The organism is Micromonospora sp. NPDC023956 (assembly GCF_040639195.1).
Classification (GTDB): Bacteria; Actinomycetota; Actinomycetes; order Mycobacteriales; family Micromonosporaceae; genus Micromonospora.
In genome coordinates this window covers 262,478-320,148 of sequence record NZ_JBEZZN010000006.1, presented here as the reverse complement: position 1 = coordinate 320,148, position 57,671 = coordinate 262,478, and the positions used below count along the sequence as shown (strand labels likewise).

Annotated in this window: 44 protein-coding genes and 1 pseudogene (2 of these 45 running past the window's edge); 17 read left to right on the top strand and 28 right to left on the bottom strand. The window is 73.1% G+C overall.

What is annotated here, in order from left to right; all coding sequences use genetic code 11:
• Positions 1-399, top strand: partial view of a cellulase family glycosylhydrolase gene (locus tag AB0F58_RS15270; RefSeq protein WP_357142703.1) — the 3' end only. Its footprint begins 1,056 nt before the window's first position; only the last 399 of its 1,455 coding nucleotides appear in the window; its start codon lies off the left edge, out of view; it ends in the stop codon at positions 397-399.
• A gap of 70 nt (positions 400-469) precedes the next feature.
• On the opposite strand, the gene AB0F58_RS15265 is transcribed toward AB0F58_RS15270, so the two are convergent.
• Positions 470-838: a DUF4180 domain-containing protein gene (locus tag AB0F58_RS15265; RefSeq protein WP_357142702.1), complete on the bottom strand. Its 369-nt coding sequence runs from the start codon at positions 836-838 to the stop codon at positions 470-472.
• On the bottom strand, positions 831-1,280 hold the full coding sequence (locus AB0F58_RS15260; RefSeq protein ID WP_357142701.1) for a helix-turn-helix domain-containing protein: 450 nt from the start codon (positions 1,278-1,280) through the stop codon (positions 831-833). Before AB0F58_RS15260 ends, AB0F58_RS15265 begins: the two co-directional genes overlap by 8 nt.
• A gap of 233 nt (positions 1,281-1,513) precedes the next feature.
• Between AB0F58_RS15260 and AB0F58_RS15255 the strand changes: the two genes are divergently transcribed.
• From AB0F58_RS15255 to AB0F58_RS15245, 3 genes are read left to right on the top strand one after another with little or no spacing between them, the layout of a single operon-like run.
• Positions 1,514-2,278, top strand: a complete 765-nt coding sequence (locus tag AB0F58_RS15255; protein WP_357142700.1) for a (Fe-S)-binding protein — start codon at positions 1,514-1,516, stop codon at positions 2,276-2,278.
• A 34-nt stretch (positions 2,279-2,312) separates the two neighbouring features.
• A complete protein-coding gene (locus AB0F58_RS15250; RefSeq protein ID WP_357142742.1) occupies positions 2,313-3,821 on the top strand; it encodes a LutB/LldF family L-lactate oxidation iron-sulfur protein in 1,509 nt (502 codons plus the stop codon).
• Positions 3,818-4,447: an LUD domain-containing protein gene (locus tag AB0F58_RS15245; RefSeq protein WP_357142699.1), complete on the top strand. Its 630-nt coding sequence runs from the start codon at positions 3,818-3,820 to the stop codon at positions 4,445-4,447. Before AB0F58_RS15250 ends, AB0F58_RS15245 begins: the two co-directional genes overlap by 4 nt.
• A gap of 27 nt (positions 4,448-4,474) precedes the next feature.
• Here the strand turns inward: AB0F58_RS15245 and AB0F58_RS15240 are convergent, their stop codons facing one another.
• From AB0F58_RS15240 to AB0F58_RS15225, 4 genes are all read right to left on the bottom strand, one after another.
• Positions 4,475-5,737, bottom strand: coding sequence for a family 16 glycosylhydrolase (locus AB0F58_RS15240; protein WP_357142698.1), 1,263 nt, complete (start codon positions 5,735-5,737; stop codon positions 4,475-4,477).
• Positions 5,738-6,003: 266 nt separating this feature from the next.
• A complete protein-coding gene (locus tag AB0F58_RS15235) occupies positions 6,004-7,539 on the bottom strand; it encodes a bifunctional 3-(3-hydroxy-phenyl)propionate/3-hydroxycinnamic acid hydroxylase (protein ID WP_357142697.1) in 1,536 nt (511 codons plus the stop codon).
• Positions 7,540-7,766: 227 nt separating this feature from the next.
• Positions 7,767-9,593, bottom strand: a complete 1,827-nt coding sequence (locus AB0F58_RS15230) for a right-handed parallel beta-helix repeat-containing protein (protein WP_357142696.1) — start codon at positions 9,591-9,593, stop codon at positions 7,767-7,769.
• Between the two features lie 165 nt (positions 9,594-9,758).
• Complete coding sequence (locus AB0F58_RS15225) at positions 9,759-12,188, bottom strand: carbohydrate-binding module family 20 domain-containing protein (RefSeq protein WP_357142695.1); 2,430 nt, start codon at positions 12,186-12,188, stop codon at positions 9,759-9,761.
• 391 nt (positions 12,189-12,579) lie between these two features.
• Between AB0F58_RS15225 and AB0F58_RS15220 the strand changes: the two genes are divergently transcribed.
• The 3 genes from AB0F58_RS15220 to AB0F58_RS15210 all read left to right on the top strand — a co-directional run bounded on the left by AB0F58_RS15220 (position 12,580) and on the right by AB0F58_RS15210 (position 14,773).
• Positions 12,580-13,512: an STM4015 family protein gene (locus tag AB0F58_RS15220; RefSeq protein ID WP_357142694.1), complete on the top strand. Its 933-nt coding sequence runs from the start codon at positions 12,580-12,582 to the stop codon at positions 13,510-13,512.
• Between the two features lie 6 nt (positions 13,513-13,518).
• A complete protein-coding gene (locus AB0F58_RS15215) occupies positions 13,519-14,466 on the top strand; it encodes an STM4015 family protein (protein WP_357142693.1) in 948 nt (315 codons plus the stop codon).
• A gap of 67 nt (positions 14,467-14,533) precedes the next feature.
• Positions 14,534-14,773, top strand: coding sequence for a hypothetical protein (locus AB0F58_RS15210; RefSeq protein WP_357142692.1), 240 nt, complete (start codon positions 14,534-14,536; stop codon positions 14,771-14,773).
• 123 nt (positions 14,774-14,896) lie between these two features.
• Here AB0F58_RS15210 and AB0F58_RS15205 read toward each other — a convergent pair whose 3' ends face one another.
• Positions 14,897-15,562 (bottom strand): SMI1/KNR4 family protein, encoded by a 666-nt coding sequence (locus tag AB0F58_RS15205; protein WP_357142691.1) that lies wholly within the window; start codon positions 15,560-15,562, stop codon positions 14,897-14,899.
• A gap of 124 nt (positions 15,563-15,686) precedes the next feature.
• On the opposite strand from AB0F58_RS15205, the gene AB0F58_RS15200 reads away from it, so the two are divergent.
• The 4 genes from AB0F58_RS15200 (at position 15,687) to AB0F58_RS15185 (ending at position 23,915) form a co-directional block, all read left to right on the top strand.
• Positions 15,687-17,009: an SWIM zinc finger family protein gene (locus AB0F58_RS15200; RefSeq protein WP_357142690.1), complete on the top strand. Its 1,323-nt coding sequence runs from the start codon at positions 15,687-15,689 to the stop codon at positions 17,007-17,009.
• Positions 17,006-19,591 carry a DUF6493 family protein gene (locus AB0F58_RS15195; protein ID WP_357142689.1) on the top strand — a complete coding sequence of 862 codons (2,586 nt, stop codon included), beginning with the start codon at positions 17,006-17,008 and terminating at the stop codon, positions 19,589-19,591. The genes AB0F58_RS15200 and AB0F58_RS15195 overlap by 4 nt, the downstream gene beginning before the upstream one ends.
• Positions 19,592-19,925: 334 nt before the next feature.
• A complete protein-coding gene (locus tag AB0F58_RS15190; protein ID WP_357142688.1) occupies positions 19,926-22,364 on the top strand; it encodes a M14 family metallopeptidase in 2,439 nt (812 codons plus the stop codon).
• A gap of 237 nt (positions 22,365-22,601) precedes the next feature.
• Positions 22,602-23,915 (top strand): PHB depolymerase family esterase, encoded by a 1,314-nt coding sequence (locus AB0F58_RS15185; protein ID WP_357142687.1) that lies wholly within the window; start codon positions 22,602-22,604, stop codon positions 23,913-23,915.
• A 244-nt stretch (positions 23,916-24,159) separates the two neighbouring features.
• Here AB0F58_RS15185 and AB0F58_RS15180 read toward each other — a convergent pair whose 3' ends face one another.
• Positions 24,160-25,566, bottom strand: a complete 1,407-nt coding sequence (locus tag AB0F58_RS15180; RefSeq protein ID WP_357142686.1) for an endo-1,4-beta-xylanase — start codon at positions 25,564-25,566, stop codon at positions 24,160-24,162.
• 431 nt (positions 25,567-25,997) lie between these two features.
• Between AB0F58_RS15180 and AB0F58_RS15175 the strand changes: the two are divergent.
• Positions 25,998-26,475 (top strand): annotated as a pseudogene (locus AB0F58_RS15175) (molybdenum cofactor biosysynthesis protein).
• A 42-nt stretch (positions 26,476-26,517) separates the two neighbouring features.
• On the opposite strand, the gene AB0F58_RS15170 reads toward AB0F58_RS15175, so the two are convergent.
• From AB0F58_RS15170 to AB0F58_RS15140, 7 genes are all read right to left on the bottom strand, one after another.
• Positions 26,518-27,213, bottom strand: a complete 696-nt coding sequence (locus tag AB0F58_RS15170) for a response regulator (protein ID WP_357142685.1) — start codon at positions 27,211-27,213, stop codon at positions 26,518-26,520.
• Positions 27,210-29,762, bottom strand: coding sequence for a DUF4118 domain-containing protein (locus tag AB0F58_RS15165; RefSeq protein WP_357142684.1), 2,553 nt, complete (start codon positions 29,760-29,762; stop codon positions 27,210-27,212). The genes AB0F58_RS15170 and AB0F58_RS15165 overlap by 4 nt, the downstream gene beginning before the upstream one ends.
• Positions 29,763-29,872: 110 nt before the next feature.
• Positions 29,873-30,748, bottom strand: coding sequence for a potassium-transporting ATPase subunit C (locus AB0F58_RS15160; protein WP_357142683.1), 876 nt, complete (start codon positions 30,746-30,748; stop codon positions 29,873-29,875).
• Entirely contained in the window at positions 30,748-32,946 is a 2,199-nt protein-coding gene (kdpB, locus tag AB0F58_RS15155; RefSeq protein ID WP_357142682.1) for a potassium-transporting ATPase subunit KdpB, read from the bottom strand. The genes AB0F58_RS15160 and kdpB overlap by 1 nt, the downstream gene beginning before the upstream one ends.
• 20 nt (positions 32,947-32,966) lie before the next feature.
• Positions 32,967-34,622 carry a potassium-transporting ATPase subunit KdpA gene (gene kdpA / locus AB0F58_RS15150; protein WP_357142681.1) on the bottom strand — a complete coding sequence of 552 codons (1,656 nt, stop codon included), beginning with the start codon at positions 34,620-34,622 and terminating at the stop codon, positions 32,967-32,969.
• Entirely contained in the window at positions 34,622-34,711 is a 90-nt protein-coding gene (gene kdpF / locus AB0F58_RS15145) for a K(+)-transporting ATPase subunit F (protein WP_357142680.1), read from the bottom strand. Before kdpF ends, kdpA begins: the two co-directional genes overlap by 1 nt.
• A 289-nt stretch (positions 34,712-35,000) precedes the next feature.
• Positions 35,001-35,618, bottom strand: coding sequence for a class I SAM-dependent methyltransferase (locus AB0F58_RS15140; RefSeq protein WP_357142741.1), 618 nt, complete (start codon positions 35,616-35,618; stop codon positions 35,001-35,003).
• Positions 35,619-35,753: 135 nt separating this feature from the next.
• On the opposite strand from AB0F58_RS15140, the gene AB0F58_RS15135 reads away from it, so the two are divergent.
• Together AB0F58_RS15135 and AB0F58_RS15130 are read left to right on the top strand one after the other, a co-directional pair.
• Entirely contained in the window at positions 35,754-36,635 is an 882-nt protein-coding gene (locus AB0F58_RS15135) for an N-acetylmuramoyl-L-alanine amidase (protein ID WP_357142679.1), read from the top strand.
• Between the two features lie 220 nt (positions 36,636-36,855).
• A complete protein-coding gene (locus AB0F58_RS15130) occupies positions 36,856-37,053 on the top strand; it encodes a hypothetical protein (RefSeq protein WP_357142678.1) in 198 nt (65 codons plus the stop codon).
• Positions 37,054-37,078: 25 nt separating this feature from the next.
• Here the strand turns inward: AB0F58_RS15130 and AB0F58_RS15125 are convergent, their stop codons facing one another.
• The 8 genes from AB0F58_RS15125 to AB0F58_RS15090 all read right to left on the bottom strand — a co-directional run bounded on the left by AB0F58_RS15125 (position 37,079) and on the right by AB0F58_RS15090 (position 49,750).
• Complete coding sequence (locus AB0F58_RS15125) at positions 37,079-38,308, bottom strand: AI-2E family transporter (protein WP_357142677.1); 1,230 nt, start codon at positions 38,306-38,308, stop codon at positions 37,079-37,081.
• An 84-nt stretch (positions 38,309-38,392) separates the two neighbouring features.
• Positions 38,393-41,686, bottom strand: coding sequence for a discoidin domain-containing protein (locus AB0F58_RS15120; RefSeq protein ID WP_357142676.1), 3,294 nt, complete (start codon positions 41,684-41,686; stop codon positions 38,393-38,395).
• A 35-nt stretch (positions 41,687-41,721) separates the two neighbouring features.
• Complete coding sequence (locus AB0F58_RS15115) at positions 41,722-43,182, bottom strand: glycoside hydrolase family 43 protein (protein ID WP_357142675.1); 1,461 nt, start codon at positions 43,180-43,182, stop codon at positions 41,722-41,724.
• A 68-nt stretch (positions 43,183-43,250) separates the two neighbouring features.
• Complete coding sequence (locus AB0F58_RS15110; protein WP_357142674.1) at positions 43,251-44,555, bottom strand: cellulose-binding protein; 1,305 nt, start codon at positions 44,553-44,555, stop codon at positions 43,251-43,253.
• Positions 44,556-44,636: 81 nt separating this feature from the next.
• Positions 44,637-45,446, bottom strand: a complete 810-nt coding sequence (locus AB0F58_RS15105) for a carbohydrate ABC transporter permease (protein ID WP_357142673.1) — start codon at positions 45,444-45,446, stop codon at positions 44,637-44,639.
• Positions 45,447-45,459: 13 nt separating this feature from the next.
• On the bottom strand, positions 45,460-46,425 hold the full coding sequence (locus AB0F58_RS15100; protein ID WP_357142672.1) for a sugar ABC transporter permease: 966 nt from the start codon (positions 46,423-46,425) through the stop codon (positions 45,460-45,462).
• 74 nt (positions 46,426-46,499) lie between these two features.
• Positions 46,500-47,783 carry a sugar ABC transporter substrate-binding protein gene (locus AB0F58_RS15095; protein ID WP_357142671.1) on the bottom strand — a complete coding sequence of 428 codons (1,284 nt, stop codon included), beginning with the start codon at positions 47,781-47,783 and terminating at the stop codon, positions 46,500-46,502.
• 59 nt (positions 47,784-47,842) lie between these two features.
• Positions 47,843-49,750: a beta-L-arabinofuranosidase domain-containing protein gene (locus AB0F58_RS15090; RefSeq protein WP_357142670.1), complete on the bottom strand. Its 1,908-nt coding sequence runs from the start codon at positions 49,748-49,750 to the stop codon at positions 47,843-47,845.
• Between the two features lie 182 nt (positions 49,751-49,932).
• On the opposite strand from AB0F58_RS15090, the gene AB0F58_RS15085 reads away from it, so the two are divergent.
• Positions 49,933-50,961: a LacI family DNA-binding transcriptional regulator gene (locus tag AB0F58_RS15085; protein ID WP_357142669.1), complete on the top strand. Its 1,029-nt coding sequence runs from the start codon at positions 49,933-49,935 to the stop codon at positions 50,959-50,961.
• A gap of 71 nt (positions 50,962-51,032) precedes the next feature.
• Complete coding sequence (locus AB0F58_RS15080; RefSeq protein WP_357142668.1) at positions 51,033-52,178, top strand: glutathione-independent formaldehyde dehydrogenase; 1,146 nt, start codon at positions 51,033-51,035, stop codon at positions 52,176-52,178.
• 125 nt (positions 52,179-52,303) lie between these two features.
• On the opposite strand, the gene AB0F58_RS15075 is transcribed toward AB0F58_RS15080, so the two are convergent.
• Positions 52,304-52,945: a DUF2470 domain-containing protein gene (locus tag AB0F58_RS15075; RefSeq protein WP_357142740.1), complete on the bottom strand. Its 642-nt coding sequence runs from the start codon at positions 52,943-52,945 to the stop codon at positions 52,304-52,306.
• An 87-nt stretch (positions 52,946-53,032) separates the two neighbouring features.
• Between AB0F58_RS15075 and rpsD the strand changes: the two genes are divergently transcribed.
• A complete protein-coding gene (rpsD, locus tag AB0F58_RS15070) occupies positions 53,033-53,641 on the top strand; it encodes a 30S ribosomal protein S4 (protein WP_357142739.1) in 609 nt (202 codons plus the stop codon).
• On the opposite strand, the gene AB0F58_RS15065 is transcribed toward rpsD, so the two are convergent.
• The 4 genes from AB0F58_RS15065 to AB0F58_RS15050 all read right to left on the bottom strand — a co-directional run.
• Entirely contained in the window at positions 53,629-54,495 is an 867-nt protein-coding gene (locus AB0F58_RS15065; RefSeq protein WP_357142667.1) for a 5'/3'-nucleotidase SurE, read from the bottom strand. The genes rpsD and AB0F58_RS15065 overlap by 13 nt on opposite strands.
• A gap of 24 nt (positions 54,496-54,519) precedes the next feature.
• A complete protein-coding gene (locus AB0F58_RS15060; RefSeq protein ID WP_357142666.1) occupies positions 54,520-55,434 on the bottom strand; it encodes a PfkB family carbohydrate kinase in 915 nt (304 codons plus the stop codon).
• Positions 55,435-55,547: 113 nt separating this feature from the next.
• Entirely contained in the window at positions 55,548-56,825 is a 1,278-nt protein-coding gene (locus AB0F58_RS15055; RefSeq protein ID WP_357142665.1) for an MFS transporter, read from the bottom strand.
• Between the two features lie 130 nt (positions 56,826-56,955).
• Positions 56,956-57,671, bottom strand: the 3' portion of a protein-coding gene (locus AB0F58_RS15050; protein WP_357142664.1) for a discoidin domain-containing protein. Its footprint extends 3,565 nt past the window's final position; the window shows 716 of its 4,281 coding nt (coding positions 3,566-4,281); its start codon lies off the right edge, out of view; it ends in the stop codon at positions 56,956-56,958.

The following is a 57,671-nucleotide window of genomic DNA, read 5'->3' as shown; positions in this document are numbered from 1 at the left end:
GAGGGCGGCAACTCCACCGAGATCATCAACAACCCGGTGAACGCGAGCAACGTGATGTACGCGTTCCACTTCTACGCCGCCTCGCACCGGGACAACTACCGGGCCGAACTGGAGCGGGCCGCCGCCCGGCTGCCGATGTTCGTCACCGAGTTCGGCACGGTCGACTACACCGGTGACGGCGGGGTCGACCTGGCCAGCAGCGCCACCTGGCTGGACCTGCTGGACCGGCTGAAGATCAGTTACGCGAACTGGACCTACTCCGACAAGGCCGAGGGCAGCGCCGCGTTCCGGCCGGGCACCTGCTACGGCGGCACGTACGCCGGCACGGCGGTGCTGACCGAGTCCGGCACCTTCATGCGCAACCGCATCCGCACCCCGGACAACTTCCCGACCAGCTGATCCCGTCAACCCCGACAGGACGCCGTGGCGGCGTCCCGACCCCGGAGGTCGGGACGCCGCCACGGCCCGGTCAGGCCGTGTCGCGCAGCCGGGCGTCGAGCGCCTCGAGGTCGGGCAGGAACCAGACATGGTCGGCCCGGTTCGACTCGTGGACCAGGGCGCGCAGCGCGGAACTGGCGGCGAGGTGCCGGGAGATGTCGCCGAGCACCACCAGCCGCAGCCGGTAGTTGACGAACTTCTGCATGACCTCGCCGGCGAAGCCGCTGCCCAGGGAGAAGAAGCCGGCGTCGAGCCGGCTGGCCGGCACGGCCACCGCCCGGGCGCCGAGGAAGACCGCGCCGACCAGGTCCGACGCGTCCTGCGGGGTGGCCACCGGCGGTCCGTCCGGATCGCAGACCAGCACCTGCACGCCGGCCCGCTCCTGCATGACGTCAGGCATCGTCGACCTCCCGGACGAGCAGGCCACTGCCCCCGTCGAGCACCGCCTCGACCAGGTGCAGCACCTCGGCGGTCGCCGCGGCGCCCCCGAGTACCACGATCTTCATGCGGCTCCGTTCCTCGTCGTGGACGGTCTGGATGCGCAGGGGCCGGGCCGGGTCCCGCACGGTCTTCGCCCCGGCCAGGAGGAGGGTGCCGAGCCGGTCGGCAGCGGTCCGGTCCACTCCGTCGACCTGGACGATGCTCGACACCTCGACCGCGACGGCCCCGGCCGACGACACGGGTCGTCCGGTCAGCGCGGCGAGGTCGGCCCGGGTGATCCGGTACTGCTTGCCGATCCGTACCGCGCGCAGCCGACCGCTGCGGATGTAGCCGCGCACGGTGCGCACGTGCAGGCCGAGCCGCTCCGCCACCTGCTCCACCGAGTACATTTCTTCGCTCATCGCTCCGCAAACTACCCTACTCGCAAACACATAGGGAAGTTTGTTGCAGGGTCGGTCGCCGGGCGGCCCGGCCACCGGCTCGGTACCGTGGACCGCGTGCGCATCCCGCCCGACCGGACGCCGGCCGTGACCCTCCGCAGGGCAGCGACCGGTCGGCCCGGTTGCTCCCGTGCCGCCCCCACCCGGTGCCGCGCCGGCCGCCCCGGCCCGGCCCGACCCGGCCGGAGCCGCTGATGCGGGTCGCGCTCTTCGTCACCTGTCTGGCCGACGTGCTCTTCCCGGAGGTCGGGCGGGCCACGGTGCGCCTGCTGGAACGGCTGGGTCACGAGGTGGTCTTCCCCGCCGACCAGACCTGCTGCGGGCAGATGCACGTCAACACCGGCTACCACCGGCAGGCGGTCCCGCTGGTCCGTCGGCACGTCGACGTGTTCTCCCGCTACGACGCGGTGGTCGCGCCCGCCGGCTCCTGCGTCGGCTCTGTCCGGCACCAGCACGCGGACGTCGCCCGCGCCGCCGGGGACCGGGCACTGGCCAGCCGCGCCGACGCGCTGGCCGCCCGCACCTACGAGTTGTCCGAGTTCCTGGTCGACGTGCTGGGGGTGACCGACGTGGGCGCGCACTTCCCGCACCGGGTCACCTACCACCCGACCTGCCACTCGCTGCGGCTGCTCGGGGTCGGTGACCGGCCGCTGCGCCTGCTGCGCGCGGTGCGCGGCCTCGACCTGGTCGCGTTGCCGGCCGCCGAGCAGTGCTGCGGCTTCGGCGGCACCTTCGCGGTCACGAACGCCGACACCTCCGCCGCCATGCTCGCCGACAAGCTGGACGCCGTCCGGTCGACCGGGGCGGACGTGCTGACCGCCGGGGACGCGTCCTGTCTGATGCACCTCGGTGGCGGACTGGGACGGTTGCGCGCCGGCACCCGGACCCTCCACCTGGCGCAGATCCTGGCCCACACGGAACACGACCCGGTCCCGACGGGCATGGCGGAGCACCGGTGAACCGGGAGGACGCGCGGTGAACACCTTCCTGGGCATGCCCGGCGTCCGGCCGGCCGACCCGGTGTACGCCCCGCCGGGAGTGGGTGGGCTGCGGGGCAGCGAGCCGTTTCCGGCAGCGGCCCGCCGGGCACTGGCCGACGGGCAGTTGCGGCGGAACCTCCGGCACGCCACCGGCGCCATCCGGGGCAGGCGCGCGGCCGTGGTCGGGGAACTGCCCGACTGGGAGGAGTTGCGCCGGGCCGGCGAGGCGGTCAAGGCGGCCACCATGGCCCGGTTGGACGAGCACCTGCTCCGGCTGGAGCACGAGGTCACCGCGCGGGGCGGCCGGGTGCACTGGGCCCGCGACGCGGTGGAGGCCAACGCCATCGTCACCGATCTGGTCCGGGCCACCGGAGCGACCGAGATCGTCAAGGTCAAGTCGATGGCCACCCAGGAGATCGGGCTCAACGAGGCACTGGAGGACGCCGGTATCCGGCCGGTGGAGACGGACCTCGCCGAGCTGATCGTCCAGCTGGGCCAGGACCGTCCGTCGCACATCCTGGTGCCGGCGATCCACCGCAACCGCACCGAGATCCGGGACATCTTCCGCCGGGAGATGCCCGACGTGGACCCCGACCTCACCGACGACCCGCACCAGCTCGCCATGGCCGCCCGCGCCCACCTGCGGCGGACCTTCCTCGACGCCCGGGTCGCCGTGTCGGGGGCCAACTTCGCCGTGGCCGAGAGCGGCACCCTGGCCGTCGTCGAGTCCGAGGGCAACGGCCGGATGTGCCTGACCCTGCCCGAGGTGCTGATCACCGTGATGGGCATCGAGAAGGTCGTCCCCTCCTGGTCCGACCTGGACGTCTTCCTGCAACTGCTGCCCCGCTCCTCCACCGGGGAGCGGATGAACCCGTACACGTCGCTGTGGACCGGGGTGACGCCCGGGGACGGGCCCCGGGAGTTCCACCTGGTGCTGCTGGACAACGGCCGCACCGCCGTGCTCGCCGACGAACGCGGGCGCAGCGCGCTGCACTGCATCCGGTGCAGTGCCTGCCTCAACGTCTGCCCGGTCTACGAACGCACCGGCGGCCACGCGTACGGTTCGGTCTATCCGGGGCCGATCGGGGCGATCCTCAGCCCACAGCTCACCGGTGTGGCGGACAACGCGTCCCTGCCGTACGCGTCGAGTCTCTGCGGTGCCTGCTACGACGTCTGTCCGGTACGCATCGACATCCCGTCCGTCCTGGTGCACCTGCGCGGAAGACAGGTCGCCGAACGCGCCCGGCGGCGGTTTCCCTCGCCGGAGGCGGTGGCGATGGCCCTGGCCGCCTGGGTGATGGCGTCCCCCCGCCGGTTCCGGATCGCCGGGTCGCTGCTGCGGCTGGGCCGGCTGCTGGGCGGCCGGCACGGGCGGATCACCCGGCTGCCGCCCCCGCTGTCCACCTGGACCGCCAGCCGGGACGTCCCGCTGCCGCCCCGGCGGACCTTCCAGAGCTGGTGGCGGTCCACCGGCCGCCCCGGCACCCGTGGGGCCGGGGGCGTCCGGGGGAAACGGCGGTGAGCGCGCGGGAGGTGGTGCTGGCACGCATCCGGGCCGCCCTGGGTACCGACCCGGTGGTGCCGGTGGTGCCCCGGGCGTACCGCACCCGTGGCGAGCACCCGCCGGGCCACCCCGCCCTGCTCGACCTGCTCACCGACCGGCTGGTGGACTACCGGGCCACGGTCACCCGCACCGCGCCCGGGGAGCTGGCGGCCACGCTCGCCGCCGAGCTGGCCCGGATCGTGCCGCCGGGTGGCCGGGTGGTGGTGCCGCCCGACCTGCCGGCGCACTGGGGGCTGACCGACGCCACCCGGGACGACGGCAGCGCCGACGCGACCGCCCTGGACGGTTTCGCCGCCGTGGTGACCGGGTGCGCGGCGGTGGCCGCCGAGACCGGGACGATCGCCCTGGACGGTGGGCCGGGCCAGGGCCGCCGGGCGCTCACCCTGGTCCCGGACCGGCACCTCTGCGTGGTCCACGCCGGGCAGGTGGTGCAGAGCGTGCCGGAGCTGCTGGCCCGGCTCGCCCGGCAGCGGCCGGTCACGCTGGTCAGTGGCCCCTCGGCGACCAGTGACATCGAGCTGCACCGGGTGGAGGGGGTGCACGGTCCGCGCACCCTCGCGGTGGTGCTGGTCCGGCCGGCCTGACCACCGGCCGGCCGGAGCCAGGGCGCGTCAGTACCGGGTCCACCTCTGGTTGGGCGTGCCCGCGCAGTCCCAGAGCTGGAGCTTGCCGCCGTTGGCGGTCACGTTGTCCCGGACGTCCACGCACCGGTTGGCGCTGAGGTTGACCAGGTCACCGGCGGCGTTCAGGGTGAACCTCTGCGCCGGGTTGCCGTTGCAGGTGACCAGGTTGACCTCGGTGCCGTTGGCGGTGCCGGCCCAGGCCGGGTCCATGCACTTGCCCATCGCCCGGACCGTGCCGTCGGCGGCGAACGTCCACGCCTGCGCGGCCGTGGTGTTGCAGTCCCAGATCTGGAGCTTGGCACCGTCGACCGGGTTGGCGCTGGGGATGTCGACGCAACGTCCGCTCTGCACGCCACGGATCCGGGTGCTGCCCGGGGGCGGGTTGTTGCCGGAGGTGTAGCCGTTGACCCGGACGTAGTCGACCAGCATCTGCTGCGGGAACTGGGTGCTGGCGTCGGGGTAGCCGGGCCAGTTCCCGCCGACCGCCACGTTCAGGATCATGAAGAAAGGGTGGTCGAAGACCCAGCGGTTACCGTTGAGCCGGCTCGGGTCGACCCGGTGGAACTCGACCCCGTCGAGGTACCAGATGATCGAGTTCGGCTCCCAGTCCACCCGGTAGGTGTGGAAGGCGTCGGCCAGCGGGGCGCCGATGGTCCGACCGCCGGTGATGCCGCCGCCACCGGAGTACCCCGGCCCGTGGATGGTGCCGTACACCGTGTTCGGCTCCCGACCGATGTTCTCCATGATGTCGATCTCGCCCGAGTTCGGCCAGCCCACGCTGCCGAAGTCGTTGCCGAGCATCCAGAACGCCGGCCAGATGCCCTGACCCCGGGGGATCTTGATGCGGGCCTCGAAGCGACCGTACGCCTGGGTGAAGGTCGCGGCGGTCAGCAGCCGGGCCGAGGTGTACTCGCACCGGCCGTAGTGGCACTGGTAGTTGTTCGGGTTCTCCCGCCGGGCGGTGATGACCAGGTTGCCCTGGCCGTCGTGCACCGCGTTGCTGGTGCTGTTGGTGTAGTACTGCAACTCGTTGTTGCCCCACCCGTGGCCACCGATGTCGAACCGCCACTTGCTCTGGTCGACGGGGGTGCCGGCCGAGGCGTTGAACTCGTCCTGCCAGGTGATGCCGCCGATCGCGGCCTGCGCGGGCCCGTCACCGGCGGGCAGGACGGGGGCCGCGGTGAAGCCCAGCACCGCGGCGAGGACGAGCGCGAGCGGGCGGACCCGCGGGGGAAGTCGGAATCGGGGCACGGGGATCTCCTTCGCGTGGTGGAACGGTCCGGGCGCGGCGTGCCGGTGGCTGCCGGGCACGGCGTGGTGTCCGGCCGGGCGACGCCGGTACGGCTGCGGTGGCCACCGGCGACGCCGCTTCCCACCGGCGGCGAGAGAGCGCTCTCTAGCGAAGCATGTCGATGGTTCACGTTTTTGTCAACACTGTTGCCAATTAGTGCGGCAGCCGGGGAAAGCGCAGGCCAGTCCGAGTACGCCGGCCGATCACCGGTTGCCGGAGCCGACGGTCAGGGGTGGACCGACGGCAGGTCGCCGCACCGCACCGAGGGAGCCCGCGCCAGCAGGGCGGACACGTCGTCCCCCGAGGTCATCACCGTCCGGTCGGGGCGGACGAGGACCGCGCCGACCCCGGCCCGCCGCAGCCACCGGCCGAGGTCCGAGGCCGGCTCCACCGGCACCGGCACCACGCCGTGCCGCCGGGCCGCCCCGGCCACCTCCGCCGGCAGCGCCCGGACGGTGACCACCGCGAAGCAGGGACCGACCACGTCGTCGAACCGCCGGCCGTCACCGAGAAGCGCGTTCGGGCAGAGCCGGCCGTGCGGGCTGCGCGGCGACGCCCGCCGCTGCCGCAGGACCGACCGCGGCAGCGGCGGGGTCGCACTGTCGAGGACCTTCGCCCGGAAGCCGGGCAGGTACGCCAGACGCGGGGCGACGACCCGCCGCAGCAGGTTGCCGATCTCGCCTCCCTCGGTCATCGCGCGGCCGATCACCGTGGCCAACCGGATCAGCGACGTGACGTGCGGTTTCCGCTCCGCCTCGTAGCTGTCCAGCACGCTCTCCGGCAGGCTGCCGGCGAGGACGGCGGCGAGTTTCCAGGTCAGGTTGGCCGCGTCGCGCAGGCCGGCGCCCATGCCCTGCCCGATGAAGGGCGGGGTGAGGTGGGCGGCATCGCCGAGGAGGAGGACGGGCCCGTCCCGCCACCGGTCGGCGACCTGGGCCCGGAAGGTGTACTCGGCACAGCGGGTCACGGTCAACGCGGTGAAGGGCACGTCCCCGGTCCAGGGCCGGACGAGCCGGTGCAGGGCCTCCGGCGCGGAGAGGCCGCTCGCCGTCTCGCCGGGCAGCAGGCGGAACTCCCACCGGTACCGCCGCCGCCCCACCCGCATGTAGGTGGCGGCACGGTGCGGGTCGCAGACCTGGTGCACGCCCTCCCACGCGGCGATGTCGGCGTCGGTGTCGACGTCGACCACCAGCCAGCGTTGGGCGAAGCCGAGGTCGCGCATGGTGGCGCCGATCAGCGGCCGGACGGTGCTGTTGGCACCGTCGCAGCCGAGCACGAACCGCGCGGAGAGCGTCTCCCGCCGTCCCGCCGCGCGGTCGACGAGGTGCACGCGGACCGGTCCGTCGCCGTCGCGGTCGACGCCGGTGACCTCCACCTCCCCGCGCAGGGTGACCAGCGGCTCCCCGGCCAGCCGGCGGCGCAGCAGGCGTTCCAGCTCCGGCTGGTCGAACATGTTCGCCTGGGGATAGCCGTGGACCCCGGCGCCGGTGCCCCGGTTGAACTCGGCGAGAACCCGGTGGTCGGGGGCGAGCAACCGCAGTCCCTCGGCCGGCCGGGAGATGGTGGCGAACTGCTCGTGCACCCCGATCCGGTGCAGGATCCGGTAGACCTCGTCGTCGAGGTGCACGGCCCGGGGCCGGGGGTAGACGTCCGCCCACCGGTCCAGGAGCACGGACCGGACGCCGTGCCCGGCGAGCAGGAGCGCGGCGGTCACGCCGGTGGGGCCGGCACCGACGATCACCACGGGTACCGGTTCGCTCATCGCCGCGCGCCGTCCACACCGGACTCGTGCGACCGGGCGGGACACGGGCGGTGGCGGGGGTCGGCCATCGGCTCTCTCCTCGGCTGACGGAATCGGCTCCGGCTGACCACCGTAGAGGTCCCGGTCCCTCGCCGGGGGACGCCCCGCGCGGCCGGTGTCCATCTCCGCCCCGGGCGGCCCGTGCCGCAGGGCGCTGTCGGCGGCGACAGCGCCCTGCGGGGATACGGTCAGAGCCGGGCGCCCACGTCCGCGCCGTTGGCCGGGTGCAGGAAGGTCGACGACGGGATGGACCCGTCCGCCGCCCGGGGTCCGGTGATGGTCGCGGGGTCGGTGCTCACGAAGCTCCAGGTGCCGCCGATGTTCCACGAGTTGTTCGATCCGGTGGAGTTGCCCAGCGAGACGTTCGTGGTGTTACCGACGGACAGGTTCCGGTTCAGCGTGGAGGTCGAGCGGGAGACGTCGAACCCGGCCTTGCCGTTGTCCCAGGCGGTGTTCCGCTCGAACACCAGGGAGCCCGGGTTGCCGTTGTCGATGAATCCGCCGGCCGAGTTGCCCCAGGCCATGCTGTTGCGGGTGACGTGGGCGACGGCCGGACGGGGGTCGGTGCCGCCGCCGTTCTTGAAGCCGTTGCCGTCACCGGTGTAGTCGGGCAGGTTCCAGTAGTTGTAACCGTTGTCGTAGGCGACGCTGTCCTCGATCAGGATGGGCGACAGGAACAACCAGGCGTCGAAGCCGTCGTCGGCGTTGCGCCAGAGGCGGGCACCCCGCACGACGTTGCCGCTGCCGGAGCCCTCCTTGATCGCCAGCCCGTCCGCGCTCTCGCCGTTCTTGCGCGGGTCGCGGTTGCCGTGACTGTCCAGGTCGACGATCTGGTTGCCGGACGAGGAGCCCTGGATGTGCAGGCCGGACTCGTAGTTGTCCCGGGTGGTCAGCCGCTCGTACCGGCCGTGGTTGGTGTCCACGCCGAAGATGCCGTACGGACCGTTGACGATCTCCAGACCGACGAACCGCCACCAGTCGCCCTCGACGTGCAGCGCGCCCCGGTCGGCCCGGGGGATGCTGGAGCCGATTGCCCCCGGGGTGTACGGCATGTTCTCCCCGTCGATCACCACGCGCTCGCCCTGGTAGGTGGTGAGGGTGATCGGCTGCGCCGAGCTGCCGTCCTTCAGGATCTTGATGGTGCTGGTCGGGGCGTAGGTGCCGCCCCGGACGGCGATGGTGCCGCCGGGCTGCACCAGGTCGTGGGCGCGCTGGATGGTCCGCAACGGCTGCGCCAGGGTGCCCGGGTTCGCGTCGTCGCCGTTGGTGGCCACGATCAGCGTGCCGGTGGGCGGCGGGGCGGTGGTGGGCGGCGGGGTGGTCGGCGGGGCGCTGGTGGGCGGCGGCGTGGTCGGTGGGGCGGTGGTCGCGGGCGGGGTGGTCGGCGGGGCCGTACCGCCGGTGGTGACCACCACGTCGTCGAAGGACGCCGACGCGTACGCCGTCTGTAGGCCGATCCGGCCGGCGCTGGAGAGGGAACTGGTGCCCTGGCCGATCACCGTCCCGTCGACGCTGCCCCGGACGGTGGTGCCGTCGACCTCGACGGCGAGGGTGTACCAGGTCCCCGGGGTGACGGTGCGGGAGACGGTGGCGAGCACGGTCACCGCCTGGCCGTTGACCGCCTGCAACTGCGCCCGGTGGCCGGGCAGCAGGGCGAGCCGGTAGTACACCGTCGACCCGCTCGCGCGGGCCAGCAGGCTGACGTGGCCGTTCGCCGCCAGGCTGAGCGGCTTCACCCGGGCCTGCACGGTGTAGCCGGTCCAGCTGGTGCCGCCGGCGAAGAGGCGGGCGTTCTCGCTGGTGGCATTGGACTGCCGGGCGGCCGGGGAGCCGTCGGCGACGACGGCCCAACTGCCGCCGGACTTGGACCAGCCGTTGGTGTCGCCGTCGGCGAAGTCGTCGCTGAACACGGTGGCGGCGGAGGCGGTCGCGGCGAGCCCGACCACGGACGCGGCGGCGGGGACGAGCACCGCCGACAGGAGGAGGGCCAGCCGACGCTGGCGGGACGGACGCATGTGGACGTACCTCCGGGACGGGGACGGCGACGGAAGTGAAAGCGCTTTCCTCGCCGACGGTACGAACCGCATCCACTCACGTCAACCTCTTCCCGGTCCCGCTCCCCCGTCGTCCCGACGGCCGGCCCCACCCGGGGGCCGGCCGTCGGACGGTCGGTCGACGCGTCAGCGCCAGGCGTCGGTGCGGGTCAGGGCGCCGCCGGACGGGGTGGTGAAGCTGCGGTTGCCGCCGCCCTCCCAGGTCACCGTGCCGTCGGCGTTCTTCTTCAGGTACTTGTACTCCACCACGGTGTTCGGCGGGAGGCTCACCGTGGCCGCCCACACCGGGTAGCCGGCCGACGAGAGCGGCACCGCGTTGGCCGGGTTCCACGAACCCAGGGCCGCGACGTTGCCCACCACCTGGACGTTCTGCCCCCAGGACGTGATCGCGGTGGCCTGGAACGAGGTGGCGACCGCCGAGGTGGCGGTGTCCCCCCGGAACGTCTCGGTGACCGTGACGCCGCCGCCCGCCGGGGTGGACAGGCTCCGGTTGGCACCGGACTCCCAGGTCACCGCGCCGGCGGCGGTCCGCTTGACGAACTTGTACTCCACCGTGCTCGACGTCGGCAGCGGCACCACGCCCCGGAAGACGCCGCCGCCCTGGGCGGTCAGCTGGACCGCCGAGGCCGGCGCCCAGGAGCCGAGCGCGGGGACGCTGCCCACCAGATAGACGCCCTGGCCGCTGGTGGTCGAGGCGGTGACGGTGAAGGTGGCCTCGACGGTGTCGCCGACCGGCCCGGGGACGTAGGTGTCCGTCCGGGTCACGGTGCCGCCGGCCGGGGTGGTGAAGGTGCGGTCGGCCGCCTCCCGGCCCACCACCGTGGACCCGTTCCGGACCAGGTAGCGGTAGGAGATCGCGGTGCTGGCCGGCAGCGCGACGGTGGTCGTCCAGGTGTTGCCACTGCCGGTCAGGGGGACGGCGTCGGCGGGGTTGCCGCCACCCAGCGCGGCGGTGTCGCCGACCAGGTGCAGGGTCTGACCGGCCGCGAGGGCGGCGGTGGCGGTGAACGTGGTGCCGACGGTGACCCCCGGGGTGGGCCGGGCGTCGACGTGGATGGCGACCGCGCCGTTGGCCGGGATGGTCACGGTGGCCCGTCCACCGGAGACGGTGACCCGGGTGCCGGTGCAGCCGGCACCACCGGCCCCACCGGAGATGACGTCGCAGTACTCGCCGTCGGCCAGGCCGGTGACGAACTGCGCGCTGGTGGCGGTGCCGGAGTCGTTGATGCCGATCCAGGCGCGGTCGCCCCGGTGGAAGCCGATGACGTTGTTGTTGACGGCGGTGAAGTCGGCGATGGTCTTCACCGACCGCGCCGCGTTGGCCCAGCCGACCATGCCCTTGATCCCGGTGCTCTGGCTCAGGCAGTTCCAGGCGCCGCCGCAGACGGTGTCGGTGACGTACCCGTTGCCGTCGTGCGGCGGGGACTGGTTGCGGTTGGTCCAGGAGAAGCTGTCGTAGACCGACGGCTTACCGTGCGGGTAGGCCAGCGCGAAGTAGTTGGCCAGCACGTAGTCGGTGCCGTTCTGGTAGGACAGGACCACCCCGTCCCGCTCCAGGTCGTGGTTGGTGACCATGGCGAAGACGTTGGCGCTCGGCGCGTCCAGGTTCCAGCTGGGGATGTTCGCCAGCGTGGCCACCGAGCCCTGGAAGGCGGCCCGGATCCCCTTGGCGTACGCGAAGTCGAGGACGTCGCCGTTGCCGATGAACGCCCGCGCCTTGAGCGCGTCGTTGCTGGCCCCGTCGAAGATCTCCTGCGCCACGTAGGGACGCCGGTTCTCCGCGACCGTGTTGTCGAGCTTGCCGAGGATGGCCGCGAAGTCCTCCTTCTTGACGTGCTTGACCGCGTCCACCCGGAAGCCGTCGACGCCGAGGCCGATCAGGTCGTTGAGATAGGCCGCGATCTTGTTGCGGACGGTCTCCTTCTCGGTGTACAGGTCGGAGAGGGAGAGCAACTCGCAGCTGGTGACCTGGGCCTCGTTGTTCCAGTCGGTGATCGTCCCGCTGGTCGGGCAGTTGTCGCCCGGCCGGTGGAAGTCGCCGGTGCCGTAGGGCACGGCGGGGTAGTCGTAGCCGGAGAACTGGGTGCCGGCGTAGCCGACGCTTCCCGCCGGGTTGTTCGTGCCGGCCATGTGGTTGACCACGGCGTCCACGTACACCCGCACCCCGGCGGCGTGGCAGGCGGTGACCATCGCCGCGAACTGCTGCCGGTTGCCGAACCGGCTCTCCAGCTCGTACGAGACCGGCTGGTACACCTCGTACCACGGGTGCACGCCGTCGGGGCTGTTCGGCAGGCTGACCGACTCCTGCGGCGGGGCGACCTGGACCGCGCCGTACCCGGCCGGGCCGAGGTGGTCGGTGCAGGCCGTGGCGACCGACGGCCAGTTCCACTCCCAGAGGTTCGCGGTCACCTCGCTGTCGTTGAGGGTGACAGCGGCCCGCGCGGGGGTCGCGGGCGCGGTCGCCAGGAGTGCCGGGGTGGCGGCGGACGCGACGAGCGCGGCGGCGAGCAGGACGCGACCGGCGTGGTCGCGCAGGGGTGATCTCAGACGTTCCATGGCACGAGGACCTTCTTCCGGGGTCGAAGAGGCGCTGGCGGGAGGGGACGGCCGTCCGTGTAGCAGAACGATGCGGCATCGATGAAAGCTTTGCAAGACCTTGCGGGACCTTTCGCAACCTGCCGGCAACCTGGCCGCCATAGTGGACCGGCCGGTCCGCACCGGGCCGGCCAGAGGAGATCCGCATCCTCACCCCACGGGCCCATCGCCCGGCGGACCGGAGAACGTTGACGCCTTCCGCTCCGGCGGCGTAGTTTTCTCGCAAGACGTTCCAGTTTCTTGCACCATCTTGCGGACCGGGGGGGCACCAGCGGGGCGCACCGCTGATCGCGTTGTCGGTCGGGGCTGTTAGCGTCGCGCCGCTGGCCCACCCGTCCGACCGGAGGTTGTCGTGATCCGCTCGCATGCGTCGTCGTTCGCCGGGTTGCCGGTCCGACCCTTCACCCCCGGGGAACCCCTACCCGAGGACCCGTCGGCGGTGGCCTGGCGGCTGGAGGTCGAGGACTTCGAGGCCGCCCCCGAGGAGTTCGCCGACCTGGTGGCGACGTTCCGGGCGACGGTGCCCGCAGCGGCCGTCCGGGCGGTGGTCGTCGGGGAGTGGGGCAGCGCGTACGAGCGGGCGCTCCCGGTCGAGCTGCTGGTGGAGGCGGCCGCCGAGTGGACCGGGCTGCGGGCGGTCTTCCTCGCCGACCTGGTCTCCGAAGAGTGCGAGATCTCCTGGCTGACCCTGACCGACATCACGGCGCTGCTGACCGCCTACCCGGCCCTGGAGACGCTCTGGGTGCGCGGCGGCAACGCGCTCCGGCTCAGCCCGGTGCGGCACGACCGGCTGCGGGAGCTGCGGTTCGAGTCCGGCGGGCTGCCCGGCGCGGTGGTCAGGGCGGTCGGCGAGTCCTCGCTGCCGGCGTTGGAACGGCTGGTCTTCTGGCTCGGCCGCACGGACTACGGCGCGGACACCGGCGTCGACGAACTCGCGCCGGTGCTGGCCGGCGCCGGGCTGCCGGCCCTGCGCCACCTCGGACTCTGCAACAGCGAGATCGCCGACGTGGTGGCCCGGGTGGTCGCCGACGCGCCGGTCGTCGCCCGGTTGGCGGTGCTCGACCTGTCCATGGGGGTGTTCACCGACAACGGCCTGGACGCGTTGCTGGCCGGGCAGCCGTTGACCCACCTGCGCCGGCTCGACCTGACACACCACTTCCTCTCCGACGAGGCGCAGCAGCGGGTGGTCGCCGCGCTCCCGGGCGTCGACGTCGACCTCTCGGACGCGCAGGAGGTCGAGGTCTACCACGGCCGGGAGTATCGGTTCACCGCGGTCGGGGAGTAACCGGCGATGGCGTTCGGTGGGCACGCGCGGACCTTCGCCGGCCGACCCGTGGTGGACGTACCGCCGGACGGACCGCTGCCGACCGTGGACACTCCGGTGTCCTGGCGGTTCGGCTACTGGGACTTCGACCAGTCCGCCGGGACCACCCTGTCCGAGCCGTTCCGGGAGGCGTTCGAGCGGTTCGTCGCGCAGGCCGGGCCGTCGGTGGAGGCGCTGGTGATCGGCGCCTGGGGGTACGCGGCGTTCAATCCCGCCCCGATCGCGCAGCTCTGCGCGGCGGCACCCCGGATGCCGGCACTGCGGGCGCTCTTCCTCGGCGACATGACCTCCGAGGAGTGCGAGGTCTCCTGGATGCGGGTGGGCGACGTCAGCCCGCTGCTCACGGCGTACCCGGAGCTGGAGGTGCTGCGGGTCCGGGGCGGTCAGGACCTCACCTTCTCCCCGGTTCGGCACGAACGGCTGCGTGAGCTGACCGTGGAGACCGGCGGGCTGTCCCCCGCGTTCACCCGGGCGGTGCTCGACTCGGAACTGCCCGCCCTCACCGACCTGGAACTCTGGTTGGGCACCCCCGACTACGGCGGTGACACCCAGGTCGCCGACCTGGCACCGCTGCTGGCCGGCGAGCGCTTCCCGGCGCTGCGCCGGCTGGGGCTACGCAACGCCGAGATCGCCGACGACCTGGCCGAGGCGTTGTCGACCGCGCGGGTGGTGCTCCGGCTGGACCGCCTCGACCTGTCGTTGGGCACGCTCGGCGAGCGGGGTGCCGCCGCGCTGCTGGCCGGTCAACCGCTGACCCACCTGACCGAACTCGACCTGCACCACCACTACCTGCCCGACGGTCTGGCCGACGCGCTGGTCACCGCTCTGCCCGGGGTACGGGTGGACGTGTCGGACCCGCAGGAGGACGACGAGTACGACGGGGAGAGCTACCGGTACACCGCCGTCGGGGAGTGACCCGTTCCGGTTCGGATCGCCCCGGCCTGGGTAGCACCAGGGCAACCGGACGCCGAGGAGGAACGAGATGAGCGACCCGAGGTACGCGGCACTGCCACTGGCCGGCTCCGGCCTGCTGAACGAGGACGACGGCAGCGGTCCCGAACCGACCGGTGCGATCGTCGGCGCGGACGACGCGGCGGCCGACGCCGCCCGCGCCGGCGCCGACGTCGACCTGACCGGGGCGAACCGGGACGGTGACGGTGTTCCGGTCGGCTCGGCCGATGCCGACGCCGACCGTGGACGGGCCGCCGGGCAGCGCGACTGACCAGCGGACGCGGACGACGGTCGCCCATCCCCGGCGGAAGGCGACCGTCGGGCCGTCAGCCTCCGACGGTCACCGGTCGACGCGGTGACCGCGCCGGCGCCGGCCCGGAGCCGGCGGCCCGGCTCAACGGGTGACCGGGGTGGGGCAGGAGTCCAGCCAGCGCCGGTACCAGCGGGCGAAGCCCAACGGCACGCCGTCGTCGTCGCGCAGCGGCCGGAACCCGCCCCCGTCCGCGCTGTCGTCGGCCCACATCTGTCCGCGCGCCGGTCCGCTGACCACCAGTGCCTCCCGCAGGGCACACCCGAGGTGGCACAGGTAGAGCAGGCCGACGGAGTGCGCGTCGTCGTAGACCACCGCCTCGTACAGCTCCTGGTAGGCGTCCTCGGCGGCCTCCAACGCCTCGGGCGAGTCGACGTCGTCCTCGTCGGGCCGTGGGGGGAGGGCGTCGGCCGGGTTGAACGCCTCGGTGTGCGCGAAGGGCTGGTCGAGGGTGTCCAGGTCGGTCAGGTCGGCGCCGTCGCCCTCCCACCGCCACCGTCCGTCGACCCGTCGCAGCGGGAAGAGCCCGTAGGCCGGACCGGCCCCACCCCGGCCGGCCGTCAGCAGGAAGGACCGGTACTCGGCGGGCAACTCCCGCCGCAGCTGTCCCTCCAACTCGGCCAGTTCCGCGCCGGTCAACGGCGGTTCCAGGACGAACCCGTGTTCGCCGGCGCCGAAGACCTCCCCGGCCGTCGGGTCGGCGGCCAGCCGGGCCAGCCGGGGCGGTACGTCGGAGAAGTCCACGGTCATGGCCCGCACCGTACCGGCAGCCACCGACAGCCACCGTCCGCCGGCACGGGCCGGCCGGCACGCGGCGGTGACCTGCGGTCCTGACCGCCGGACGTGTCGGTGGCCCCCCGTACCGTGGGCCACCGTGAACGCGCTTCAGACGTACCGTTACCTGCGACCGTCCGCCCTGGCCGGCGGTGACCTGGCATTGCAGACCAGCGGCGGCCCCTCGGCCAACCCCCGCTTCTTCATCGGCTTCCTCACCGCGCCCCGGGCCGCCGCGACCGGCCTGCTGGCGGTCGCCGAGGTGGCCCGGACCCGTTACCACCAGCCGGTCAACCCGGCGAGCCTGGACCCGGTGGTCACCGGCAGCCGGGACCGGTTGCGCTTCGAGTCCTTCTCCGGCTGCTGCGGGGTGTACGCCCGCCTCGACGTCTCCCCCGCCGGTTTCGACGGCGACGTCGTCGAGCACGGCACCACCAACGTGGATGTGAACGCGCCGCTGCGGGAGGCGCTGGCCCGGGTCGGCGGCCTCGACCCGCTGCACCTGTCGGTCGGGCCGGACGACCTCACCGTGTCCACCATGGACGGCCCGGTGGTGGAGAAGAAGGTACCGCTACCGGCCCGCTGGCTGCGCGGTTTCGCCGAGGTCCACGTGCTGGCCGCCGAGATGGCCCTGCGCGCCGAGGTCCCGGCGACCGAGGCGGCGGCCTTCCTGCGCCGGCTGCCGGCGGCCGGTGACCGGTCGGTGCTCTGGGCGGTGCCGGCCGGCCGGACGCTGCGGCTGACCTCCCGCCCCGGCCCGGGGGCGGTCTGCCTGGCCGGGGCCGGCCGGTTGGCCGCGCTACGCGGACTGCTGCGCTTCGCCACGACGTTACGGGTGTACGGGCCGGCGGTGACCGCCGGGTCACCGGCGGCCGCGAGCGTCTGGGAGCTGGACACCGGCGGGATGCGGCTGTCGCTGACCCTCTCGCCGGAGCCGTACCGGGGATTCTCCGGCGAGGGCGGCGTCCTGGCCTCCCTGGCCTCCGACGACGTCACCGACGACGCCGCACTGGTCAGCGCGCTGCTGTCCTGGGATCCGACGATCGACGTGCCGACACTGGCCCGGCAGGCGGGTCTGACCGACGAGCGGGTCCGGGCGGCCCTGGTGCAGCTGGGCACCGCCGGCCGGGTCGGGTACGACGTGGCCGAGCAGGCGTACTTCCACCGGGTGCTGCCGTACGAGGCGGGCCGGGCCGAGCGGGACAATCCCCGCCTGGTCGGGGCGCGGGCGCTGGTCGAGGCCGGGGCGGTCGGCCGGGACGGCGACGTCGCCACGGTCAGCCACGGCACCGAGGTCTACCGGGTCCGTCGCCTCCCCGACGGCGGGTACACCTGCACCTGTCGCTGGTGGAGCCGGCACCGGGGCGAACGGGGGCCGTGCAAGCACGCGCTCGCGGTCTCCATGGTGGAGGTGCCGGCGTGACCGACGGACGCTTCGACTACCTGACCACCGGGGGCATCCGGGCCGCGAAGGTGGCGGTCACCGGGCTCACCGACGCGCAGCGCCGCGACATGGCGAAGGCCCTGCTGGTCCACGTCCGCGAGCAGGAGAACCCCTGGTTCTGGGAGGCGCGGGCGACCGCGCTGGCGGTGGTGGCGGTGGGCTGCCTGCCCAGCGCCGCCCAGGCCGCCCAGCTGCTCGGCCGGCGGTCGGTGTCGCTGCGCGCGGTGCAGGCCAAGCTGGTCGTCGAGGTGGCGCGGGAGCGGGGTGTGGCCTGGCTGGCCGACCTGGCGTACCGCCTCGCGGACAGGTTGCCGCGCACCGACCCGGACGACGGGTGGGAGTTCATCGCCGCGCTGCTCGCCGCCGAGCAGGCTCCGCCGCCGACCGGGGACCTCTTCGTCACCGGCTGGGTACGGCACCTGGGCTGGCCGAGGGAGCAGCGACAGCGGGGCGTTCCACTGCCGGAGCGGCTCTCCGCCGACCCGTTCCTCGACGCCCTGCTGCCCCGGCTCTTCGAGATCGACGGCATCGGCCTGCACATGGCGTTCGACGCGCCCTGGAACGGGGAGAAGGACGACCCGGAGACCCGGGAGAAGATGGCCCTGCCCCGGGCGCTGGCGGACCTCGCCGGCACCGGCCGGCTCGACCGGAGCGTCCTGCTCGACGGGTGTCTCAGCCGCCTGCTGCGCGACGACCGGCCGTCGGCGCTGCGCGCCTTCGTCGTCCTGCACGACCAGCTCGCCCCGACCGGGCCGGAGGTCGCCGACCGGGCCGCCGGCTACCTGCGGCTACTCGCCGACGCCCCGGCTCCGGTCGCCACGATGGCGCAGAAGGTCCTGCGGCAGGGGGACGCCGCGGAGATCGCCGACGTGCTCGACGCGTCCCGGGCGGTGCTGGCCCGGCCGGAGAAGGCGCTGGTGAAGGCCCAGTTGAGCTGGCTCGACCGGCTGGCCCGCCGGCTGCCGGACCGGACCGCCGACATCGTCGAGGTGCTCGCGGTGGCGCTCGACCATCCCGCCGCCGACATCCGGGACCGGGTCGGCGCACTGACCGCCCGGCACGGACACGCGCCCGCGCCGGCGGTGGTCACCGCCGTCGGGGACGAACTGCCACCACCGGCCGGGCCGCCGCCCGCCCCGCCGCCGATCACCGACCCGGACGAACTGGCCGAGGAGGTCGCGGCCCTGCTCGACGGCGTACCGCAGGCGCTGCCCCTGGACCGAGTGCTCGACGGGCTGGTCCGGCTGGCCGGCGCCGACCTGCCCGTCCTGAACCGGGCCCTCGTGCCGGTGCTGGCCCGGCACCGGCACGGCATGCACGAACACCGGTGGGATCCCTGCTGCCTCTGCGAACTGGTCGGCGGGGTGCTGTACACGGCGGTCGAACCGGCGCGGGCCGCCGACCGGCGTGGCCGGTGGCAGGCGCTGATGGCCGCGGTCGGCCGGACGCCCGAGCCGGACCAGCAGCTCCCCGCGCAGAGCCGGGTGCCCGCCCTGCACCGGCTGCTGCGGGCCCGCATCGCCGAGGTCGGCTGCCGGGTCGGCGGCGACGCCTATCCGGGCCTGCTCGCCATGCCGACCTCGGCCAGCGGAGCGGTCGACCCGGTCGCCCTCTACGAACGGATCGCCCGCCTCGGCTCGGGCGGCCCGTGGCGGTGGGACCTCACCCAGGCGCTGCTGCGGCTGCCCCCGGGGTCCGACGAGCCGCTCGCCGCGAAGGCGCGGGCGTTGCGCAGTCCGGCCGGTGACCGGCTCGCCACCTGGCTGCGCGACGGGGGCCTGCCCGATCCGGTCGCCGAGGTGCTCACCGTGCCCCGACAGAAGCGGGACAGGCCCGCCAGGTCCCGGTGGGCCGACTGGGAGTACGACCGGCTGCCCGAGCGACGCCGGCAGGTGCGGCTGACCCCGCCCGACGGGTACCACGACCGGTACGGGCTGCTCACCGTGCCGGTCGCGCCGCTCGGGGTGAACCAGGGCCACCGGTCGGCGTTCTGGGCGTCGGTGCTGCCCTGGCAGCCGGGTGTGGTGGCGGCGCACGCGCTGCCCGAGGTCGCCAGCGCCGCCGACCAGGACGTCCGGGGAGCCACCGCCGTCCTGCCGGTGCTCGCCGAGAGCGGCGGCGCGGGCGGTCCGGCCCTCGACATCGCCCTGGCGTACGGCCTGGGGGCCCGGCACGAGGCCGACCGGGTCGCCACCCTCGACGCCCTCCTGCTGCTCGCCGCCGCCGGCACCCTGGACGCCCCGGCCGTCGGGGGACACCTCGGCACGCTGGTCACCGACGGCACCGTGCTCCCCACCCGGGTGCTGGGCCCGTTGCGGGACGCGGCCACCGCCGGTGCCCCGCTGAGCGTGTGGCGGCTGCTCGCCGCCGCCCTGCCGGCGCTGCTCGCCGCGCCGACCGCTCCCCGGGGCACTCCGGACCTCCTGACCCTGGCGGCCGAGACGGCCGCCCGTACCGGGGTGCGGATCGAGGTGCCGGGGCTCGCCGAGGTCGCCGGGCGCGGCGGGTCGAGCCGCCTGGTCCGGGAGGCGCGGCGGCTGGCCGAGGCGCTCGACCGGTAGTGGTCGACGGTGGGCCGCCCGTGCGGTGGGCGGCCCACCGTCGGCCGCACGAGCGGCTCACCGCCGCCCGGCCGGGGCGGAGCCACCGGGACCGTCCGGCTCCGCTCGTCAGCGGCGGTGACCAGGGGAGGAGCCGTCCACCAGGTCGCCCAGCGGGCGGCGGCCCGAGCACCGACTCCATTGACATGCGTCACCGCGTTGACCAGGATGGGCGCACCGGTCGTCCGCTTCGGCGGTTCGGGGCCGGGCGCGGCGAAGCCTCCGCCGACCACCGCCGGGTCCGCCCGTACCGGCCCGCCGGCCCGCTCCCGTCTCCCGCGAAAGGCGGCCACAGATGCCCCGACCCGTTCCCTCCCGCTGGCGACGACGGCTCCCCGCGGTGACCGCCGCCGGCGCTGCCCTGCTCATGCTGGCCAGCCCCGCCACGGCGGTCACCGTCACCCCGGCCGCCGGCCCGCGCGCCGCCGCACCGGCCGTCCTCGACCGTCCCGCCGACGAGCAGGCGTCCGTGGTGGAGGTGCTCCTCGCCGGCCAGGCCGCCCTGGACGAGCTGGTCGCCACCGGCGTGGACCTCGACCACCACGTGACCCGCACCGAGACCGGGATCGTGGTGCACGCGGTGGTGACGCCGAGCGAGAACGCCGCGTTACGCCGGATGGGCTACCGGATCGGCGCGACCCTGCACGACCCGGCCGACTCGGCGCGGCGGATCGCCGAGCGGGAGGCGACCATCGCCGGGCACCGAGGCGACAACCAGCGGTTCTCGGCGGCTCTCGCCCCGTCGGCGACCACGTCGGACGTCCGGATCATCCGGGCCGACTACTACACCTCCGGCACCGAGCGGGTGCTGTCGGTGGAGGCGAAGTGGGCACAGGGACAGACGGCCACCGCCGCGCTGACCGTCGCCCGGGACAGCGGCCCCGGCACCGACATCGGCTCCGGCGGCACCCAGACCATCGCCCGCTTCGTCGACGCCGGGGTGTACCTCTACCACCGGGGCGCGGCCACGGTCACCGCCCGGCCGCACCGGATCCAGGTGACCAGCCCGACCGGGGACGTGGCGGTCGCCGAGGTCACCGAGTGGCTGCCGATCCCGGCCGACGACCCGGAGGGGCCGGGCTACCAGAAGGACTTCGTCACCAGCTATCTGACCCCGACGGAGCTGTACGCGCGGATCCGGCAGCTCGCCGCCGACCACCCGAGGCTCGCCGAGGTGGTCGAGCTGCCGTACAGGACGAACGGGTACCGGCGCAAGGCGCAGGTGGTGCTCGGCGGCACCGCCGCCGGGCGGGTCGCGGTCGACTCCCTCGCCTGGGGCCACCAGGGCGGCAACGACATCTCCGTGGAGCTGGCCGACCCGGGTGCCGCCGACCGGCCGCTCACCGTGACCGTCACCGGTCCGGCGATCCGGGTGGAGCTGGCCACCGACGCCGCCGGGGCGGTCACCAGCACCGCCGCCGAGGTGGTCGCGGCGCTCAACGCCCGCGCCGGCACGCTGGTCAAGGCCTACACCTACCGGGGGGAGGCCGGGGCCGGGGTGGTCGCTCCGGTGGCGGCGACGCCGCTCACCGACAACCTCAAGGCGCCGGCGAGCGTGTCCCGCGACCCGCACCCGGTGTACGCGATCCGGATCGGCAAGCACCGGGACGGCTCCCGCACCGGCGTGCTGGCGTACGCCCAGGAACACGCCCGGGAGTGGGTACCCCCGTTGGTGACCATCGAGACCGCCGAGCGGCTGCTGCGCAACTACCCGCACGACCGGCAGACCCGGCAGTTGCTCGACACCCTGGACATCTGGATCGCCCCGTCGATCAACCCGGACGGCGGGCACTACTCGTTCTACGACTTCGCCTCGCAGCGCAAGAGCATGACCAACCACTGCCCGGCCGGTGACGCGGCGGACGCCCTGGCCCGCAACTCGTGGGGAGTGGACAACAACCGGAACTACACCGAGTACAGCCTCTTCGACGGCTACGCGGGCGCGTCGTCGAACTGCACCAGTGGCAGCTACGCCGGACCGTCCGAGCTGTCCGAGCCGGAGAACCGGAACCTGGACTGGCTGGCCCGGCGCGGGAACATCAGGTTCTCGATGAACCTGCACTCCTCCGGCAACTACTTCATGTGGTCGCCCGGGGCGTACTCGCTGCCGGACCGGGTCTCCGCGCCGCGTCCCACGCTCGCCGAGGAGTCGTTCTTCTGGGGTGCCTCGTCCCGGATCCTCACCGCCATCAAGCGGCACCGCAACCTGGCGGTCACCCCGGCCCGGACCGGCCCGATCTCCGACGTGCTCTACTCGGCGGCCGGCAACTCCGGTGACATGCTCTGGTACCGGTACGGCATCTACGCCTGGAACTTCGAGGTCGGCAGCAGCTTCCAGCCGGCCTGGGACGAGGCGCACGAGCAGACCCTGGAGTACGCCAACGGCCTGGTCGAGCTGATGCGGGTGGCCCGCGACTTCGACAAGGACCGCAGGCGGCCGGAGAGCACGATGACGGTGACGCCGAGCGCCACCCCGGGCATGGTGAGCGTGCAGTTCGGGGTCAGCGAACCGGCGGCGGTGTTCTACACCCTCGACGGCGCCCGACCGACCTACGCGTCCACCCTGTACGCCTCGGCGGGTATCCGGGAGGGGGCGGAGACCCTGACCGTACCGGCCGGCACGCGGGTGCACTGGTTCTCGGTGGACGCGGCCGGCAACGTGGAGGGCAACTACCGGCCGGACGGCCACGGCCGCAACTTCAACCGGGGCCGGGCGGTGCTGCCCAACGGCTGACCCGGACGACCGGACGAGGGTGCGGGGTGGTGGCCGACCCGGCCGCCACCCCGTACACCGGCGTGGGTCGTCGTCGCGTCGGTCGCGGACGGGGATCGGCGCGCCGCCGTCGGGCTTGCCCACCGCCTCGAAGGCCATCCATACTGGCAAATGTTCCTGAGCCGGACGTGATCGGGCACCGGGCAGTCCCCGATCGGAACCTCCCTGCCATCCGTGATGCTCAGGAGGAACCATTCCATGACGGCGAGAACGAAGCTGCTGGGGGCTGCCCTGGTGGCCGTCGCGACCACCGTGTTGGCCGCCCTGACGGTCCCCGCCCCGGCGGCCGCCGCGACGCTGACCGAGGTGACCGCCTTCGGCGCGAACCCCAGCAACCTACGCATGTACCTCTACGTCCCGGACCGCGTCGCCCCCAAGCCGGCGCTGGTGGTCGCGGTGCACTACTGCACCGGCAGCGGACCGGCGATGCACTCCGGCACCCAGTACGCCGCGCTCGCGGACCGGTACGGCTACATCGTGGTCTACCCGTCGGTGACCCGCAGCAGCAAGTGTTTCGACGTGTCCTCCCCGCAGGCGTTGCGCCGCGGCGGCGGCAGCGACCCGGTGGGCATCATGTCGATGGTCGACCACGTCCGGCAGCGGTACGACGTCGACCCGGCCCGGATCTTCGCCACCGGCATCTCGTCCGGGGCGATGATGACCAACGTCCTGCTCGGCCTCTACCCCGACGTGTTCAGCGCGGGGGCGGCCTTCTCCGGCGTGCCGTTCGGCTGCTTCGCCACCACGGACGGGTCGGAGTGGAACAGCCAGTGCGCCAACGGCCAGGTCGTCCGGACGCCCCAGCAGTGGGGGGACCTGGTCCGCAACGCGTACCCCGGGTACACCGGCCCACGGCCGAGGATGCAGACCTGGCACGGCACGAACGACGAGACCCTGCGGTACCCCAACTTCGGTGAACAGATCAAGCAGTGGACCAACCTGCACGGGTTGGGTCAGACGCCCACGTACACCGACAGCCCGCAGTCCGGCTACACCCGCACCCGCTACGGCGGGTCCGGTCCGACCGCCCCGGTCGAGGCGATCAGCATGCAGGGTGTGTCGCACAACCTGCCGGTCGACGCCGCGCAGGCGATCCGCTTCTTCGGCATCGACACCACCGCGTCACCGACCAGCCCGCCGCCCTCGACGCCGCCGCCGACGACCCCACCGCCGAGCACTCCCCCGCCCGGCCCCGGAACCTGCCGGATCGGTTACACGGTCAGCACCTGGAACACCGGCCTGACCGCGTCGGTCACCATCACCAACACCGGCGGCAGCACGATCGACGGCTGGCAGCTGGCCTTCCCGCTGCCCGCCGGGCAGACCGTGACCAGCGGGTGGAACGCCACGTACGCGCCGTCGAGCGGGACGGTCACCGCCCGCAACGTCGCCTACAACGCCACGATCGCCCCGAACGCCTCGGTCACCATCGGGTTCCAGGCCACGCACACCGGGAACACCGGCGCACCGGCCTCGTTCGCCCTCAACGGCACCACCTGCGCCACCGGCTGAGGCCGGAGCGACCGCGGTGGGCACCGGGTCCGGTGCCCACCGCCACCCGATTCTGTCCGGCCCGACGAACGTGGCGAGTGCTCCGCCGCACCGCGTTGGCTGCCCGTTCGCCGACGCCCACCGTCCGGATAGGGAACCCCCATCATGACGGCGTCGTCAGCCACACGATTCCACGTTCGACGATGCCGGGGGCGGGACGGCGTCGATCGCCGTCCCGCCCCCGGCCGGGCCGGATCGTCCGGAATCAGCCCGCCGTGCAGGTGGGGGTGCCGGCCGGGCCGACACCGGTGCCCTGGAAGCCGAACTCGGTGCTGGTACCGGGCGCCAGCCGACCGTTGAAGTCGACGTTACCGAAGGTCAACGCACCGGTGGTGCCGCTACCCCGCGCGTTCCAGGTGTTGGTGACCACGCTGCCGGACGGCAGGGTGAGCGCGACGGTCCAGCCGTCGAGGCCGGCGGTACCGGCGGTCACCCGGACCGTGGCCACGAACCCACCGGTCCACGAGTTCAGCGACACCGTGGCGGAGCAGGCCCCGCCGGGCGGCGGGGTGGTCGGCGGGGGCGTGGTCGGGGGCGGGGTGGTCGGCGGCGGGGTGGTGCCGCCGCCGTTCAGGGCGTTCAGGGTCGAGGTGTAAGCCGCCTTCTTGTTGCCGTTGCCGTCGAACAGCAGCGGGGTGCCACTGGCCCGCCAGGAGTCGGTGTCCCGGATGCCCCAGACGGTGATGCCGGTGCAGCGGGCCACGGCCAGGCAGGCCCGGACCACCCGGGCGTAGTTGTCGGCCTGGGTCTGTCCCGAGCCCTCGATGTCCAACTCGGTGATCTGCACGTCGACGCCGAGCGCGGCGAAGCTCGACAGCGTCGTCTGGTAGTTCGCCGGCACCGGCGACTGGCTGTTGAAGTGGGACTGGAGGCCGACGCAGTCGATCGGGACGCCCCGGGCCTTGAAGTCCCGGACCATGGTGTACACCGCCTGCGTCTTGGCGTGGGTCCAGTCGTCGGTGTTGTAGTCGTTGTAGCAGAGCTTGGCGGCCGGGTCGGCCGCCCGCGCGGCGCGGAACGCCACCTCGATCCAGTCGTTGCCGGTCCGCTGGAGGTTGGAGTCACGGCGCGCTCCGCTGCCGCCGTCGGCGAACGCCTCGTTCACCACGTCCCAGGAATGGATCTTGCCGCGGTAGTAGCTGGCCACCTGGGTGACGTGGTTGACCATCGCCGACCGCAGCGCGGTCCCGCTCATGTTCTGCGCCCAGCCGGGCTGCTGGGAGTGCCAGGCCAGGGCGTGACCGCGCACCATCATCCCGTTGGCTCGGGCGTGGTTGACGATCCGGTCGGCGTTGGCGAAGCTGAACTGGCCCTGCGACGGTTCGGTCGCGTCCCACTTCATCTCGTTCTCCGCCGTCACGGAGTTGAACTCGCGGTTCAGGATGCCGACGTAGGTGGCGTCGGAGAGCTTGTTCGCGGCCACCGCGGTGCCGAAGTAGCGGCCCGTCTCGCCGGCCGCCGTGGCGAGGGTGGTCCCGGCACTGGCGCTGGAGGACGCCACGACCACCGTGGTGGCGACGAGGGCGACCCCCAGCGCGGCCGACAACCATGCCGCGCGGGTTCGTGGTCCGGTCGCCGGGCGCCCGCTGTCGCGGGCGGACAGGTCGTTCATGACAGCTGCCTTTCGCTGAGCTGCACGGATGGGGAAGGACGCCCCGACCACTGCCCCACCACGGCGGCCGGCCCGGCGTCGGTGTGGTCGCCCGGAGGCCACATCGACCGGTTCGGCTGCTCGACCACCATGGTTCGATCGAAGCTCCTGTATCCGCACAGTATCGAAACAATCCCGAAACCTCAACGGGCGGACCCCTGCCCTCCCGCCACCAGGGGCCGTCCAGCGTAGACCCCGTCGGCCCGCCCACGACCAACCCGAGCAGGGGCGTGAACGCATTCGAGTGGCAGGCGACGACGACCGGGAGGCGGCGGAATTATCGATATGATTCCGAAACTTTCGGCAGGCCGCGAGCTGGCCGCCCCGGCGTACCTGCGGGACCACGTCTCGCTGCGGCTGATCGGGCGGAACGGCTCCGTAGAATCCCCGCCGTGCCCGAGATCCTCCAGCTGTTGGCCTCGCCCGTGCACCGGTACGTGGGTCGGCCGGCCGACGGCCCGGCACCGGCCACCCGCGACGAGATCGTGACGGAGGTCCGCATCCGGGCCGGGCTCGGCATCGTCGGCGACCGCTACTTCGGCCGGCCGGCCCGCCCACCGCGACGCGAGCGTCACCCTGATCGCGCGGGAGTCCCTGCCGCCCGGCGCCGACCTGGTGCAGGTCCGGCGCAACGTCCTGACCGCCGGCCTCGCCGTGGACGAGCTGGTCGGATCCGTGCTGGTCCTCGACTCGGGACAGGGGCCGGTCCGGCTGCGGGTCAACCGCGCCGCCCACCCGTGCGCCTGGATGGACGCCACGATCGGCCCCGGAGCCTGGAAGGCGTTGCGCCGACGCGGCGGCGTCCGCTGCACCCCGCTGACCGACGGCACGCTGCGGGTGGGCCCGGTCCAGGTCACCGTGGTCGGCTGAGCGGACGTCCCGGGCTCCGGAGAACCCGGTCACCGGTACGGGTCAGCCCTGCGGATCGGGTCGGAACCGGTAGCCCATCCCGGGTTCGGTGACGAGGTGGCGGGGACGGGCCGGGTCGTCCTCGAGTTTGCGGCGCAGTTGGGCCAGGTACTGACGCAGGTAGTTGGTCTCGTTCTGGTACTCCGGCCCCCACACGTCGTGCAGGAGCTGCCGCTGACTGACCAGCTTGCCGGGATGACGCAGCAACTGTTCCAGGACGTTCCACTGGGTAGGGGTCAGTCGGACGTCGGTGCCGTCGTCCCGGGTGACCGTACGGTCGGTGAGGTTCACGGTGTGCCGGCCGACCCGTACGGTGGCGACCGCGCTGTCGGCCGCGCCGTGCAGGCGGCGGGTGACGGCACGGATCCGGGCGAGGAGTTCGTCCACCCCGAAGGGCTTGGTGACGTAGTCGTCGGCGCCGGCGTCCAGGGCGGAGACCTTGTCCTGGCTGCCGGCGCGGCCGGAGAGGACGATGATCGGGACGGTGCTCCAGCCCCGCAGGCCCCGGATGACGTCCACCCCGTCCAGGTCGGGCAGGCCCAGGTCGAGCACCACCAGGTCGGGAGGGTGGCTGGCGGCGAGCTTCAACGCCGTGGTGCCGGTGTCGGCCACCGCGACGTCGTAGCCCCGGGCCCGCAGGTTGATCCGGAGGGCACGGAGGATCTGCGGTTCGTCGTCGACGACGAGGATGCGGGTCATTCCCGTGGTCCCTCCGGTCCGGGGTGCGGGGCGGCGGGCAGGCGCAGCACCATGGTCAGGCCGCCACCGGGGGTGGTCTCGGGGATGATGCTGCCCCCCATGGCCTCGGCCAGGCCCCGGGAGAGCGCCAGACCCAGGCCGACGCCGGTGGTGTTGTCCCGGTCGCCGAGGCGCTGGAACGGCAGGAAGACGTGGTCCCACTGGTCCTCGGGGATCCCCGGACCGGTGTCGATCACCCGTAGCTCGACCTGCCCGGCGTGCGCACTGGCGGTGATCCGGGGCGGTTGCCCGGCCGGACTGTGCCGCAGGGCGTTGGCGACGACGTTGACCAGCACCCGCTCCAGCAGTCCCGGGTCCGCGGTGGCAGCGGGCAGGTCGGCGGGAATGTCGGTGGTGACGCTCGCGGCTTCCGGCCCGAGTTCGTCCAGGGCCCGGGGTACGACGTCCTCCAGGCCGATCGCGGTGGCGGCGACACCGAGCGCCCCCGCCTGGAGGCGGCTCATGTCGAGCAGGTTGGCGACGAGCCGGTCGAGCCGGTCGAGGGACTCGTCCGCCGTGGCGAGCAGCTCGGCCCGGTCCTCGGCGTCGAACTCGACGTCCGGGCTGCGCAGGCTGGACACGGCGGCCTTCGCCGAGGCCAGCGGGGTACGCAGGTCGTGGCTGACGGCGGCGAGCAGCGCGGTACGCATCCGGTCGGCCTGGGCCAACGGACGGGCCGTGGCGGCCTCCTCGGCGAGCCGCTCCTGCCGGAGCGCGACGGCGGCCTGTGCGGCGAACGCCTCCACCACCCGGCGGTCGGCCGCGTCCAGGCGACGCCCGGCGAGGACCACGGTGAGCCGGTCGTCGACCGGGACGGCCGTCTCCCCCGCGCTCGGGCTGGCCGGGGGCTCGGCACCGACACCGGCGACGATCCGCCAGGCGGTCGCCTCGCGGGCCCGGGTCGGGCGGCCCTCCGCCTCGGCGGTCAGTTCGAGCACGCTGACCGCGCGCAGGCCGAAGGTCTCGCGCAGCCGGTCGAGCAGCGCCGGCAGCGGTCGCTCCCCGCGCAGCACGCCCCCCGCGACGGTGGCCAGGGTCTGCGCGTCGGCGGACGCCCGGGCCGCCTCCCGGGTCCGGCGGGCGGCCACGTCGACCACCCCGCTGACCGCGACGGCCACCCCGACGAACACCGCGAGGGCGAGCAGGTTGTCGCCCTCGGCGATGGTGAGCGTCCGGAACGGCGGCGTGAAGAACCAGTTGAGCAGCAGGGAGCCGCCGAGCGCGGCGAGCAGGGCCGGCCAGAGGCCACCGATCAGGGCGACCCCCACCACGGCGGCCAGGACGATCAGGATGTCGTTGGTGAGGGTGAGGTCGGGCAGCGCGTCGAGCAGCACGGTCAGCGCGGGCATCCCGAGCAGGGCCACCGCGAAACCGACCAGCCGGCGCCGCCGGGACAGCGCCGCCGGCACCGTGCCGGCCCGCCGACCGCGTCCCGCCTCGGGGTGGGTGACCAGGTGCACGTCGATCGGCCCGGACCGGGCGGTCGTGGTCACCCCGACACCCCGGGACAGCAGGTGGGCGAGGCGACCCCGGCGGCTGGCCCCGAGGACGAGTTGGGTGGCGTTGACGCCCCGGGCGAAGTCGAGCAGCGCGGCGGGCACGTCACCGCCAAGCACCTGGTGGTACGTGCCGCCGAGGCTCTCCACCAGGATCCGCTGCCGGGCGAGTCGGGCCGGGTCGGCGCCGGCGAGGCCGTCGCTGCGGGCGACGTGCACGGCGAGCAGGTCGGCACCCTTGCTGCGGGCGGCGACCCGGGCGGCCCGACGGATCAGCGTCTCCCCCTCCGGGCCACCGGTGAGGGCGACCACCACCCGTTCCCGCGCCTCCCAGGTCGCCCGGATGCCCTGCTGGGCGCGGTACGCGTCGAGCTGCTCGTCGACCTTGTCGGCGAGCCAGAGCAGCGCCAGTTCGCGCAGCGCGGTCAGGTTGCCGACGCGGAAGTAGTTGCCCAGCGCCGCGTCGACCCGGTCCGGGCGGTAGACGTTGCCGTGCGCCATCCGGCGACGTAGCGCCTGCGGGGTCATGTCGACCAGTTCGACCTGCTCGGCGGCGCGGACGACCTCGTCGGGCACGGTCTCCCGCTGCACAGTGCCGGTGATCCGGGCGACCACGTCGTTGACCGAGTCGAGGTGCTGGATGTTCACCGTCGACAGCACCGAGATGCCCGCGTCGAGCAGGTCCTGGACGTCCTGCCAGCGCTTGGCGTTGCGGGAGCCGGGCACGTTGGTGTGGGCGAGTTCGTCCACCACGGCCACCTCGGGCCGGCGGGCGAGCACCGCGTCGAGGTCCATCTCGGTGAACCCGACGCCCCGGTGGGTGATCCGGCGACGGGGGACCACCTCCAGGTCGCCGAGCATGGCGGCGGTCTGCGGCCGGTCGTGCGTCTCGACCAGACCCACCACCACGTCGGTGCCGCGTTCCGCCCGGCGCCGCGCCTCCTCCAGCATGGTGTAGGTCTTTCCCACGCCGGGGGCGGCCCCCAGGTAGATGCGTAGTTCTCCCCGTGACACGACACCATCCTTCCTGGTCGTGGGCCTGCTGCTCACCGGGACCGGCCCGCCCGCCGGGTACCGGCGCGGTGCCGGGGCCGCCCGGACCGGCCCCGGTGCCGGGCGGGCGGTCAGCGGGCGGGGAACCGCTCGTCGAGGGCGAGGTTGAGCGCCAGCACGTCGACCCGGGGCGCGCCGAGGAAGCCGAGGCCCCGGCCGGCGGTGTGCGCGGTGACCAGGTCGCGGATCCGCGCCGGGTCCACTCCCCGCTCCCGCGCCACCCGGCTCACCTGGAGGGCGGCGTACGCGGGGCTGATGTGCGGGTCGAGGCCGCTGCCGCTGGCGGTGACCGCGTCGGCGGGGACCGCCGGGCGCTCGGGCGCGTCGCCCCGGATCGGCGTGACCAGCCCGCCGGCGGCGACGTGGTCCTCGCCCGGGTGAGCCGGTTCCACCGGCACGCCCTGGTAGCTGGCGAGGAAGGGGATCGCCGGGGCGGCCTGGTTGACGCTGACCACCCGGGTCACCGGACCGGTCAGCCCGTCGCGGCGGAAGACGGCCAGCACCGCGCCGACCCCGTCGTCGGTGCAGTAGGGGCGGCGACCGTCGACGCCGTTGAACTCCCCCACCGCCCGGCTGCGGGCGCAGACCTGGCTGAGCAGGCTCGGCGTCGAGGCCGCCGGGTCGGTGGCGAGGACGTCGACGACGCTCTCCGGGCCGAGGTTGCCGGCGGTCGTGGCGGTGGGGTCGTAGCCGGCTGCGGACGGCCGGGACTGGAAGTAGCGCGGAACGGGGTCGCCGTCGGCGTCGGTGAAGGACTGGCCGATCAGGGCGCTGCCGACGGTACGGCCGTCGACGTCGACGAGCGAGCCGTCCGCCCTGCCGGCGAGGCCGGGGATCCGCCCCACCGCGACCAGGGCCAGGGGGTAGGCGAGGCCGAGCAGCACGGTGAGGACGAGCAGCGCGCGCAGGGCGGCCAGGTGCGGGGCGAGCCAGCGGGGAAGGCGCATCACGAGATCCCTGGGAGGAATTGGACGAGCAGGTCGATGAGCTTGATGCCGACGAAGGGCGCCAGGACGCCGCCGAGTCCGTAGACCAGCAGGTTGCGGCTGAGCAGCTGCGAGGCGGCGGCCGGGCGGTAGCGGACGCCGCGCAGCGCGAGCGGGATGAGCGCGACGATGACGATCGCGTTGAAGACGACCGCCGAGAGCATCGCCGACTCGGGGCTGGCCAGCCGCATGACGTTCAACGTGTCCAGGCTCGGGTAGATGCCGGCGAACATGGCCGGGATGATCGCGAAGTACTTCGCGAGGTCGTTGGCGATCGAGAAGGTGGTCAGCGCCCCCCGGGTGATGAGCAACTGCTTGCCGATCTCCACGATCTCGATCAGTTTGGTCGGGTCGGAGTCGAGGTCGACCATGTTGCCGGCCTCCTTGGCGGCGGAGGTGCCGGTGTTCATGGCCACGCCGACGTCGGCCTGGGCGAGGGCGGGGGCGTCGTTGGTGCCGTCGCCGGTCATCGCGACCAGTCGGCCGCCCTCCTGTTCGGCGCGGATCAGGGCGAGCTTGTCCTCGGGGGTGGCCTCGGCGAGGACGTCGTCGACACCTGCCTCGTCGGCGATCGCCCTGGCGGTCCGCGGGTTGTCGCCGGTGACCATCACGGTCCGGATGCCCATCCGGCGCAGCTCGTCGAAGCGGTCCCGCATCCCGGGCTTGACCACGTCCTTGAGGTGGATGACGCCGAGGGCGCGGGCCGGCCGGCCGTCGAGGTGCTCGGCGACGACGAGCGGCGTGCCGCCGCTGCCACTGATCTCGTCGACCAGGCGAGCCACCTGCCCGGTGGGGTGGCCGCCGTTGTCGCGTACCCACGTCGTCACGGTCGCGGCGGCACCCTTGCGGATCCGGCGGAGTCCCCCGTCGACGCCCGCCGCACCGAGGTCGACGCCGCTCATCCGGGTCTGCGCGGTGAACGGCACGAACGTGGCGTGCGGTTCCGGAACCGGCTCCCGCTCACCCGGGCCGAACCCGTCCGTCGCGAGGACGACGACCGAGCGGCCCTCGGGGGTCTCGTCGGCGAGGCTGGACAGCCGCGCGGCGTCCGCCACGGCCGCCGGGGCCACCCCGTCGACCGGGAGGAACTCGGCGGCGTGCCGGTTGCCGAGGGTGATGGTGCCGGTCTTGTCGAGCAGCAGGGTGTCCACGTCGCCGGCGGCTTCGACGGCCCGGCCGCTCATGGCCAGGACGTTGCGTTGGACGAGGCGGTCCATGCCGGCGATGCCGATCGCCGAGAGCAGCGCGCCGATGGTGGTCGGGATCAGGCAGACCAGCAGGGACACCAGCACGATCCCGCTGATCCCGGCATCGGTGATCGCGGTCGTGTCCGGCGCGGCCCCCTGGTGACGCTTGGCGGCGACCGCCAGCGGCTGGAGGGTGACCACGGCCAGCAGGAAGACGAGCGTGAGCGCGGCGAGCAGGATGTTCAGCGCGATCTCGTTCGGGGTCTTCTGCCGGTCGGCTCCCTCGACCAGCCTGATCATGCGATCGATGAAGCTCTCGCCGGGCCGCTGGGTGATCGTGACGACGATCCGGTCGGAGAGGACCCTCGTGCCGCCGGTGACCGCGCTGCGGTCACCGCCGGACTCCCGGATCACCGGCGCGGACTCACCGGTGATCGCGGATTCGTCGACGCTGGCGATCCCCTCGACCACGTCCCCGTCACCGGGGATGATGTCGCCGGCTTCGACCAGGACGATGTCGCCCTGCCGGAGGTCGGTCGCGGGGACGGCCTCCTGCCGGTGACCGTCGGTCCGTGCCGCCCCCGGGGTCCAGCCGACCAGGCGGGTGGCGGTGGTGTCCGTCTTCGTCCTGCGCAGGGCGGCGGCCTGGGCCTTGCCCCGGCCCTCGGCGACCGCCTCGGCGAGGTTGGCGAAGAGGACCGTCAGCCACAGCCAGACGGTGATGGCGACCGCGAACACCGACGGGTCGGCGACCGCGAGCACGGTGGTGAGGAGCGCCCCGATCTCGACGATCAGCATCACCGGGTTGCGCCACAGGGTGCGCGGGTCGAGCTTGCGCAGGGCGCCGGGGAGCGATCGCACCAGCTGCCGGGGGTCGAGCAGGCCGCCACCGATCCGGTCGACGCGGGCTGTCGGGGGGTTGGCGGTCGCCGCGTCGGGGGTGTCGTGCGGTGCCGTCGTGGAGGTGGTCATCTCGGTCCCTCTCATGCTGGTCAGAGCCCCTCTGCCAGGGGGCCGAGCGCGAGGGCGGGCAGGAAGGTCAGCGCGACCAGGATCACCGTGACGCCGACGACCATCCCGACGAAGAGGGGGCGGTGCGTCGGCAGGGTGCCCGCCGAGGCGGGAGTGGGCTGCTGGCGGGCGAGCGAACCGGCCAGCGCGAGCACGAGGACGATCGGCAGGAAGCGGCCGAGCAGCATGCACAGGCCCAGCGCCGTGTTCCACCACGGCGTGGCGACCGTGATGCCGGCGAACGCGGAACCGTTGTTGTTGCTCGCCGAGGTGAACGCGTAGAGGACCTCGGAGAGCCCGTGCGGGCCCACGTTGAGCGCGGTCGCGTCGTTGCCGGTGGCGAACGCCGCCGCGGTACCGACCAGCACTAGGGCCGGGGTGACCAGGAAGTACAGCGACGCGAGCTTGATCTCGCGCGGGCCGATCCGCTTACCCAGGTACTCCGGGGTCCGGCCGACCATCAGACCGGCCACGAACACGGTGATCACCGCCAGGACCAGCATTCCGTAGAGTCCGGCACCGACGCCGCCGGGGGCCACCTCGCCGAGCATCATGTTGACCAGCGGCAGCATGCCACCCAGCGCGGTGTACGAGTCGTGGGACGAGTTCACCGCCCCGGTCGAGGTGAGCGTGGTCGCGGCGGCGAACGTCGCCGAGTTCGACACGTCGAACCGCACCTCCTTGCCCTCCAGCGCCGCGCCCACCGCCTGCGGCACCGTGCCGTGGCCCGCCGACTCGAACACGATGGTCAGGGTGACGCTGGCCAGCGCCAGGATCGCCATCACCGCGGCGATCGCGTACCCCTGCCGGGGCTGGCCGACCAGCCGGCCGAAGACCCGGGGCAGGCTGAAGGGGATCAGCAGGACCAGGAACACCTGGAGCCAGTTCGTCCACGTGGTCGGGTTCTCGAACGGGTGGGCGCTGTTCACGTTGTAGAAGCCGCCGCCGTTGGTGCCGAGCTGCTTGATCGCCTCCTGGCTGGCCACCGGCCCGCCGGGGATGGTCTGGCCACCGCCGGTCAGGGTGGTGACCTCGGTGCCGGCGGAGAGGTTCTGCACCACTCCCCCGGCCATCAGGACGAGCGCCCCGAGCACCGAGATCGGCAGCAGGATCCGCAACGTGATCCGGACCAGGTCGACCCAGAAGTTGCCCAACTCGCCGCTGCGGCTGCGGGCGAAGCCCCGGACCAGGGCGACCGCGACCGCGATGCCCACCGCCGCGGAGACGAAGTTCTGCACCGCCAGCCCGGCCATCTGGACCAGGTGACCCATGGTCGACTCACCCGGGTACCACTGCCAGTTGGTGTTGGTCACGAAGGAGACCGCCGTGTTCCAGGCCCCGTGCGGGACCACCGGCTCGAAGCCCAGTGACAGCCACAGGTGCTGCTGGAGGCGCTGGAAGGCGTACAGGAACAGGATCGAGACGGCGGAGAAGGCGAGCACGCTGCGGGCGTACACCGCCCAGGACTGCTCGGCGCTCCGGTCGACCCCGACGAGCCGGAGGATGCCCCGCTCGACATGGCCGTGCCGCCGGCCGGACACGACGCTGTACAGGTAGTCGCCGAAGGGCCGGTGAAGGGCGACCAGCGCCACGCCGAGCGAGACGACGAAGAGCACACCCGCGGTCGTCGCGGACATCAGAAGCGCTCCGGGAAGAGCAGGGCGACCACCAGGAACACGGCCAGGCCGGTCGCCAGCACCAGGCCGACGGCGTCCACGACACTCACCGCTGCTCCAGGCCTCTGAGCACCAGGGCGAGCGTCGCGAACAACGCCACCGTCACCACCACGAACACCAGGTCAGACACGGCTGGCTCCTCACCAGGGACGTCACCCACGACCGCCGGTGCGGTCGTGCCGGGCCATCACAACGCGTCCACCGCCGCGCGGACAGGGTCCTTGACGCGACCATGACGGCGGACACCCGTTTCTTGACGCGTTCTTCACGTCACCGGGCGGTGGAGGTGAGCGCGGTCACCGGACGGGTGTCCGGCCGCGCCCGGGGACGACGTACGGGTCAGGGGCGCCGACGGGCCCGCAGGACCGCGTCACGGGCGGTGCCGGCGGGTCCGTGCGGCCCTGGGCCCGCCGGCCGGGTGCGGGTACCGGCGACGAGGACGTCCCAGCCGGGGCCGAGGCTGTCCACCATCTCCTCGGCGGTGACCTGTGCCTCCGCCGCCCTCGGGGGGCCGCCGGGGTGGTGCGGGTCCGACGGGTGGTGGCCGACGACCAGCAGGGTGCCGTCCGGCGCGACCGACGCCGCCAGCCGGCGCAGCAGCGTCCCGGGTGGCGCGGTCGAGTGCACGTAGTGCGCGCAGACCAGGTCGAACCCGTCGCCCGGCGGGGTCCACGTGGTCAGGTCGGCCCGTACCCAGTGGATCCGTCCCGCGACGTCGGCACCGAGTTCGGCGGCCTGTTCGCGGGCACGCCGGAGGGCGGTGGCGGCGAGGTCCACGGCCGTCACCCGCCAGCCACGCGAGGCGAGCCAGCGGGCGTCGGCCCCCTCGCCACAACCGGCGTCCAGTGCCGTGCCGGGCGCGAGGTCCGCCCCACTCGGGCGCAAATATCGTTGCCGTTCCGGCAAAGCCCGGCGGTGCCGCAGCGCCCGGAGCGGCCACCCCGGCAGGCGCGGCACCCCGGTCCGGGGCAGGCCGGGCACCGCTCCCGGGGGAATTCTTCACTCCGGATGAACGAGTTGTAGACAACCTTCGATCACTGGCCCTATCGTCACCCCATCGAGATTCATTGATTTGTGTCGATGGGAGAACCGATGCGACTCCGGCGATGGGCGAGCGTATCCCTGGCCCTGGTCGTCCTGCAGGGCGCCGTCCTCGGCGCCGCTCCGTCCGCGCACGCGGCGGTGCCCGCGCCGGCCGCGGACGGCGCGACGGACCACACCATCCTGAGCACCGACTACGGGCCGGCGGCCTGGGTGCCGGCCAACCCCGGCAACTACACCGTGGCCAGCCGCCCCGGCAGCCAGCCCGTCACCCACGTCGTCATCCACGTGACCCAGGGTTCGTACACCAGCGCCATCAACTGGTTCCAGAACCCGGCGTCCAAGGTCAGCGCGCACTACACGTTCCGCTCCTCCGACGGCGCGGTCACCCAGTCCGTCCGCGAGAAGGACATCGCCTGGCACGCCGGCAACTGGACCTACAACACCCAGTCGATCGGCATCGAGCACGAGGGCTGGGTCGACAACCCGGCGTGGTTCACCGACGCCATGTACCGGGCGTCCGCCGCGCTCACCCGGAACCTCGCCGACCGGTACGGCATCCCCAAGACCCGCAGCAACATCATCGCGCACAAGGAGGTGTCCGGGGCCACCCACACCGACCCCGGCCCGCACTGGAACTGGACCTACTACATGCAGCTGGTCAACGGGGTCACCGGCATCGGCTCCGGAACGGTGGACAGCGGCACCGCCGTGCTCAACGTACGTTCGGGGCCCGGCACCGGCCACGCCGTCGTCGGTTCCCTGACCGGCGGCAGTGCGGTGAGCGTCTACTGCCAGGCCACCGGCACCGCGGTCACCGGCCCCTACGGCACCTCCAGCATCTGGCACCGGATCGGCACCAACCGCTACGTCTCCGACGCCTACCTGTACACCGGTCACGACGGTTACATCCCGAACGTGCCGCGCTGCTAGCCGCACCGCCGCAGGTCCGGAGCGCGCTGCTCCGGACCTGCGCCCGCACCCCCCACCCGCCCGCGCCGGGACTCCCCCGGGCGGGCGAATGGCCGGAAACGGCCCGCGCCACCGGGTCACGCTCCGCACCATGGAACCAGGACAAGCGCGACGGTGAGAGGAGCGAACGGTGACGAGGCGTCGGCGTGGTAGACGAGCAGCGCTGGTACAGGCGGCGACGATGTCGCTGGCAGCGGTGGTGACCATCGTGGCCGTGGTGCGGGCGGGACGACGCCGCACCGGGGACCACGCGTCGACCGGGGGTTTCCCCACCGTCGACGAGCGCATGGTGCCCGGGGTGGGCAGGGACGGGTCAGCGCCGGTCGGCGCGGTGGGCCGGAGCAGCGAAACGGCGGCGTGGGTGGCGACGGCCGGCTGAGCGGGGCACCGCCACGCCGCCGCCCTCACTCGTCCGGCGAGGTGGGGGCCGGCGGGGTGGTCGCCGGCCGGGTGACCGTTGGCACGCCGTCCGGGTGGCCGTTGTCGAGCTGGTCGCGGGCGTACCGGTAGGCGACCGCCACGATCGCGGCGACCGGCACCGCCAGGAAGGCGCCGGTGATCCCGGCGAGACTGCTGCCGGCGGCCACGGCCAGGATGACCACCGCCGGATGCAGGCTCAGTCCCCGTCCCTGGAGCAGCGGCTGGAGGACGTTGCCCTCCACCTGCTGCACCACCACCACGATGCCGAGGATGATCAGCGCCGTGGTGGGGCCCTGGTCGACCAGCGCGATCAGGACCGCGAACGCGCCGGCCACGAACGCCCCGATGATGGGGATGAAGGCGGCGAAGAAGGTCAGCACCGCCAGCGGCAGGACCAGCGGTACCCCGAAGGCCCACAGGCCGACGCCGATGAAGAAGGCATCGATGAAACCGACCAGGGCCTGCTGCCGGATGAACTCCGACAGCGTCCGCCAGCTCCGCTCCGACAACCGGGTGACGTGCTTCCCGGCACGGGGGCCGGTCTGCGCCGCCAGCCACGGCACCCAGCGGGGACCGTCCTTGAGGAAGAAGAAGCACAGGACCAGGGCCAGCACGGTGTTGACCACGCCGGACCCCACCGACGTGGCCCAGGTCAGCACGTAGCCGGCGATGTTCTGCGCGTTGGACTGCAGGGCGCTGAAGACGTTGTCGATCGTCTCACCGATCTGGTCCTCGCCGAGGTTGAGCGGCGGACCGGTGAGCCACTGGCGTACCTGCTCGAGCCCGGCGGTCGTCTGGTCGGTGAGCTCGCCGATCTGGCCCACCACCGGCGGCACCACGAGGACGCCGAGCGCCGTCAGCAGGGCCAGGAAGGCCAGCAGGACCGTCGCCGCGGCCAGGGCGGGCGGCCACCGGTGCGCGCGCAGGAACCGCACCGTCGGCCAGAGGACCGTGGTGAGCAGCAGGCCGAGCACCACCGGGAAGAGGACGACCCAGAGCCGACCCAGGACGTAGCCGAGGCCGACCAGCGCGGCGGCGATCACGAGCAACTGCGCCGCGACGATCGCCACCCGGCGGATCGCGGTCCGCATCCGGGGCCCCCGCCGGGGCGTCCGCGCCGGTACGGGCACGGGTGGCATCGCCGCAGGCACGTCCGGCCCGCTGGTCGCGGGGTCGGCCACGGACTCGCGCGGGCCGTCCTTCTCCTGGCTCAACTCTGCCTCCACCATGTGTCGCCCTGGGCGAACCCTAGCCGTGGCGGACGGTCACGGTGACGGCGAGGCCCCCGCCGGGGCGGGTCAACCGAAGACCTGCGCCTCCAGGAGGCCGACGGAGGCCGTCCCGCTCTGGAGCAGGAACCGCAGCCGGGTCGTGGTGACCGGGGTGAACCCGACCTCGTTGTACCGGTCGACACCGACCGGGTGGCCACCGGCGGCGGTCACGTCGGCCCAGGCGGTGCCGGTCCAGTGCTGCACCGTCCAGGACGCCGGCAGCCGGACGCCGCCACCGTCGTCGAGGAAGTAGACCCGGGCGGACCGGACCGTCTGCGCGGACGCCCAGGTCAGCTCGGCCCACTGCGGGCCCACTTCGGGCCAGGTCCCCCACCGTGGGTTGCCGGTGTCGTTCGACGACGGCGGGTCCACCCCGTCGTTGATCGCGGCCACGCTCTCCCAGGGTGAGGTGTACGACGCCGCCGACGGGGTCGCCGTCCGGGCCAGGTTCGTCCCCGGGACGCCGCCCCCGCCCCGCTGGTACACCTGCACCTCGGTCAGCCCGGTGCGGAAACCGGCGGCGTGGGTCAGCTGCACCCGTAGCCGCGACGTGGCCACCGGGGTGAAGCGGACCCGGTTGTAGTTGGACCGGACGGTGCCGGGGGTGCGCACCTGGCCCGGCGCGGTCACCCAGGTGCCGCCGTCGAGGTACTGCACGGTGTACGAGCCGGGCGGACGGTAGCGGTTGGTGGCCCGGTCGTTGCGGAAGTAGAGCCACACGTCGTCCACGGTGCGGGTCTGCCCGAGGTTCACCTCGTACCAGTCGGTGGCGTTCGGTGAGCCGTGACTGCCCCAGATCGGCTCGTTGATCGGGAAGCCGTCCACCGCCGCCTGCGTCGAGGTGCCCGACGCGGTGTACGACGCCGAGGTGGCCGCGCCCCGCGCCAGGTTGGGCAGGGTGGCGGTCAGGTCGGCGCCCGCCTTGGCGAAGATGTCCACCATCCGGTCGGCGGTGTGGGTCACCGCCTGGGGCGCCCGCAGCCCGGGGACCGTCGTGCGGTGGGTGACGGTGCCGCCCTCGGGCAGCTCGACCGTGCCGGTGGCCGGGTCGTAGACCACCCGGGTCAGCCGGTCGACGGTGACCGCCCGGACGCCGTCCAGGTAGATCGAGTAGCCCTGCGGCACGCCCGGGTAGCGGGTGACGCCGTCGGCCGGGTCGTCCCAGACGATGCTCAGGTCCATGTTCCGGTAGCGCAGGTTGTTCACCGCGACGTGCGACCAGCCGATGTCGATGGGGTCGAGTTCCACCCGCGCGTCGGTGCGCGGGCGCAGTCCGGCCACGTCCTCGATCACCGTCCAGTTGCTGCTGCCGAGGATGTTGTGGTGGATCCAGGACCGGTAGGCGATGGTCCTCGTGGTCGGGTTCCAGTCGGCCCAGAACTCGTTGGCGTCCGGCCACTGGGTGTTCCCGCCGACGTACTGCGCCCAGGCGTTCCAGTGGAGCAGCTTCCGGTAGTGCTCGGCGGTCATCCACTGGTTGGGGTAGTTGCGCAGCACCGAGGAGTAGAGCCGGAACTGCACGGTGGAGTTGATGGTGGAGAAGTTGTTGCTGCCCGGCTTGCCGGCCGCCGCGGCGGCGGCCTTGTCCCGCTGGTTGGCGGTGAAGAACGGGAAGATCGGGTACTCGGCCGGGTCGTCGAAGAGCCGCAGCGCCTGCCGGTACTGCTCGGTGTTCGGCATCAGCCCCACCGCGTACGGGTAGTAGTTGTTGATCTCCTTCCAGGGCACGTGGGTGTCGGTCGCGACGTGCTTGTGTTCCAGCAGCTGCCGGGACGGGTTCCACAGGGTGGTGAGCACGCCGGAGCGGATCCGCTCGGCCAGCGCCTGCATCTCGGCCGCCTTGGCGGTGTTGCCGACCACCGCGTACGCCTGCTGCGCGGCGACCGCTCCGCTGTAGACGTACGCCGTCTCGGCCCGGTCGAGGTTGCCGTCGCGCCAGTGGAAGGAGACCGCGTCGGCGTCGTTGCCGGTCATCGCGCCCCAGTCGTACTCGATGACGCCGTTGCCGTTGGTGTCGTAGGTGGCGAGCTGCCCCTTGACGTCGCCCTCGGCGTAGCGGGCCAGGTGACCGGCGATCACCGGCTGCCCGCCGTGGATCTGGTAGCTGCGCCAGGCCGCCTCGGCGATGTACTGGGTGTAGGAGTTCGACCAGTTCTCCGGGTCACCGGGGTTGTCCATGAACCGGCCGCCCTTGGAGGTCTGCCCCACCGACAGCCACGGCCCGTACGAGTAGACCGGGTTGCGCAGGTACTTCAGGTCGTCGATGTGCATGGGTTGGGTCAGCGCGATGGCGTTGTTGTAGCCGGTGACGCCCTCGATGGAGACCGGGAACTGGAAGTCCTGCCCCGGGATGTCCACGTCGAGGTAGTTGTAGCGCATCAGCCACCAGCGGTAGTAGACGTTCTTCTTGATCGCCGGGTCGGGCACGTCGACGTACGGGACGTTCTCCGCCCACCAGCGGTTGTAGTCGCGCACGTGGGTGGCGAAGGCGGTCGCCGGGGTGCGGTCGCGGTAGGCCTGGTACTCGGTCAGCGACTCGGGGATCTCGGTGGTGACGAAGCCCATCACCACCTTGGTGCTGACGCTCTGCCCGGGGTCGAGGGTCACCGACCGGTTGAGCCCGCCGCCGCTGGCCGTGAAGCCGTCGCCGGCCAGCCGGGGATAGATCGTGGTGAGGTTGTTCTTCACCTGCCGGCTGCCGGTCAGCTCGCCCCCGGTGCCGCTGGTCGCGTACGGCGAGGTGACCCGGAGCTGGAGGGTGGTGGCCGTGCCGCCGGTGTTGGTGACGGCCAGGTTGGTGACCGCCACGTTCTGGTGGGTGATGAACTTGGTCAGGTCGACCCGGACCGCACCGCTGGTGTAGACGCCCTTCCAGTGGCTCGGGGACTGCCACCGGCTGCCGACCTGCTCGGTGAAGGTGCCCGGGGTGACCGCCACGGCGTAGGCGTTCTGGCTGCTGATGTTGTCCCAGTAGGCGGCGTTGCCGCCGAAGCCGATCACGGCCGGGTTGTGGGTGTTCATGTACAGGCCCCGGCCGCGCGTCATCAGCCAGGTGCCGGCCGGGTCGTTGCCGGGGCGGGCGAGCAGCCGGTCCATCCAGAAGTCGGTGCCGTTGCTCTCGGCGTCGTAGATGGCCTTCATCATGTTGCCGGTGGTGTAGCCGACCGGCGGCGCGGGCACCGACGGGCCGGAGAAGGTGGGATAGCCGATGGTCTGGGCCGCCCGGACGGGGGCGACGGGCACGGTCAGCGCGCCGGCGGTGAGCACGGCGGCCAGCGCCAGTGCGGTCGGCGCCCGACCTCGGGCGTGGGTACGGGACACGGGGACACCTCCAGGGACGGGGTGGAGGGGGACGGTCAGGGCTGGTAGGCGAGCCACTCCAGCAGGCCGGTGGAGAGACCGGGCCGGGCGGTGACGGCCAGCCGCAGCCGGGTGGTGCTGACGGTGCCGAAGGTGGTGACGGTGTAGGTGTCGCCGGCGACCGGGCAGGACGACTGGCCGGGCACCGGCAGGTAGGCGCTGCCGGTCCAGTACTGCACCTGGCAGGAGGCGGGCAGGTCGATGCCCTGGCCGTCGTCGAACCAGTAGGTCGCGACCCGGTTGACCTGACGGGCCGACGGCCAGGTGTACTCGACCCACTGGGTGCCCTGCTGCGGCCAGTTGCCGTAGGCCAGGTTGCTCCGGTCGGCGGAGTTGGCCGGCACGCCGCCGTTGTGCAGCGCGGCGACGCTCTCCCAGGGTGAGACGTACGAGGTGGTGGCGGTGGCCGAGGGGGCGAGGTTGGTGCCGGCCGGTGGTCCCCCGCCGCCGGGGTTGGGCGGCGGACCGGTGGTGGTCGGCACGACCTTGCGTATGGTGCCGTCGGCGTTGAAGTGGAGCAGGTCCACCGCGACCGAGCGACGGAAGTTGCCGCCGCCGGGGGCGTCGGCGGTGTGGTAGACGACGTACCACTGGCCGTTGAACTGGACCACCCCGGCGTGGTTGGTGGTCGAGGAGACCCGGTCGAGCACCACGCCCCGATGGGTCCACGGGCCGAGCGGGCTGGTCGCGGTGGCGTACCGCTGGCAGGCGTAGGCCGAGTCGGTGACGCAGCCGCCGGTGTCGTTGGCGGCGTACATCAGGTAGTAGAGGCCGTTGCGTTTGAACATCCAGGGGGCCTCCCAGAAGTTCGTCAGCCCCTGCGGGGTGACCACCGGCCCGTCCAACTCGATCATGTTGGGCTTGAGTTTCGCCGCCCGGACTCCCCAGTAGCCGCCCCAGTAGATGTAGGCCTGGCCGTCGTCGTCGGTGAAGACGGTCGGGTCGATGTTGAGGCCGGAGGAGTTCGGGGTGCTGTCGCTGATCAGCGGGCCGCCCTTGGCGTCGGTGAACGGACCGAGCGGGCTGTCGCCGACCGCCACCCCGATGTCCATCCAGCCGGGGCCGCGCCCGTTGACCGAGGTGTACCAGTAGTAGCGGCCGTTGCGGGGCTCCACCTCGCTGGCCCAGGCGTCCGCGCCGGCCCAGTCGAAGGTGCCGACGCCGGCGCGCGCCCCGTGGTCGGTCCAGGTCGCCGCGTCGGTGGAGGAGAGCACCCGCCACTCCCGCATGACGAAGGTGTCGGTGCCGGTCGGGGCCTCGTCGCGGCCGGCGTAGACGTACATGGTGTTCCCGACCACCAGCGGGGCGGGGTCGGCGGTGTAGACGTGGGTGACGATCGGGTTGGCGGCGTGCGCGGGCGCGGCGGGCGCCACCGCGCCGAACGCGACGAGCGTGCCGGCGGCGGTGGCCGCGCCGGCCCACCGGACGGCACGCCGGGACTCAGGTGGACGGAACATGCGCGTCACCTCTCTCGACAGGGATACGGCGTCGGCCCGCCGGGCGGGGTGCCCGGCGGGCCGACGGATCAGTGGCCGTAGCGGCTCTTCAGGTGCCGCCACCAGTCGCGGAACATCCAGGCGTCGAAATCGGTGATGGCACCGGCGGAGCCGGCCTTCATCAGGAACCCGCCGACCCCGCTCGGCGACCAGTCGTAGAAGTCGTCGAGGCCGAAGGTGTGGCCGATCTCGTGCAGCAGGATGGTCATGTTCTCGGCGTTGATGTTGTTGACGAAGTACTCGCTGCCCATCCGCTGCCCCCAGTCACCGCCCGCGCCGCCGCCCATCCCGGCGGTCAGCCAGAGCGACTGGTCGTAGTGGCGGGCCGCGCCGCCGGGGCAGTTCGGGTACTGACCGTTCTGGTTGAAGAACCGCCCGCACCCCTCGGCGCACTGCGGGGCGTTCTCCCGGATGTCGCCCACGTAGATGTCGACGGAGGTGTCCGACCACTGCAACTGGGCCCGGTCACGCACCGCCCAGCCGACCACCTTGATCGGCACGCTGGTGTACGGCCAGTTGTTGTGGCCGACCATGACGTCCATCCACTTCTTGTACTGGCGGGCCAGACTGGCGTGGATCTGGTCGCGCAACGCGGCGGAGACGCTGGCCGGGGAGTCCCAGCGAACGCAGAAGTTCAGGCTGCCCCGGTTGGCGAAGACCTGGTCCCAGCCGTAGTTGCGGAAGCCGTACAGGTTGGGATAGGTCGCCTCCTGGTGGGCCCAGACCTCGCCCAGCGGGGTGACCAGGTTGCCCGGCGGGTTCCAGCCGGTCGGCGGGTTGCCGGGGTTGCCGGGCGGGTTGGCGTGCGCCTTGACCTCCAGCAGCCCGACCGAGCCGGCACCGCTGTCGAGCACCACCCGCAGTCGGGCGGTGCTGACCGCGGTGAAGGTCACCAGGTTGTAGCGGTTCGCCGCGACCGGATAGCCGGAGGCACCGGTCACGTCCTGGTAGGAGCTGCCGTTCCAGGACTGCACCCGCCAGGCGGCGGGCAGCCGGACGCCACCGTCGTCGTCGAAGAAGTAGACCTCGACCGCGCGGATCGTCTGGTTCCCGGTCCAGGTGAGCTGCGCCCACTGCTGGCCCTGGTTGGGCCAGGTCCCCCAGCGCGGGTTGGCCGTGTCGTGGGACGACGTCGGGTCGATCCCGTCCCGGATCGCCGCGACACTCTCCCACGGCGAGGTGTACGACGCGCTCGGCGTCGCCGTCCAGGCCAGGTTGTCCCCGGGGTCCGCCTGGGCGGCCCCGCCGGTCGTCCCGACGGCGACGAGGCTGAGGCCGGCTGCCACCAGCCCGACCGCCACCGGGGTGACGAATCGCCTCCACCACTGTCTCATTCTGATCTCCTTAATCGAAGTTTGTCGATCTATTGACCCGGACCCGCCCAGGTCCCGCGGCCCATCGCGGGTGGTCCGGGATCAGCCCTTCACCGCGCCGGAGGCGAACCCCCGGACATAGCTGCGCTGGAGGAACGCGAAGAGGAGCAGACACGGCACGGCCATGACGACCACGCCGGCCTCCAGGGCGGCGTAGTCGATCGAGCCGTGACTCGCCGTCCGCATGTTGACCACCGCCAGGGTGGCGGTGAACCGGTCGGTGGAGTTGAGCAGGATCAGCGGCGCGAAGAACTCGCTCCACGAGGTGAGGAACGCGAACAGCGCCACGGTGACCAGCCCGGGACGCACCGCCGGCAGCAGGACCCGGACCAGCACGCCCACGCTGCCCGCCCCGTCGACCTGGGCGGACTCCTCCAGTTCCCGGGGGACGGCCTCGAACGAGTTGCGCATCATGAAGACCGAGAACGGCAGCTGGAACATGATCAGTACCAGGCTCAGCCCGACCAGCGAGTCCGCCAGGCCGATCCAGCCGAGCAGCACGTAGAGCGCGATCAGGATGGTCGCGTACGGCACCATCAGGATCGCCAGGGTGAGCAGGAAGAGCAGGTCCCGGCCGGGGAACCGGAAGCGCCCGAAGGCGTAGCCGCCCAGCGTCGCGACCAGCAGCGTGCCGCCGACCGTCAACGCGCTGACCGTCGCGCTGTTGACCAGGTGGTACGGGCGGATCCCCTGGTCGGAGGTGAACAACCGGTCGTAGTTCTCCAGACCGAAGCCGGTGCCGGTCCGCAGCGACGCCCAGCCGCTCCACACCAGCGGCGACAGGAAGAGGATCGCCAGCGCCGCGCCCGTGACGGGGAATCCCCACCGCGAGGCCGTCCTGGAACCGGTCATGACCGTGCGCCCCTCACTGGGAACGTCGGCGCAGCACGCCGAGCTGGATGACGTTCACGACGAGGAGGACGGTGAGCAGCACCACCGAGATACCCGCCGCCGACCCGAGGTCGAGCCGGACGAACGCCTCCCGGTAGATCACCATCACCAGCGAGGTGGTGCTGTTGTCCGGCCCACCCCGGGTGAGGATCCAGAACTGGTCGAAGGCCAGCAGCGAGCCGGTCACCATCAGGGTGAGCACCAACGCGATCGACGGCCGCAGCAGCGGCAGCGTGATCCGCCGGAAGGTCTGCCAGCGGGACGCCCCGTCGAGCCGCGCCGCCTCGTAGACCTCCAGCGGGATGGCCTGCAAGCCGGTCAGCAGGATCAGCATGTTGAACCCCGCGAACCGCCACAGCACCAGCAGCACCGTCGAGCCGAGCGCCGAGCCGGCGCTGCCGCTGGTCAGCGAGACGTGCCCGTCGACCGCCCCGAGCCACCGGAGCAGGTCGGTGACCGGGCCGATCTCGTCGCTGAGCAGGCCCAGGAAGAGCAGGGAGGCGCTGGCGAAGCCGACCGCCATCGGCAGGACCACCGCGGTGCGGAGGAAACCCACCCCGCGTCGGCGCTGTTGCAGCAACAGGGCCAGACCGAGCGCGACCGCGAAGAGCAGCACCGTCATGATCAGCGTGTAGCGCAGGGTGAACCAGGCCGCCGACCGGATCAGCTCGTCGTCGGCGATGCCGGTGTAGTTGTCCGGGACGTTGCGGGTGGGCCTGCCGAGCAGCGGCCACCGGTGCACCGACATCCAGCCGACCAGGACCAGCGGGACGAGGAAGAACAGCCCGACCATGAGCGCCGTCGGCGTGGCGTAGGCGAGGCCGGTCAGGGCCTGCCGCCGGGAACGCGACCACGCCCGACGTGCCCGGCCCCGGGGTCGGGACGCGACGGCTCCGGGCCGCTCGGCGTCGGTCGACGGTGGCAGCACCGTGGTGGGCATCTGTTCCTCCGGTCCACAGAGGGCGGACCCGCGACGCCGGACGCGCACGCCGACAGCCGGGACCACGTGACGGGTCAGCCCTGCTGGAGTGACCTGGTGATGGCCGTGTTGCCCTCGGCGAGCGCGCGGGGGGCGTCGCCGAACAACGCCCCGCGGACGGTCCGGAGCCAGGGGCTCTGCGGGTCGTTGAACGAGGCGTTGAAGTTCTCCGCGTACGGTGTGCGTCCCTGCGCCACCAGGCCGTTGATCAGCGTGAGCCGCGGGTCGGCCGCGGAGTACCGGTTCGCCGCCAGGTCGGTGCGGGTGGGCACGCCCTTGTTCTTCGCGACCACCTCGACCTGCGCCTCGTCGGACATCGTCCAGGCCAGGAAGTCCCAGGCCTGGGCGGCCCGGTCACTGGTGGCGCCGATGCCGATCGCGTCGCCGCCGACGAAGGTGGACCCGCCGCCGGTCAGGCCGGGGATCGGCGCGACCCCCATCGACACCCCCTTGGACTCGATCATGCCCAGCCACACCGAGGGACCGGGGGCGATGCCGACCCGGCCCGCCTGGAGCGCGCCGAGCCAGGTCGGGCCGGCCTCGTCCCGGGACGCCGGTGCGGCGACGCCCTCCTCGTAGAGGGAGCGGTAGAGCGCGAACACCCCGGCCATCTCCGGGGAGTCGATCCGGGCCGTACGCCCCTCGGCGTCCAGGACCTCGCCGCCCGCCGCCCAGACCGACGGCCAGAAGGTGAACTCCACGCAGCCGCCGCAGTTGCCGCCGAAGTAGGTGCCGTGCACGTCGCCACCCAGCCGGTCGATGGCCCGCGCGTGGTCGGCGAATTCCCGCAGCGAGGTCGGCGGCCGCTCCGGATCGAGCCCGGCCCTGCGGTAGAGATCCTTGTTGTAGAGCATCACCGACATGTCGATGGTGTGCGGAACCGCGTAGTTGCGGTCCTTCCAGGTGCCGGCGCGCACGTGCGCCGGGGCCACCCGGTCCCGCACGTCGAGCCCCGCGAACCGGTCGGTGAGGTCGGTCCAGAGCCCCTGGGCGGCGTACTGCGCGGCGAGCACCACGTCGGCGGCGAACAGGTCGGGCAGGGCCCGGGCACCCGCCGCCGAGGCCAGTTTCGCCGGGTACTCCTCGTTGGGGTACGCGGTGACCCGCACCTGGTTGCGGTGCGTGGCGTTGTACGCGTCGGCGTACGCCCGGGAGACCGACTCGGTGGCCGCCCTGGTCCAGAGGGTCAGCGTGGCACCGTCGTCGACCCCGGACGGGCCGGTGGCCGAGGGCGGGTCGTCCCCGCCGCAGCCCGCCACGGCCATCGCCAGGACCGCCGCCGTCAGCACGGCGACAACTCGAAGACCTCGCGGTCCCATCGGTTTCTCCTTCCGCCGGAAGCGGGGTGGACGAACACGTCCGAGGGGGCGGTGCCGGCTCAGGTCACCGGCAGCCAGACCCGCATGGTCGCCGGGCCGCGCCGGGCCCAGCGGTGGTACGGCAGCAGTCGCAGGTCGGTGCGGGGCGACTCGCGGGCGGGCCGGGGCGTCGGCCCGTACGGCCAGGCCCCCTCCGCCACCGCGGTGAACCGGGCCCGGACCCGCACCCCGCCGTCGGCGTCGACCGGTGGGTGCTCCGGATCGACCCGCAGGGTGTCGAGGTCCTCGTCGGCGAGTGCCTCGGCGCAGTACACCACCGGCCCGCGCTCCACGGCGAGACAGCCGCGCACCGCGTCGATGCGGGGGTCGGGGTGGGTGAACCGGGGACGCAGCGGCAGTTCCAGCCGGACCTCGTCGCCGGCGGCGAAGGCGTGCCGCACGGTGACCGGGCCGGGTGCCGCCGGTCGGCGGCCGGTCGGGGTGACCAGCACCGCGTCGGTCGCCCACTCCGGCACCCGCAGGGTGAGCGGGAAGCCGCCGCCGTCGGTGGCGGTCACCCGCACGGTCACCACCCCGTCGTCGGGGTAGCCGGTCCGCATCCGCAGGGCCACCCGCCGGCCGTCGGGCAGCCGGGTGTCGACGTCCGCGTCGGTGTACTGGTGGATCCGCAGCCCCTCGTCGTCGGCGGTGACCAGGTAGGTGGAGAGGCTGGCGAGCAGCCGGGCGACGTTGGGCAGGCAGCAGGAGACCTCGAACCACGGGGCACGCGGCCCGCCGCCGAAGCCGAGCTGCTGCTCGTCGGTCGGCACGTCCACGGTCCGGGTGCGCTGGTGCAGGGTGTTGGCGTAGAAGAAGGCCCGCCCGTCGTCGCTGACCGCGGTGGCGACGACGTTGTAGAGGATGCGTTCGATCACGTCGGCGTACCGGCTGGCGCCGGTGGCCAGCAACAGCCGCCAGGCCAGCATGATCGCGGCGACGCCGGCACAGGTCTCGGAGTAGGACCGGTCGGGTGGGAGCACGAAGTCGTCGCCGAACGCCTCGTCCGTGTGGCGTGAGCCCATCCCGCCGGTGAGGTAGGTGCGCCGGGCCAGGGTCCGGTCGAACTGGGCGGCCACCGCCGCGAGCAGTTCGCCGTCGCCGGTCTCGACCGCGACGTCCACCGCGCCGCAGGCCAGGTAGAGGGCGCGGACCGCGTGCCCGCGCAGCACGGTGGCCCGCCGTACCGGGACGTCGTCGCTGTAGTACGACCAGCCGAAGTGGTGCTGGGGCAGGCTCTGGTGTCCACGCCGCCGCACGAACAGGCCGGCCTGGTCGAGGTAGCGCTGCTCGCCGGTGAGCCGGGCCAGCTCGACCAGGGCCGGCTCGATGTTCGGATGGCCGCAGACGCCCCACGTCCCGTCCGGGCCGAAGGTGTCGCAGACGTGGTCGGCGGCGCGGCGGGCGACCTCCAGCAGCGGCCCGGCCGGCCCGGTCCGCGTCCGCGCGACGGCGGCCTGGAGCAGGTGGCCGGTGCAGTACAGCTCGTGCCCGGAGGCGAGGTCGCTGTACCGGGGACGTTGGCCCGGGCCGCCGAAGGCGGTGCCGAGGTAGCCGTCCGGTGCCTGGGCCGTGGCGATCAGCTCGGTCAGCTCGGTGACCTCCCGGTCCCGGTCGGTCGAGGCGGTCCGGCCCACCTCCCAGGACATCGCCTCGACGAGCTTGTAGACCTCCGAGTCGGAGAACTCCCGCCCCCGCCGGTCGACCTCGCCGGCACCGGCCCGGACGGCGGTGAAGTTGCCGGTCCAGCCGAGCTTGTCCATCCAGGACCGCCCGTGGTCGAGGGTCGCGGCACCGTTGAGCCGCTGCCGGACGGCCCAGAAGCCGTCCACGACCCGCACCTCACCGAGGCCGAGGGGCCGGAGCACACCGTGCGACGGCACCACGGGCCGGCCGCCGCTGGGATCGGTGCCGGGCGCAACCTTCGTCATTGTCCCTCCGGCAGCTCGTGGGTGACCGGAGTCACCCGGTGCGATGAGGCTACGATGGACTACGAAAAGCTTTTCGGCAAGTATCGAAGTCTACCCATGAATAAAAAGACTGCTGGCGTTTCCTCGGGCCGGGCTCTACTCTCCTCTGACCGGGCTGGTCGAAAGCAGTCGAAAGGATTTCGGTGGGCAGACAGCGATCCCGATCGGTGACCCTCAGCGACGTGGCCCGGCTGGCCGGCGTCTCGGTCGCCACCGCCTCCAAGGCCCTCAACGCCCGGGACGAGGTCGCCCCGGCCACCCGGCAACGGGTGCTCCAGGCCGCCGACGAGCTGTCGTTCCAGCCGAACGTGCTGGCCCGCGGTCTGATCTCGGGCCGCACCCGCACCATCGGCCTGCTCACCGACGAACTCGGCGGTCGGTTCTCCATCCCGATCCTGCTCGGTGCGGAGAACGCCCTCGGCAACGAGCAGATGTCGGTACTGCTCTGCGACGCCCGGGGGGACGCGATCCGACGTCGGCACTACATCCGGGCGTTGCTGGCCCGGCAGGTCGACGGGTTCATCATCCTCGGCGACAGCAACGACGTCCGCCCGTCCCTCACCCGGGACATCCCGGTCCCGGTGGTCTACGTGTACGGCGAGTCGAGCGACCCCGACGACCTGTCGGTGCTCGCCGACGACGAGGGCGGCGCCCGGCTCGCCGCCGAACACCTGGTCGGGCTGCGCCGCCGCCGGATCGCGCACATCACCGGCCCGGAGAGCTACCGGGCCGCCCGGGACCGGTTCACCGGGCTGTGCGCGGTGCTGGCCGAGCACGACCTCCCGCTGGGCGGCGGGCGGCCGTACTACGGCGAGTGGACCCAGCGCTGGGGGCGGCACGCCGCCCGGACGCTGCTCGCCACCCATCCCGAGGTGGACGCGATCTTCTGCGGCAGCGACCAGATCGCCGCCGGGGTCACCCACTCCGTCCTCGCTCTCGGCCGGTCCGTCCCGGACGACGTCGCGATCGTCGGCTACGACAACTGGGAGGTGTTCGCCGCCGACTGCCACCCCCCGCTGACCACCGTCGACCTCAACCTCGAACAGCTCGGCGCCACGGCGGTGACGCACCTGTTCGCCGCCCTCGACGGGCACCTGGCCCCGGGGGTGATCCGGCAACCGGGCCGGCTGGTGGTCCGCGAGTCCACCGGTCCGCTCCCGGTCCGGGGCTGACCACCGGCGGGACGTTTGCGGCGGCCGACGACGGGAAGGCCCGGCAGAGCCGTCGGAGGGAGATGACGTCGATGAGGGCCGTGGTCTACCGGGGTCCCCGCACCGTCCGGGTCGAGGAGGTGCCCGACCCGCGGATCGAGGCACCCACCGACGCGATCGTCCGGATCACCACCACCAACATCTGCGGTTCGGACCTGCACATGTACGAGGGCCGCACGGCCGTGGCCGAGGGCACGGTCCTCGGCCACGAGAACATGGGCGTGGTGCAGGAGGTCGGCCCCGCGGTCGACCGGATCCGGGTCGGCGACCGGGTCTCCGTGCCGTTCAACATCGCCTGCGGCACCTGCCGCAACTGCCTGCACGGCTGGACCAGCTTCTGCCTGCGCACCAACCCGATCGAGGGGATCGACGGCGCGGCCTACGGCTACGCGAACATGGGCCCGTACCACGGGGGTCAGGCCGACTACCTGCGGGTGCCGTACGCCGACGTCAACCTGCTGCACCTGCCACCCGGCACGGACCACGAGAACGACTTCACCATGCTGTCGGACATCTTCCCGACCGGCTGGCACGGCACCGTACTCGCCGGGCAGCGTCCGGGTGACACGGTGGCCGTCTTCGGTGCCGGTCCGGTCGGCCTGATGGCCGCCCACAGCGCGCTGATCCAGGGAGCCGCCCGGGTGTTCGTGGTGGACAAGGAACCCGACCGGCTCGCCCTGGCCGAGAAGATCGGCGGTGTCCCGGTGAACTTCGCCGAGGGCGACCCGGTGGAGCAGATCATGGACGCCACCGACGGGGCCGGCGCGGACTGCGGGGTCGAGGCCGTCGGCTACCAGGCCCACGACCCCTCCGGCGAGGAGCACCCGGAACTGGTGCTGGACAACCTGGTCGACTGCGTCCGCTCCACCGGGGGCATCGGCGTGGTCGGGGTGTACGTGCCGCAGGATCCGCGCAGCCCCGACCGGCGCGCCCGGGAGGGACGCATCGGCTGGCAGTACGGCACGTTCTTCAGCAAGGGGCAGCACATGGGCACCGGCCAGTGCCCGGTCATGCGGTACAACCGCCAGCTCCGCGACCTGATCATCAACGGTCGGGCGAACCCGTCCTTCCTCGTCTCGCACGAACTGCCGCTGGACGGGGCCGCCGACGGATACGAGCGGTTCGACCGGCGGGAGACGGGATGGACCAAGGTGCTGCTGCACCCCGACGGTTCCTGAGCCACCGGACGATCCGGCGGCCGGAAGCACGCCGCCACTGACCGGCCTCGGCCGCCCCGGGCCCGGCACCGGCCGGACCGAGCGCGTCGGTGCGGCTCGGACCACCTACCGGACAGCTTCCCTGGTCACCGGGGCCGGCAACGGGCCAGCAGCCGGGCGATCTCCGCCGGTACCTGGTCCGGGCCGCGCAGCGACCTGCTGAACGGCAACCGGACGTCCCGGTGGCCGGTCGCGGACTCCAGCCGGAGGACCAGCCCGCAGCGGTCCAGCCGGAGCGGGTGGACGCGTCGGGCCTCCCGCCGCAGCGGTGCCGGGACCAGCCGGGCCAGCGTCCACACCGTCTGCTGCTGCTGGTCGTCCAGGTGCCGCAACAGGTCCGCCTCGTCGGCGGCGAGCGGGTCGGGTCGTGCGGCGGCGAGGTCGTCCGGGTCGACCGGGGCGTCGCCGTCCGCGTCGACCAGTTCGGCGGTGACCAGGTCGAGGCGGGCGACCACGTCGGCGCCGCCCGGGTCCACCACGGTCAGCCAGCCGGCCAGCGTCGCCCGGGACCGGACCCGGTCGCGCATCGGGACCGGGGCGAGACCGGTGACCTCGACCTGCGCGGCGACCTCGCCGGCGACGAGGAGATGCCGGGCGATCCGGCTGTCGACGGGCAGCGCCAGGCGGAGCCGGCCGTCCGGGTCGACGGTGTGCCGACCGGCGAGGTCGGCGCGGTGGTCGGGGGTACGCAGGGTCAGCGACTCCGTACCGGCCAGCAGGGTACGCATCCGTTCGGCGGCCGTGCCGGCCGCCACCGTCTTGCCCGCCACGACGCCTCCAGTTTAGGTTAGCCTTACCTTACCTGAGAGGTGATGATGAACCAGTCCCGTCCCAAGATCAAGCGGTCCCGGCGTCTCGGCATCCCCCTGACCCCCAAGTGCGTCCGGTACTTCGAGCGCCGCCCGTTCCCTCCCGGCGACCACGGCCGGGCCCGGAGCAAGGACTCCGACTACAAGGTCCGGCTCGTGGAGAAGCAGCGCCTCAAGGCACAGTATGACGTCGCCGAGGGCCAACTGCGCCGGGCGTTCGACCGGGCCCTGCGCCGACCGGGCAAGACCGGTGAGGAACTGGTCATCGACCTGGAGACCCGGCTCGACGCGCTCGTCCTGCGCGCCGGCTTCGCCCGCACGATCTACCAGGCCCGGCAGGCCGTCACCCACCGGCACGTCACCGTCAACGGCCGGCGGGTGGACCGGCCGTCGGCCCGGCTGCGCCCCGGCGACCGGATCGCCATCGCGGAGCGCAGCCGCACCAAGACGCCGTTCGTGGTCGCCGCCGCCGGAGCGCACGCCCCGCAGCGGCCCGCTCCGTACCTCGACGTCGAGCTGTCCGGCCTGACCGCCCGGCTGACCCGGCTGCCCGCCCGCGGCGAGGTGCCGGTGATCTGCGACGAGCAACTCGTGGTGGAGCACTACTCCCGCTGACCGTCCGTCCCTCCTGGCCGGCCCGCCCCGCCCGGCGCGGGCCGCCAGCCGGTCGGCACCGTCACCCCGCCCACGTGCGCCAAAGGTCGGACGGCGGTGACGGCGGCGTACCCCTCGGCCAGCCAGGCGAGGTCGGAGCCGGGAACGGGTTGGGAACCGCTCTCCTCGATGGCCGTCCGGACGTGGTCCCGGCCGCGCTCGGCGATTGTCATCTGCACCTGCCCGAACGGGGCGAGGGTGGCCTGCCGCAGCCCGGCGACCCCGGCCACCGGCGCGTCCGGCACGTTCAGGTTGAGCACCGTGCCCGGATCGGCGCCGACCAGCCAGGGCAGCAGCCACCCGGCCAGCTCCGCCGCCGTGGCCCAGTTACGGATCTCGTCGTCGACGGTGTCCAGCACGGCGATCGCGGCACCGCCGGTGCCGACGCTCGCCGCCACCGGGGAGAGCACGTCGAGGGAGACCGCCATGGCCCGGGCACCGTGGTTGGCGGCGGTGAGCGCCGCGCCGACCGTACCGGAGTGCAGGACCGCGTGACCGGCGTTGGCACCCCGGTTGATCCCGGACAGCACCACGTCCGGCGGCGGGCCGAACGCGCCCAGCCCGGCCAGCACGGCGATGTAGGCCGGCGAGGCGGCGACGGCGTACGCCGGGACATCGGCCAACCCGGCCAGTTCGGTCCCGGTGAGGACCACCCGCCCCTCGTCCGTCACCGCCGACAGGGCGGCGCTCATCCCGCTCGCCTCCTCGCTCGGGGCCGCCACCACCACGTCCAGTCCCCGTTCGTGCGCCGCGCGGGCGAGCCAGCGCAGCCCCGGCGCCCGGATCCCGTCGTCGTTGGTTACCAGCACCCGCACCCGCCGGTCCGCCACGGCCGCCCCCTACCTGTCGTCGAGCGGCTCGAGTCGGACCCGGCCGACGAGTTCCCGGACCGCCTCGGCCCGGCCGGTGCCGAGCCCGTGCCGGGTGACGTTGAGCGCCCCGGCGGCGGCGCCGGTGCGCACCGCCTCCTCGAGGTCCCCGCCCCGGGCGAGCACGGCGGCGACCCCGGCGGTCATCGAGTCACCGGCGCCCCGGTGGTCGGCCAGTTGCAGTTGGGGGACGTGCACCTCCACCGCCCCGTGACCGTCGAGCAGTGCCAGACCGGGCTCGCCGGCCCGGCTGATCAGCACCGACGCCGCGCCCTGCTCCTGCAGGCGACGCCCGGCGGCCAGCAGCGACTCCACGCTGTCGTCCTCGGCCAGACCGTCGTCCAGCAGCTCCTCGTGACTGACCTTGAGCAGGGCCACGCCGCCCTCGACGACGGCGGTCAGGTACGCCCCGGAGAGGTCGGCGACCACCACCGTGTCGTTCGCGGTGAGGTCGGCGGCGAGCCGCCGGTAGATGTCCGGGTCGACCACCGACGGGTCCGCCGGGCCGCTGAGCACGCTCACCGGGGCACGCAGCCCCTCGGTGAGGGTGACGGTGTACAGCTCGTCGATGTCGTGCCGGACCATCGGCGCACCGGGGAACTCGGCGATCTCCGCCCGCGAGCCGTCCCGCCGGTCGTGGACGTACCAGCCGCTGCCGGACTGCCGGAACACCGACCGGACCTGGACGTCCTCCTCGGTGAGCAGCTTGTGCAGCGCGTCACCGACCTCCCCGCCGAGCGCCACGCAGAGGGTGACCGGGACGCCCAGGGACGCGATCATGCGCGCCTGCCAGACGCCCTGACCACCCGGATGCAGGTGCAGCTCGACCGCGTCGGCCTGCTGTTCGATGGTCACGGTCAACAACGGCGCCGGTGCGAACACCATCACACGATCGTCCATGCGGCCCCTACTACCCCGGCCGTGGAGGGCTGACGCGTGTCGGGGCGGATCGTTCCCGGCCCCTCCGACCTGCCGAGACGCCGCCCCGGCGACCGGGCTCACGCCACGACGGTCCCCCGCTCCGGGACCGTCGGCGCCGGGACGTCGTCGGGCCGGATCCGGCCCCCGTACCGCCGCTGGTGCCGCAGGCCGGCGACGACCCCGCCGGCGACCAGCACGACCGAGGCGACCGCCACCGCCGGGTAGCCGACCTGCGCGGCGGCGGCCAGGCCGATCGAGGCGGCGACGAACGAGCAGACCAGGCCGAACGACGACAGGACGGTGAAGTCGGTGCCGCCGCTGCCCGGCCGCGAGTAGTCCATGTTGACCGTGTAGAGCACCACGTTGAGCACGGTGTACGCGGCCATGAAGCAGCCCAGCACGGCGACCGTGCCGCCGAGCGGGGCGTGGCCGTTCAGCAGCGGCAGCATCGCCACGGTGGCGACGGCCAGGGCGACGCCACCGGCGACGAGCACCCCGCTGCGCCCGAAGCGGCCGATCCCGGTCCCGGCCAGCAGCCCGGCCAGGATGGCCGGCACGCTGATCACCACGCCGGTGACCACACCGATCCGTTCCAGCGTCCAGCCCGCGTCGACCAGGGCCGGCGTGACCAGCGCGTACGCCGCCCCGGCCCCCACGTAGACCAGGGGCACCACGACGAAGGTCCACCACCGGCAGCCGGGCTGGCCGAACGCCGACAGCAGCGCCCGGTACGCCTCGCTGGTGCGGGCCACCCGGTCGACGCGGGGCGGCTCCCGGAACCGCCACACCACCACCAGCCCGACCGCGGTCAGCGCGGCCAGCAGCAGGATCGCCGGCACCCAGCCGAACCGGTCGTAGACGACGACGCAGGCCCCGCCACCGAGCAGGTTGCCGAGGTAGCTCGCGGCGACCTGGATGCCGTTGCCGGTGCCCCGGGCCCGCTCGGCGAGCAGCCGGACGGCCACGGCGTCGGCGGCGACGTCCTGGGTGGCCGACAGCAGCACGTAGAGGGCGGCGATGGCGACGACCGGGCCGAGCTGCTCGGCGGGCCGGCTGAACGGCAGCAGCGCCAGCAGGGCCAGCACCAGCCCGAGCTGGAGCACCAGCAGCCAGGACCGGTAGTGGCCCCGGTGGCGGGAACCGTAGCGGTCGAGGATCGGGGCCCAGAGGAACTTGATCGGCCAGATCAGACCGACGATGTTCAGCAGTGCCAGGGTTTCCAGCGAGGTGCCGCCGTCGCGGAGGATGGCGGTGAGGCCGACGGTGATGAAACCGATACCCAGGTACTGAGTGACGTAGAGCGCCGTGAGCGTGCCCAGGCGGCCCGACGCCGATCGGTCCCGTACGTGTTCCACTCGTCCTCCCGGTCCCTGTAGTTAGGCGAGGGTAACCTAACTTGATCGTCCGGGGTATCCACCCGTCCGGGTGCACGTCGACGGCGCCGCCCCGGGGACCGTGGCCCCCGGGGCGGCGCCGTGCCGGCGGTCAGCTCCGGTTGATGGTGAAGGTGGAGGTGGTGTTACGGATGTCCTGGTGGTTGTCGCTCAGCCGGAGGTTGACGAAGGTGGCCGAGCCGACCGCCGGGCCCTGTCCGGGCTCGGGCATCTCGTTGACCCAGATGCCGTAGCCGGACTTCGCGTCGAAGGCGTCGCCGCTCTTGCGGGCCCCGGAGATGGACACGTTGGTGAAGACCGTGTCGGTGACCGGGTTCTCCGGTTGGCTACCGGTGTACTTGGTCTGGAACATGATCCCCGAGTACGTCGGATCGACGATGTCGACGTCCGAGACGCGGATGCCGCGGAACTCCTTCGAGGCGGAGAAGACCCAGATCGCCGGGAAGGTCTGCGAACCCCAGAAGTGGCCACCCGCCCGGATCAGCGAGATGTTCTCGAACCGGGTCGGCGGGCTGGCCCCGAACCCGACGAACGGGTAACCGAAGTCCAGCGAGCTGATCGTGATGCCGGAGTACGTCAGCATGTCCGCGATGTAGAGGTTGCGGAACACGTTGTCGTAGCCGCCGTACACCGCGATCCCGGCGGCCCGCCAGGTCAGCGTCGCGGAGAGGTTCTCGAACACGTTGCCGTGGTTGCCGGTGCCGCCGCCCTGGTCGGTGGCGGAGAACAACGCGAACGCGTCGTCCCCGTTGGACCGCCCCTCCGAGTTGGCGACCCGGTTGTTGGTGCTGCCGTTGGTCATGTTCA

Bases quoted from the DNA above. Each gene is read 5' to 3' on its own strand.
- AB0F58_RS15265 (WP_357142702.1), bottom strand. From the start codon at position 838: ATGCCTGACGTCATGCAGGAGCGGGCCGGCGTGCAGGTGCTGGTCTGC.
- AB0F58_RS15260 (WP_357142701.1), bottom strand. From the start codon at position 1,280: ATGAGCGAAGAAATGTACTCGGTGGAGCAGGTGGCGGAGCGGCTCGGC.
- AB0F58_RS15255 (WP_357142700.1), top strand. From the start codon at position 1,514: ATGCGGGTCGCGCTCTTCGTCACCTGTCTGGCCGACGTGCTCTTCCCG.
- AB0F58_RS15250 (WP_357142742.1), top strand. From the start codon at position 2,313: ATGCCCGGCGTCCGGCCGGCCGACCCGGTGTACGCCCCGCCGGGAGTG.
- AB0F58_RS15235 (WP_357142697.1), bottom strand. From the start codon at position 7,539: ATGAGCGAACCGGTACCCGTGGTGATCGTCGGTGCCGGCCCCACCGGC.
- AB0F58_RS15230 (WP_357142696.1), bottom strand. From the start codon at position 9,593: ATGCGTCCGTCCCGCCAGCGTCGGCTGGCCCTCCTCCTGTCGGCGGTG.
- AB0F58_RS15225 (WP_357142695.1), bottom strand. From the start codon at position 12,188: ATGGAACGTCTGAGATCACCCCTGCGCGACCACGCCGGTCGCGTCCTG.
- AB0F58_RS15215 (WP_357142693.1), top strand. From the start codon at position 13,519: ATGGCGTTCGGTGGGCACGCGCGGACCTTCGCCGGCCGACCCGTGGTG.
- AB0F58_RS15210 (WP_357142692.1), top strand. From the start codon at position 14,534: ATGAGCGACCCGAGGTACGCGGCACTGCCACTGGCCGGCTCCGGCCTG.
- AB0F58_RS15205 (WP_357142691.1), bottom strand. From the start codon at position 15,562: ATGACCGTGGACTTCTCCGACGTACCGCCCCGGCTGGCCCGGCTGGCC.
- AB0F58_RS15190 (WP_357142688.1), top strand. From the start codon at position 19,926: ATGCCCCGACCCGTTCCCTCCCGCTGGCGACGACGGCTCCCCGCGGTG.
- AB0F58_RS15185 (WP_357142687.1), top strand. From the start codon at position 22,602: ATGACGGCGAGAACGAAGCTGCTGGGGGCTGCCCTGGTGGCCGTCGCG.
- AB0F58_RS15180 (WP_357142686.1), bottom strand. From the start codon at position 25,566: ATGAACGACCTGTCCGCCCGCGACAGCGGGCGCCCGGCGACCGGACCA.
- AB0F58_RS15170 (WP_357142685.1), bottom strand. From the start codon at position 27,213: ATGACCCGCATCCTCGTCGTCGACGACGAACCGCAGATCCTCCGTGCC.
- AB0F58_RS15160 (WP_357142683.1), bottom strand. From the start codon at position 30,748: ATGCGCCTTCCCCGCTGGCTCGCCCCGCACCTGGCCGCCCTGCGCGCG.
- kdpB (WP_357142682.1), bottom strand. From the start codon at position 32,946: ATGACCACCTCCACGACGGCACCGCACGACACCCCCGACGCGGCGACC.
- kdpA (WP_357142681.1), bottom strand. From the start codon at position 34,622: ATGTCCGCGACGACCGCGGGTGTGCTCTTCGTCGTCTCGCTCGGCGTG.
- AB0F58_RS15135 (WP_357142679.1), top strand. From the start codon at position 35,754: ATGCGACTCCGGCGATGGGCGAGCGTATCCCTGGCCCTGGTCGTCCTG.
- AB0F58_RS15130 (WP_357142678.1), top strand. From the start codon at position 36,856: ATGTCGCTGGCAGCGGTGGTGACCATCGTGGCCGTGGTGCGGGCGGGA.
- AB0F58_RS15115 (WP_357142675.1), bottom strand. From the start codon at position 43,182: ATGTTCCGTCCACCTGAGTCCCGGCGTGCCGTCCGGTGGGCCGGCGCG.
- AB0F58_RS15110 (WP_357142674.1), bottom strand. From the start codon at position 44,555: ATGAGACAGTGGTGGAGGCGATTCGTCACCCCGGTGGCGGTCGGGCTG.
- AB0F58_RS15105 (WP_357142673.1), bottom strand. From the start codon at position 45,446: ATGACCGGTTCCAGGACGGCCTCGCGGTGGGGATTCCCCGTCACGGGC.
- AB0F58_RS15100 (WP_357142672.1), bottom strand. From the start codon at position 46,425: ATGCCCACCACGGTGCTGCCACCGTCGACCGACGCCGAGCGGCCCGGA.
- AB0F58_RS15095 (WP_357142671.1), bottom strand. From the start codon at position 47,783: ATGGGACCGCGAGGTCTTCGAGTTGTCGCCGTGCTGACGGCGGCGGTC.
- AB0F58_RS15090 (WP_357142670.1), bottom strand. From the start codon at position 49,750: ATGACGAAGGTTGCGCCCGGCACCGATCCCAGCGGCGGCCGGCCCGTG.
- AB0F58_RS15080 (WP_357142668.1), top strand. From the start codon at position 51,033: ATGAGGGCCGTGGTCTACCGGGGTCCCCGCACCGTCCGGGTCGAGGAG.
- AB0F58_RS15075 (WP_357142740.1), bottom strand. From the start codon at position 52,945: ATGCGTACCCTGCTGGCCGGTACGGAGTCGCTGACCCTGCGTACCCCC.
- rpsD (WP_357142739.1), top strand. From the start codon at position 53,033: ATGAACCAGTCCCGTCCCAAGATCAAGCGGTCCCGGCGTCTCGGCATC.
- AB0F58_RS15060 (WP_357142666.1), bottom strand. From the start codon at position 55,434: ATGGTGTTCGCACCGGCGCCGTTGTTGACCGTGACCATCGAACAGCAG.